Genomic DNA, 57671 nt, shown 5'->3' with positions numbered 1-57671 from the left:
CTCCGAGCTCTCTCAGCTCAAATCAACCCCCATTTCCTTTATAATACCTTGGATACGATTGTCTGGATGGCTGAGTTTAATGACAGCAAACGTGTTGTTGAGGTAACAAAATCACTCGCTCAATATTTCCGCTTGGCGCTCAATCAAGGGCATGAACAGATTGCTCTCAAAGATGAAATTGATCACGTTCGTCAGTATCTTTTTATCCAGAAGCAGCGCTATGGTGACAAGCTCCAATATGAGATTGAAGAGGATGAATCTATAGCTGATTATAAACTGCCCAAGCTGGTACTTCAGCCTTTGGTTGAAAATGCCATCTACCACGGCATCAAGGAAATTGACCGACAAGGCATGATTCGGGTGACATCGGTAGCAGAAGAGGGGCGGATGATACTGTCTATCTATGATAACGGCCGAGGCTTTGAACTCCGCGACTCTACGGACATGACTCTCCCTCGCTTAGGCGGTGTCGGTCTGAAAAATGTCGATCAACGCTTGAGATTGCAGTTCGGAGACGACTACCATATGGAAATCCAGTCCGAACCAGATAAATTCACTCGGATTAGTCTTTATTTACCGCTAGTTACAGATGATTAAATCTATTAAGTTTTAAAATATTCAAGCCGGCAGAATTTTCTCCGGCTTTTTACTGTTTGAAAAAATGTACAGGTTTTGCTGTTCATCAAGCGAATTTTTCTATTTTCCTAGTCACATTATGTTTACCAGAAAATTACCGTAGCGGATTTGTGAAAAATCTATAAGATTCATTTATAATGATAAATGAATGAATATTCTAGGTAAGGAGTTAGAGGAGAGTAAATGGAGTCGCCTTTATTTTTTGTTTCAGTTTTTTTAGCGGGTATTTTGTCCTTCTTTTCCCCTTGTATTTTTCCTTTATTGCCCGTTTATATTGGCATTTTATTGGATGACAAGGATGTCAAGACCCTGAAAGTATTCGGCCGAGAGCTTGCTTGGCAGGGAATGGTTAGAACACTCTTTTTCATTGCGGGTATCTCAACAGTCTTCTTTTTGCTAGGTTTTGGGGCTGGATTTTTAGGAACTATTATTTACAGTCTGACCTTTCGTTATGTGATGGGAGGTCTCATTATTCTGCTAGGTCTGCACCAGATGGAGCTTATTAATATTCGCCAGTTACAGATTCAAAAGAGCTTGACTTTCAAAAAGAACGGTCAGAAACATCATTTTTGGTCTGCTTTCTTACTAGGGATTACCTTTAGCTTTGGTTGGACTCCTTGCATTGGACCAATCCTCAGCTCAGTTTTAGCCTTAGCAGCTTCAGGTGGGAATGGTGCATTTCAGGGCGCAATTTTGACCTTGATTTACACTTTGGGAATGGCCCTGCCTTTCTTAATCTTAGCTTTGGCATCTAGCTTTGTTATGCAGTATTTTAATAAAATCAAGCCTTATATGGGTTTGATGAAGAAAATCGGCGGAGCCCTGATTATTCTGATGGGAATTCTGCTGATGCTAGGACAGCTCAACGCCCTGTCTGGACTTTTTGGATAAAAAGGAGAAAGAAATATGAAAAAATTCGTTACTTTATTAGCAACTGTGTCAGCAGTGGTCTTTTTGGCAGCCTGTTCGGAACAGGAAGAGAAGCCTATGACTATGCCCACAACCAGCAGTTCATCTAGTGAGACCACTCAGACAAGTACAGTCACCCAAGCAGCTGTCGGTCAAGAGGCTCCCGACTTTACTTTGCAGTCTATGGATGGAAAAACTGTCAAACTTTCTGACTATAAAGGCAAGAAGGTTTATCTAAAATTCTGGGCTTCTTGGTGTGGCCCTTGTAAGAAAAGTATGCCAGAATTGGTCGAGTTAGCTGGTAAAACGGACCGTGATTTCGAGATCTTGACAGTTGTAGCACCAGGTCTCCAAGGAGAGAAATCTGCCGAGGAATTCCCAAAATGGTTTCAAGAACAAGGTTATAAAGATGTACCAGTTCTATTTGACACTTCAGGAGAAATTTTCCAAGCCTATCAGATTCGTAGTATCCCAACTGAAATCCTCATTGACAGTCAAGGGAAAATTGGGAAAATCCAGTTTGGCGCTATCAGTAATGCTGATGCAGAAGCAGCTTTCAAGGAAATGAAATAAAGCAAAAAAGAATGGACTTATCATCCATTCTTTTTTAGTTTGTAAGGTAATTAAGCGCTAGCACCTGATGTCGCATCGGCTCCTCCGCCTCCGTGACCTCCATCGCCATCACCTCCAGCATCAGAAGCACCAGAAGTAGCGTCTGCGTCTCCATGACCTCCGGCAGGAGCAAATGATCCGCTGCCTCCAACCAAACGTTGACCAGTTTCTTTTAAGTACCAGTCAAGCCACGGTTGGAAATTAAAGACGATTTCATTGATACCTGCGTATGATCCGTCAGGATAGTACATAGCTTGGTAGTTGTGGGTATTGATAACGCCTGCAGGTGAACCTGGGACGATTGTACGTACGTATTCTTGATTTCCGTTGCGAAGTGTTCCGATCACCCACTCTACATTCTTCATCCGAGCTGGTGGAAGAGAACCGTGAACGGTTGACATGCGGCTACCTGATTGAGGCGGCACACGTTTGGCAAACATGGTGTCTGGGTCTTGGTGGGCGTTGTTGTAGTAAAGGAATTGGTTGTTATCGTCAGCGTATGTCAATTCAAATGGCATAGCTTTCAAGAACATATCAATCTGGTTAACGGTCAAGATACCATGGTCAAGTTTGACATAAGTATCTCCTGAAACAGCGCCAGTGATTTCAGCGACTTTTTCCACCCATTCTGGATCATCTGGATCAACTTCTGTAATTGTCGTAGCGATTGGTTTTCCGCAGTCTAAGTCTTCAGGTTCAATTGGTTTTGGTTTTTTCAATTTTGAAACGACCTCTACATATTTGATAAAGTTATCTAAGCATGTTTCAAGGAAATTCACAGTTCCTTCGTTGGTGATATTACCATCATTGTCAAAAGCTTCCTTAGCTTTGCCCAGCAAGAACTCATTGCCTGGAAGAGTGTAAGCATTGACACCAGGTGCGTCTAGGATTTTACGCAGGTGAACTTGAGCGCGAGATGTTCCTTGGTCGTAGTATGATGCACCAACAATCATGACAGGCTTGTTTTCGAAAGGATGAACCTCGTAAGAGAGCCATTCTAAGACGCTCTTCAAAGGAGCGCTGATAGTATGATTGTGCTCAGGAGTTGCGATGATGACACCGTCTGCACGTGTGATTTTGTTATACAAATAACGCAACTGGAAGCTTTCATCCCATTTTTCATCCTGGTTAAACATTGGGACTTCATCGATTTCTAAGACTTCCAATTCAAATTTAATTTTGAACTGACGGCGGATGAATTCCAATAATTTTCGGTTGTATGACTGTTCGTAGTTTGATCCTACAATTCCAACAAATTTCATTCTTTCGGTCTCCTATCTTACAATTTTTCCCAGTTAAATTCTTCAGCATCTTTGCGAAGTAATTCTTGTGCGTTGCGCAATTTTTCAGTGATTTTGACAAAGATACGGAAGTCATCAAAGATGGCATCCAATTTTTTGACAACATCAAGATCTACCAAGTCTCCGCTTTGGTCAAAAGCTTGAAGGGAATGCGAAAGCAAGAACTCATCTGGAAGAACAGTTGCCTTGATTTCTGGAGCGTTCAAAATTTGACGGAGCTGCAATTGGGCACGAGAGGAGCCAAGTGTACCATAAGAAGCACCAGTGATCATGACTGGCTTGTTCAGCAGTGGATAGATACCATAAGAAAGCCAAGCCAGAGCATTCATGAGCACAGCTGGAATAGAGTGGTCGTACTCAGGTGTTCCAATGAGTACTCCGTCTGCTGCATCGATTTTTTCTGCGATTTCTGATACCAACTCAGGGACGTTTCTGTCAGCAGGTTTATTAAACATTGGGATATCTTTAATCTCTACCAGCTCAATTTCAGCCTTGTCAGCAAAGTGCTTAGACATATATTGAAGAAGTTGCCGGTTTGTAGAACGTTTAGAATTTGTTCCAACAATTGCAATAAGTTTTAACATAAAATTTCCTTTCTGAAATTAAGATACAGAGCCCTCATGTGTACATTTATTTTTCTTGAGGCAGGTAAAAACCAGAAGAAAGAGAGGGCGTTTTAAAATGGGCATTAGTTATAAAAGCTAGAGCAACAGAGTTACCGCATAGTGAGGTAGCAAATAATTAAGAAGCAGGAATTATCTGCTCTAAAAGTCCTGAGCTACAGAAGATCTGATCGTCTTGGGTGATAATCAATGCTTCGATCCCTGTCTGCTGTTCAATCTGGGACAGAATTGATGTCGGACTTTCACCAAATAGGCGAGTTGTCCAAATTTCGCCATCTACCGACTTGTCTGAAACAATGGTCAGACTAGCCAATTGATTTTCGATAGGATAACCTGTTTTGCGATCCAGAATGTGATGGTAGTTCTGCCCTTCAACTGTAAGGGTTCGCTCGTAGATTCCTGATGTGACCACTGACTGATTGGTGACCGCTAGTATAGCTGAGTGATTGCCGCGAGGCTGCTTGGGATTTTGGATACCAATTCGCCAGGCACGCTGGCTGACTGCATTTTGCCCAATTGTCAGGACATTGCCACCAAGATTGATAAGAGCAGAAGTCACTCCCTGACTCAGCAAATAGTCCTTAATCTTATCAGCGATATAGCCTTTAGCCAAGGCGCCTAAATCCAGCTTCATGCCTTTCTTAGTCAAAAATACACTACAATTTTCTGGATTCAACTCAAGCAAGTTTGGGTCGGTCAGACTTAGAGCTTGCTGAATCTCTTCTGTGCTTGGAAGACGAGCATCTGAAAATCCTATCCGCCAGGTCTGGACGAGAGGGCCAATCGTGATATTTAAGTGGCTGCCTTCTGCTAGGCTGTGATATTTCCCCAGCTCAATCAGCTCAAAAAGTTCTGGGTGAACTGAGACGCTTTCAATTCCTGCCAGATGATTGATAGTCATAAGTTCAGAGTCTTCATCATTGGCACTGAAGCGATTTTTATAGAGATGAAGCAGTTGAACCGCCTCATCTAAGAGTATTTCCGCTCGCTCATGACAGAGAGATATGCAAATCGTACTCCCCATCAAATGGAGTGAGCGAGAAGCAAAGTCCACATTATCACAACCTTTCTAAAATTAACCTCTCTAACCTTATTATATCAAAAAGATACCGGTTTCACAATCTTAAAATTGTTATATTTTCAGAAAATTAACTTTCGCATAAAGCTGTATTTTCGAAGCGATGAGACAGCGGTGGTATAGCTTTTTAGGCTGTATAAGAATTTTTGAAAATCTCGAGCAAATTTCTTGTAAACGCTCACAGGAGATGATATACTGGTCTAGTAAATTATAAATTAAGGTAGGACTATTCTTATGAGTAAAATCGTTGTAGTTGGTGCAAACCACGCAGGTACAGCGTGTATTAATACAATGTTGGACAATTATGGTGCAGAAAACGAAGTAGTTATTTTTGACCAAAACTCAAACATTTCATTCTTAGCATGCGGAATGGCCCTTTGGATTGGACAGCAAATCAGCAAGCCAGATGGACTTTTTTATGCAGATAAAGAAACTTTTGAAGCAAAAGGCGCAAAAGTTTATATGAATTCACCAGTTGAGTCAATTGATTATGATGCGAAAAAAGTTACAGCTATTGTTGATGGCAAAGAGCATGTAGAGTCATATGACAAATTGATTTTGGCAACAGGTTCTCAGCCAATTCTGCCTCCGATTAAAGGTGCTGAAATGGATCCTAACAGTCGGGAATTTAAGTCAACCTTGGAAAATCTGCAGTTTGTTAAATTGTATCAAAATGCTGCTGATGTTATCGAGAAATTGCAAGACAAGAGCAAACATATCGAACGTGTGGCAGTAGTAGGAGCAGGCTACATTGGGGTTGAGTTGGCAGAAGCCTTCAAACGCCTTGGTAAAGAAGTGATTCTGATTGACGTTGTGGATACTTGCTTGGCGGGTTACTATGACCACGACTTGTCTGAAATGATGCGTCAAAATCTTGAAGACAATGGTGTTCAATTAGCCTTTGGCCAAACTGTTCAAGCTATTGAAGGTGAAAACAAGGTAGAACGCATTGTAACGGATAAAGCTAGCTATGATGTAGATATGGTCGTCTTGGCAGTTGGCTTCCGTCCAAACACTGGTCTTGGTGCTGGCAAGTTGGAAACATTCCGCAATGGTGCTTTCTTGGTGGATAAGAAGCAAGAAACTAGCATCAAAGATGTTTATGCAATCGGTGACTGTGCAACTGTCTACGATAACTCTATCAACGATACAAACTACATCGCCTTGGCTTCTAACGCCCTGCGCTCTGGTATCGTAGCAGCTCATAATGCTTGCGGTCATGAATTGGAGTCTAACGGTGTTCAAGGTTCTAACGGTATCGAAATCTTTGGTTTGAAGATGGTTTCAACTGGTCTAACTGAAGAGAAAGCAAAACGCTTTGGTTATAGCCCAGCTGTGGTTGAGTTTAAAGATACTCAAAAACCAACCTTCCTTGAAAAAGTTGAGCATCATGATGTAACAATTAAGATTGTCTATGATAAGGACACACGTGTAGTTCTTGGAGCTCAGATGGTTTCTAGAGAAGATATGTCTATGGGTATTCACATGTTCTCATTGGCCATTCAGGAAAAGGTTACAATTGATAGATTGGCCTTGCTGGATCTTTTCTTCCTGCCACACTTCAACAAACCATACAACTACATTACTCAAGCAGCTTTGAAAGCAAAATAAGAAAGTAATTAAGTCTGGGACAATTCCTAGACTTTTTTGTATAGAGCCTTAAAAAAGAAAAGTGAAAGAATAAATTTATATTTCATCTGTTTATCAGGCCTGCTTTGTGCTAGAATATTGGTAAAGTAACAATTTAGAGGAGATTGGGAATGACAAAAGAGTCTAGCTCACGTGAGGACGACATCAAGAGAGAATTTAATTTCGCAACTCATTCGATTATTTCCCAGGTTTTGCGAGGTGTTTTAGTTGGGATTTTTGCTGGACTGGTAGTCGGGATTTTCCGCTTTCTGATTGAAAAAATCTTTCATTTAGTGCAGGATGTCTACCAAAAGAGTCAGCAGTCTTTGCTTTGGTTACTGGCCTTGGTGTTCCTTTATGTTTTCATCGTCTTTCTCAACGCTCGCTGGGTAAAGTCGGAGAAAAATATCAAGGGGTCAGGGATTCCGCAGGTTGAAGCAGAGCTGAAAGGCCTGATGTCGCTTTCTTGGTGGAGTGTTCTCTGGAAGAAGTTTGTGTTGGGGATTTTAGCCATTGCTAGCGGTCTGATGTTGGGTCGAGAAGGGCCAAGTATTCAGCTAGGCGCTATGAGCGGCAAAGGCGTCTCTAAATTTCTGAATTTGAGTGCCGCTGAGGAGAGAGCGCTCATTGCCAGCGGTGCAGCAGCAGGCTTAGCAGCAGCTTTTAATGCACCAATCGCAGGTTTGCTATTCGTAGTAGAAGAAGTTTATCGTCATTTTTCACGCTTTTTCTGGGTTTCTACGCTGGCAGCCAGTCTAGTTGCTAACTTTGTCTCACTCTCCATGTTTGGACTGACGCCAGTGCTGGACATGCCAGATAATATCCCGGTCATGAGGCTGGAGCAGTATTGGATCTATCTGGTCATGGGTTTGCTGCTGGGCTTGTCAGGCTATATTTATGAGAAAGTCATTTTGAACATTCAGCTAGTTTATCAGTTTTTAGGACGAATATTTAGGATTTCAGAAGCTTATTATCCTATTTTAGCCTTTGCTTTAATTCTTCCGATTGGTTATTTCCTGCCTCACTTGCTGGGTGGGGGCAATCAGTTGATTTTATCCTTGACCGCTAGTCATTATACTGTGGGAACCTTGCTCTTATTTTTTGTTCTGCGTTTTATCTGGAGCATGCTGAGTTACGGAAGCGGGCTGCCAGGTGGTATTTTTCTGCCTATCCTTGCTCTGGGTTCACTTCTGGGCGGAGTAATGGGGGCAGTCTGTCTGCAGCTGGGTTTGATTTCTCAGGAGCAATTTCCGATTTTCATTATTCTGGGCATGAGTGGCTACTTTGGAGCTATTTCCAAGGCTCCACTGACAGCTATGATTCTGGTCACAGAGATGGTCGGCGACATCCGTAATCTCATGCCGTTGGGACTGGTCACTCTGACTGCTTACATTATCATGGATCTGCTAAAAGGAGCGCCAGTCTATGAAGCCATGCTGGAAAAAATGTTGCCAGATAGTATCGAGGACCAAGGAGATACTACTTTAATTGAAATCCCTGTTTCTGAAAAGATTGCTGGTCGGCAGGTGCATGAGCTAAACTTGCCTGATGGGGTCTTGATTACCATGAATGTCCACAAGGGAAAGACTCAAACGGTCAATGGTAGCACGCGCCTCTATCTAGGAGATACGATTTACTTGGTGCTGAAAAAGACGGAAATCGGAAAAATCAAAGAAGAGCTGCTTTAATGGTCTTAATATATAGTTTTTGATTAAATTGTCAGACAATTTCTTGAAATATGAGAGAAAAACTGGTATAATTTACAGGAATAATCTCTATCTAGGAGAGAAAGCAAAGGAGTCACCATGAAAAAACTTGGCATCGTCCTATTTTCAACGGCAATTTTACTGACTGGCTGTGCAGCCAACAATTCTTCAAACAAGACTGGCTCAAGCAGTCAAGCATCCAGCAGCCAAACGGCTGTCAATCAGAAAGAATTGGACAAGGCGACAGCGGATTACAAAACGTTTGTTCAAGGACAAATCGATCAGCTCCTGACAGATACGGAGAAGTTTCGTGATACCCTTAAAGAAGGCAAGCTTGATGAGGCTAAAAAGCAGTATCCGCTTATCCGTATGGCCTACGAGCGCTCGGAGCCGATTGCTGAGAGCTTTGGTGAATCAGACGTTAAAATCGACTTCCGCTTGGTCGACTATGTGGACGAAAACAAGACCGAAGAAGGTTGGTCTGGTTTCCACCGTATTGAAAAAATCATGTGGGAGCAAAACACAACCAAGGGAACTGAAAGCTATGCCAATCAGCTGGTCAACGATATCAAGGAGCTAAAAGCTAAAATCGCAACAGTTGAAGTGACGCCAGATATGATGCTAACAGGTGCTGTTGACTTGCTCAATGAAGTAGCGACCAGCAAGATTACAGGTGAGGAAGAAGTATTCTCTCATACAGATCTCTATGATTTCCGAGCGAATATTGAAGGAGCAGAAAAGATTTTTGAGCTCTTTAAGCCATTGATTAAGGATAAGGACGAGAAACTCGTCAAGACCTTGGAACTTGAGTTTAAAAACGTCAACGGTCTCTTAGACAAGCACATGACTGACTCTGAAAACTACAAACTCTATACAGAATTGACAAAAGAAGACACCAAAGAGTTGGCGGAAGCTGTGACCAAACTGGGTGAGCCTCTTTCACAAATGGGAGTCATTCTAAACGGGGAGTAATCATATGACAAACGACGAAAAATGGTTTAATAAAAAGATGGATCGTCGTGAATTTCTTAAAAAAGCAGGGATTGGAGGCGCTGGTCTTGCACTGGGTGTCTCTGGTGCATCTGCTTTTTTCGCTAATCAGGCCAAGGAAGATAAGAAATTCGCTGACGGTGAGGAAGAAATCAGCTTTTACGGGGAGCATCAGGCGGGGATCACAACTCCAATGCAGAAGAATATCTACTTTGTTGTGTTGGATTTGCATACGACAGATAGGGAAGCCATTATCCAGCTCTTTAAGGACTGGACAGCCTATAGCGAGAAGTTGGTAAATGGAGAATTGGTCAAAAAAGATAATTCCAATGCTCTTTTGCCGCCAACGGATACTGGAGAAACTGTTGGTCTCAACCCTTATCGATTGACTTTGACCTTTGGGGTCTCAGCCTCTTTTCTGAAAAAAATGGGCTTGTCAGACAAACGACCGAAAGCTTTTCGTGATTTGCCGCCTTTTCCAAAGGAGCAGCTTAAAGAAAAATATACGGGTGGCGATATTGTCATTCAGGCCTGCGCGGATGATGAGCAGGTGGCCTTTCATGCAGTTCGCAATCTGGTCCGTAAGGGGAGAAATGCCATCACTATGAAGTGGAGTCAGTCAGGCTTTGCTGCTATCGGAGACCGGATATCAACGCCTCGTAATCTCTTTGGATTTAAGGACGGCACGGCCAATGTGACCAAGGAAAAAGACTTTGACAAGGTCATTTGGTGCGACAGCAAGGACTGGATGCAGGGCGGCTCTTACATGGCTGTCCGCCGGATCCAGATGTTCCTTGAGACCTGGGACCGAACCAATCTGCAGGAGCAGGAAAACACTTTCGGTCGCTATAAAGAGAGCGGAGCGCCTTTTGGCAAGAAAGACGAGTTTGATGAGGTTGACTTGGACCTGCTGCCAGAGGATTCACATGTCCGTCTGGCCAAGGAGGTTGATAAACCCATATACCGCCGGTCTTATTCGTACTCGGATGGGATTGATGAAACTACTGGTCAGTTCGATACAGGACTGCTCTTTCTTTCCTTCCAGAAAGATCCAGATAGCTTTGTCAAAGTTCTGACTAATCTAGGCGCTCAAGATAAGATGAATGAATATGTCACACATATTGGCAGTGGCTTGTTTGCCTGCTTTGGTGGAGTGAAAAAAGGAGAATACCTTGGTCAAAAATTATTTGAATAAAAGCCTGGTGATTTTGGGGCTTTTGCTTGTCTTTTTAGCTAAGCCGGTTTTAGCGGATGATAGCTACAGCAGTTTATTCGTCAAAATCACTGATGCCAGCACTGCAGTCAAGCAGAAGGACCAGGAAAAAGCCAAGCAGCTAGTCGGAGAGATCAAGACTGACTTTGAAAAGGTGACTAATCATGACTCAGCAGCGGGACAAGAGGTAAGTAAGGCACTAGACTTATCAGGTCAGGTGACGGAGGAGAAGCTGACACAAATCTCTTCTGCCCTCTTGAAATTTGAAAAAGAGCAGAATCCAGTCGACTTAGAGGCTGAGAAAAAGAAGCTTCTCAGTAAGTTAGAGCCAAAATTTGAAAATCTACAAAAAGCCATTAGTGCTAAGGATTTAGAAGCGACAAGAGAAGCATACAAGAAGATGAATAGCACCTGGACTAGCAATGAAAGCGTAGTGCGAGACAACAGCACAGCCCATTACGGCAAGGTAGAAACAGCTATTTCATTCCTGCGCAGTGCCATTGAGACGGAGCCTACTGACTTTGATACGATTCAGTCTTCTTTTGATGATTTGAAAACCGCCATTGATAATTTTGTCAAAGGAGAGAAAGTCCAAGAAGCTGCCGGCAATCTGACGCTGAAAGATGGGATTAAGCTCCTAGAGGAAGCCTTGAGTCTCTTTCAAAGCGGAGATGATAAAAAAGCCGCTGCCAAGATGAAAGAGTTCATCACTATTTGGCCAACGATAGAAGGAGATGTCAGCGTCAATAATCCTTCGCTTTATACCAAGGTTGAGAGTCAGACACCTGTTATTATGGTCAAGGGTGGCGAAGAGAAGTATCAAAAGCAGCTAGAATCCTTGATTAGTGAGCTGTCCCAGATTGACACGACAGCTTCCTATCATTTCTTTGATGCTATGCTGATTTTGCTACGTGAGGGTGTAGAAGCGCTCTTAATCGTCATGGCTTTGATAACGACTCTGAAAGCCTCTAAGATGAAAAAAGGACTCAAATGGGTTTATGCCGGCGCAGCAAGTGGAGTTCTAGCCAGCGCTGTGATTGCGGCTTTGTTGCAGTTTCTTTTCCCAGCAGTTGCTTCCGGATCCAATCGTGAAATTATTGAAGGTGCAGTGGGAATTTTCGCTGTCGCCATGATGATATTAGTTGGTATCTGGCTACACAGCAAGGCATCTATTGAGAAATGGAATGACTTTATGGAAAGCCAAATGAAGGCTGTAACAGCCACAGGCAGTTTTCTTTCCATGTTTGCTCTTAGCTTTCTGGCAGTTTTCCGTGAAGGGGCTGAAACCATCCTTTTTTATGCGGGAATTCTGCCGCGCATCACTATGACTGATTTCCTTTTGGGAATCGGCTTGGCTGTTCTGGTCTTGGTCTTGCTGGCCTTTATCATGAGCAAGGCGTCTGGTCTTCTCAAGCCACACAGCATTTTCTTCTGGCTGACTTGGCTCATATATGCCTTGGCCTTTAAAATGCTGGGCGTCAGCATCCATGCCCTTCAGCTGACCAATATCCTACCGACTCACTTAATCAATGGCTTTGTGACAGTAGACTGGATGGGGATTTATCCAAGCCTAGAAGTGGTCATCAGTCAGGCGTTCTTTATCCTGCTAGTCGTTTATGTTAGCTTTAAAAATCAGAAAAGCGAGCAGAAGCATGGATAAAAAAGAGCAGACTATTATTGAGCATTTGACAGAGTTCAGACGGCGTTTTCTAGCGGTATTGGCTTGCTTCTTCCTGGTTTTTCTAGTTAGCTTGCTCTTTTCAGCCGATATTTATCGATGGCTGACCAGTAATTTTGAGCAGAAGCTGCTGGTGCTGGGGCCGGATGATATCCTTTGGATTTATATCAGTCTGGCTAGCCTTGTCGCTTTTTCCCTGACCTTGCCATTTTTGGTTTATCAGGTCTGGGAGTTTGTCCGACCGGCTTTGCGGGCCAATGAAGCACGGGCCGTTTTCACTTATATCCCAGCTACCTTTCTCTGTTTTGTTCTGGGGCTGGCTTTCGGCTTTTACTTTGTGACTCCAGCTATTTTGCAGGTTTTGCTGTCGCTGGGTGAGGGCCTCTTTGAGACACGACTGACAGCGCAGAATTATCTTAGTTTCGTCTTTCATACCACTATTCCGATTGCTTGCCTTTTTGAGTTGCCGGTTCTGGTGTCCTTTTTGACTTCTATCGGTTTGCTCAATCCGAAATTTTTGGTAAAATATAGACGATACGCTTACTTCGTTTTGCTGGTTTTGGCTGTTGTCCTAACACCTGCTGACTTTATCAGCGACTTGTCTATGACAGTGCCTCTGATTTTGCTCTATGAAGTCAGCATCTTACTTAGTCGCATCATTTATCAAAGAAAATCAACGAGGAGAAACTAATGGGACTTTTAAAAGACATCGGAGTACCTGGGGTAATCATTATTGTTCTGGGAGCCCTGCTTATTTTCGGACCAAAACGTCTGCCTGAACTGGGACAGTCTATCGGTAAAATGTTTTCAGAATTCAAAAAAGCAATCAATCATGCTGGAGAAGAAGAAAAGACCGAGAATAAAAACGAAAAAGAGTAAAGGGAAAGCACGGATATCTGTGCTTTTTCTGCTAGAATCAAGATGGATTTTGGAAAGGAAGGAAGACGAATGAAAAAATTAGAAGAACGGATTCTCAGAGATGGACAAGTGTTAGGTGAAAATATCCTGAAAGTTGACTCTTTTCTGACCCATCAGGTTGATTTTTCTCTGATGAAAGAGATTGGCCAGGTCTTTGCGGAGGTGGTAAAGGACGCAGGAATTACCAAGGTAGTGACTATTGAAGCTTCTGGTATTGCTCCGGCTGTATACGTAGCAGAAGCGCTAGGACTACCAATGATTTTCGCTAAGAAGGCCAAAAACATCACGATGACAGAAGGGATTTTGACGGCTGATGTTTATTCTTTTACCAAGCAAGTGACTTCGACCGTTTCGATTGCTGGGAAATTTCTCAACTCTGATGATAAAGTGCTGATTATTGACGATTTTTTGGCGAATGGTCAGGCAGCCAAGGGATTGATCACCATTATTGAGCAAGCAGGAGCCCAGGTTGAGGCAGTTGGCATTGTCATTGAAAAATCGTTTCAGGGTGGCCGTCAACTTTTGGAAACTGCTGGTTATCGTGTTCTTTCTTTGGCGCGAATCGCAGGATTTGAGAAGGGGCAAGTTGTATTTGCTGAGGCAGATATATGATTTCCTTTTCCTTTTGACTATCTGTCTGGCTTATAGTATAGTAAAGATAGTTGATATTCCAAAAATCTAAGCTCATTGATTTTACTTGGGTAGGAAAAGTTTTTGAGGGATTTCTATGCACCAAACTCATAATTTACAGCAGCGGATGCGGCTCTTTATTTCTATTTTTTTGCCAATTTTGATCTACCAACTGGCCAATTTTTCAGCTTCATTTGTTGATACGACCATGACTGGTCAGTATGACACCCTGCATCTGGCTGGTGTTTCCATGGCAACTAGTCTTTGGATTCCATTTTTCGACCTGCTGATAGGGATTGTGTCTGCCTTGGTACCTATAATCGGGCATCATTTAGGACAGGGGAAAAAAGAAAAGATTGCTTCTGATTTTTATCAGTTTATTTATCTTTCTTTGGGGCTATCGCTAATTTTATTTGCCTTGGTATTTGTGGGCGCTCCTTTAGTTTTGTCTCACCTTGGCCTAGAGCCTTTGGTAGAAGAAGTGGCAAAGAACTATCTTTGGTATCTGGCGATCGGTATTATTCCTCTTTTGCTCTTTAGCACCATACGTTCTCTGTTTGATGCTCTAGGGTTGACCAAGCTTTCCATGTATCTCATGCTCTTACTTTTACCTTTGAATGGCACTTTTAATTATGCCCTAATCTACGGAGCATTTGGTTTTCCAGAAATGGGCGGAGCTGGAGCTGGACTTGGGACTTCTTTGGCATATTGGGTTTTGCTCCTCATATCCTTGTTAGTAGCAGCCAAACATCCAAAAGTTCGAGCCTATGAGCTATGGAAGATTCGACCGCTAGACAAAAAAGGCTTAATCGAAGGCATTCGACTTGGACTGCCTATTGGCGGAACGTTTTTTGCAGAAGTTGTGATTTTCTCGGTTGTTGGCTTGGTCATGGCTAAGTTTTCGTCACTAATCATTGCCAGCCATCAGGCGGCCATGAATTTTTCAAACTTAATGTATGCCTTTCCTATGAGTATTTCAACCTCAATGTCTATTATCGTTTCTTATGAAATTGGAGCCAATCGACCTGACGATGTTAAGAAATTCTGTAAACTTGGGCGGCTGACGGCCTTGGGAATTGCTGGATTTACCTTTCTCTTTCTCTATATCTTACGCGACCGAGTGGCTGCTCTCTATGGTTCGGATACCGAGTTTATCCGTATGACATCTGTTTTTCTGACCTACAGCCTCTTTTTCCAGTTGGCAGATACTTTTGCGGCTCCTTTGCAGGGCATTCTTCGGGGCTACAAGGATACTCAGGTACCGTTTTACTTGGGTTTGATTGCTTATTGGGGAGTTTCGCTGCCTCTGGGGCTCTTCTTAGATCACAATACTAGTTTAGGCCCTTATGGATATTGGATTGGTCTCATTGCCAGCTTGGTGATGAGCGGCATTCTCTTTCAGTGGCGGCTTAATCGCTTGGCTAAAAATATTACAAATTAAAGAGTGTTGGTTTGTCCCTTTAGGATAAGTCAGTGCTCTTTTTTTCACAATCTTTTGTTAAAATTATATTAAAACATGAAAAACGCTTACATTTTTTCTAGTATATTGATTGTGAAAATGATATAATAAACATAAGATTATCAAGTTAAGTTTTTGTTAAAATAGGTTAATTTTTAAAATATTGTTTGCAGTTGACTTTGGTTTTCAGTAGAAAAGCGAGGAAACTATATGACCGAACACTATACCAATCTTTTGCAAGAAGTATTAAATGCTACAAAGGAATTAGCTATTCAAAAACACAATTATCAAGTGGACATTCCGCATGTCTGGACAGTTCTGACTCAGCCCCAGGCTTTTGCCTTGGAATTCTATACCGGTTTGGACCTTGATATTAATGAATTTATCAGCGTCATCAATCAGGAACTAGCCAAGATTCCTGTATTTTCACATACGGACACGAGCCGCTACGGACGTCAGTATAGTCAACGCCTCAAGAATCTTTTGGATGATGCAGAGGCTGAAAGGGCGGAACTGAGGGACGAGGTGGTAACAGTAGAGCACCTGATTCTCAGTCTATTTCATCAGCAGAGAAATCCGATAACTGTCTTTTTGAAGCAGGCAGGAATTGATAAGGAGCTAGTTGCGAAAAAGTTGAATAAGGTTCGCCAAGGCAAACGAGCTGTCTCTTCCAGTCAGGAGAGTCGCTATCAAGCCCTGAGCAAATATGCGACTAACTTTAATCAGTGGCTGACTGACAAGACCGATAGACAGGTAATTGGTCGAAAAGACGAAATAAACGATATTATCCGTGTGCTGTGTAGGAAAGAGAAAAGCAATGCCATTCTCCTAGGTTTTCCAGGTGTTGGAAAATCCAAAGTGATAGAGGGGTTTGTTGGAAGATTACTTGCAGATGACGTTCCAGAACATTTATTGGGCAAGGAAGTTTTTAAGTTAAATCTGGGTGGACTGATTGCCGGGACTAAATATAGAGGAGAGTTTGAGGAGCGCTTCAAGGCTGTTTTGGATGAGGTGCTGGCTGCTAAGGGAAAGATTATTCTTTATATTGAGGATATCCACCAAATCGTGACGGCAGGTCGGACAGAGGGGGCTCTTGATGCAGGCAATCTTTTAAAGCCACTCTTGGCTCAGGGGCAGATTAATATCATTGGCACAACGACTTTTGCTGCTTATCGAGAAAGTTTCGAGCTGGATCAAGCTTTGGAAGGGCGTTTCCAGCGGATTCGCATTGAGGAGCCTGATCAAGATAAGGCATTGGCAATTCTGCAAGGACTGCGGGAGAATTATCAGGACTTTCACGGAGTTAGGCTGACGGACGAGGCCTTGCAGGCAGCAATCAGTCTTTCAATTCGTTATCTGTCAGATCGTTATTTGCCAGATAAGGCATTGGACTTGATTGATGAGGCGTGTGCTGTTAAAAAAATCCAGCTAGATCAAGCGCAAACTGAACAGCTAGACGTCAGTCGTGAAGATATAGCTAGTATCGTAGAGCGTATAACGGGAATCAAAGTGCAGGGAATCATGGACAATGAGCGCGAACACCTTCTAAATCTAGACAAGCTCCTGCGCCAGAGAATTGTAGGGCAAGACCAAGCTGTTCAAAAGGTTTCGGAGGCGATTTTACGCTCGAGGGCTGGAATTCAAAATCCAAAGCGTCCTATTGGTTCATTCCTCTTTCTGGGGCCGACTGGAGTCGGGAAGACTGCTCTGGCAAAATCCCTTGCTGAGCGGCTGTTTGGTAATGAGCTGGAAATGGTCCGGCTGGATATGTCTGAGTACATGGAAAAACATGCCGTAGCTCGTTTAGTTGGTCCGCCACCAGGTTACGTCGGATTTGAAGAGGGAGGACAGCTGACAGAAGCTGTCCGTAGGAGGCTTTATTCGATTGTTTTGCTGGATGAGATTGAAAAAGCCCATCCAGATGTATTCAACTCTCTGCTGCAAGTCTTGGACGAAGGACGATTGACAGACTCTAAAGGCCGTACTATTGACTTTAAAAATACTATTTTGATTATGACAAGCAATATTGGCTCCCAGCAGATTTTGGAAAGTCTCAAAAGTGAACAGGGACTGACTTCTGAAACGCAGGATGAAGTTCTATCCTTGCTGCAACATAGCTTTAGACCAGAGTTTTTAAATCGGATTGACGAGACGGTTATTTTCAACCCTCTAAGGGCAGAAGATATGGTCAATATCGTAAAAATTATGGTTACGCAGCTCCAAGAAAGGCTGAAACAACAGAAGATTCAGCTTCATCTGAGAGAAGAAGTCTATGCTTTTTTAGCCCAGCAGGGCTACCAGCCGGAGTTTGGTGCTCGTCCTATTCAAAGAAGCATTATGCGCTATCTAGAAACGCCTTTGGCTCGTTATTTGATCGAAAATAAGGAAACAACTGAAATGGCAGTTCATGCCAGTTTGAAGGATGGGCAACTGGATTTTAATTATTTGGTATAAGTTTCTTCTAAAAAGTAAGCGCTTACTATTTGTAGGCAAAGAAAATGAAGAAAGGAGGTTCATGGTTTCTGAGAAGACTGTATCCTGAGATTTTGAAATGAGTCTTAGGTATACAAATAAATAATGAGATACTTTTTGTATCTAAAGCCGACAGCAATTATTTTGATTGTTGGAGCACCCTTTGCATTTTATGAAAGGAGGCCTGTTTTGTCTGTTTATGATGTTTTGATTATCGGTGCTGGACCGGGTGGTTATGTGGCTGCTGAAGAAGCAGCTCATTTGGGCAAGAAAGTGGCTGTGGTAGAAAAGAAGTCTATCGGCGGAACCTGCCTGAATGTAGGATGTATACCGTCTAAGGCCTATCTCCAGCACGGTCATTGGCTGCTGACAATGGAGGAAGCTAGGCGTTATGGCATTGAGAGCAAGCTTGAAAGGATTGATTTTGAGAAATTGGTAGACCGAAAGAATCAGGTTATTGCCAGTTTGCAATCTGGAATTCATGCTAGCTTTAAGTCTTTAGGTATCGAGTATATAGAAGGCCAGGCCAAGTTTGTCAAAGACCGAACTTTCTCTGTCAATGGTCAAGAAACCAGTGGCAAAGATGTGATTTTGGCTACTGGCAGTTATCCTTTTGTACCACCTATCAAGGGATTGGAACAGGTTGACTACCTAACGACGGATACGTTTTTTGACTTGAGGGAGCTTCCTGAGAAGTTGGTCATTATCGGAGGTGGCGTTATCGCAATTGAGCTAGCTTTTGCTATGGCTCCTCTGGGTGTTGCTGTTACTGTTATCGAGGTTGCGCCAGAAATTCTTTTGACCGAAGAAGCAGAAGCGCGACATGTGATTCAAAAGAAACTAAAGAAAATGGGGGTGATGATTTATCAGGGGGCGCAGATAAAGGAAGTAACTGGTAATTCTGTCTTGCTTGAGAACGAGCAGGTTGCTTTCGACCATCTTTTAGTCGCTACTGGCCGCAAACCAAACCTAGAGCTAGCGAAGGATATGGGATTAGCCTTGACGGAGCGAAATTTTGTCAAGGTAGATCAATACTACGAAACATCCAAAGAGCATGTTTATGCTATCGGTGATCTCTTAGAATCTTATATGCTGGCCCACGTAGCTAGTGCAGAAGGAATAAAAGCTGTGAGAGCTATCTGCCGAAGAGCTGAAGAAGCAGTTGATCCGCTCGGTGTCCCCCGTTCGCTCTACACCAGTCCTGAAGTAGCTTCTTTTGGTCTCAGCAAGGATGAGGCTGAGGAGGCGGGATATGATGTTCAGGTCCAACAGCTACCTTTCTCTTATAACGGGCGGGCTATTGCTATAGGTGAGACAGAGGGCTATGTCAAGCTAATCTCAGAAAAGAAATACCATCTTCTACTAGGTGCAGTCATCGTTGGTCCGAACGGTACAGATCTTCTGCAGAATTTGATTTTGCTGAGGCAGGCTGAAGCAACGCTGGATCAAGTTCTTGAAACAGTTTTTGCCCATCCTACCACTTCAGAACTAATACAAGAGGTCGCTAAAAGACTCGTTCAGGACGATTAATGAGGAGGTAAAAATATGTCAAATTATAAAGATTTACCACAACAATTGAGCAAAACAAGAAACCAAAGTGCTGTATCAGAGCTAGTAGATTTAAAAGTCTATGATGCTACTGAAGTTGAAGTAGAGCAGGTTTCCAAAGAAAAAGCCAAGACCATGTATAAAACCATGTGGGATATCCGTAATTTTGAGGAAAATACTCGGCGTTTCTTTGCTGCAGGACAGATTCCTGGTTTTGTTCACCTTTATGCTGGAGAGGAAGCGATTGCTACCGGCGTCTGTGCCAATCTGACAGACAAGGACTATATTACCAGTACTCACCGGGGACACGGTCACTGTGTTGCTAAGGGCGGAGATTTAAAGGGAATGATGGCAGAAATTTTTGGCAAGGAGACTGGACTTGGAAAAGGAAAAGGCGGATCTATGCACATCGCCGATTTGGACAAGGGAATCCTTGGTGCCAATGGTATGGTTGGTGGAGGCTTTGGTCTAGCTACCGGTGCTGCTATGCGCAACAAGTACTTGAAAACCGATAGTGTGGCTGTCTGCTTCTTCGGTGACGGTGCAGCCAATGAAGGGAATTTCCACGAATGTCTCAATATGGCATCAATTTGGAAACTGCCAGTTATCTTTGTCAATGAAAACAACCTCTTTGCAGAATCGACACCGCAATGGTATTCTTCAGCGTCTGGCACCATTGCTGAGAGAGCGGCTGCTTATAATATGCCCGGCGTTCGGGTTAATGGTAAGGATTTATTCGCTGTCTACCAAGTAGCCAAGGAAGCTGTAGAGCGGGCTCGTAGAGGGGAAGGACCTACCTTGATTGAAGCTGTAACATATCGCGATCATGGTCATTTTGAAGGGGATGAGCAGAAGTATAAGGCTTTGGAAGGTGAAGAAAAAGACTGGGCTGATGTGGATGCTCTAGATGTCTTCCGTGACTACGCTATCGAGCATGGCCTCTTGACTGAAGAGGAACTTGATGCCATATTAGAGGAGTCTCGAAAGGATGTGGAAGAAGCTATCAAATTTGCTCAAGACAGTCCGATTCCTCGTTCCGAGTCTCTGCTGGAAGATGTATTTGCTGATTGATAGAAGGAGGTTGATCAAATGGCTAGACAACTGTTATTTATGAAAGCAATCAATGAAGCGCTGGATCAGGCAATGGCAAAAGATGACACCGTAATCCTTCTGGGAGAAGATATTGCTGGCGGTGTAACAGTCAAGCACTTGGAAGAAGAAAACGAAGATGCTTGGGGCGGTGTAATGGGTGTAACCAAGGGACTCATGCCAAAATACGGCCGAGAGCGGGTGATTGATACTCCGATTTCTGAGCACGGATACGTGTCAGCTTCTGTTGGAATGGCTCTGACTGGCTTGCGGCCAGTACCGGAGCTGATGTTCAATGACTTTATCGGTTTCTGCTTTGACGCTATTCTGGGGCAAGGATCAAAAATGCGCTATATGTTTGGCGGTAAGGCCAAGGTTCCGATGACAATGCGGACCATGCATGGGGCAGGAGCTTCGGCTGCAGCTCAACACTCGGGTTCATATTACGGTCTCTTTGGATCTATTCCTGGTATCAAGGTAGTTGTTCCAGCAACTCCGTATGATGCTAAAGGGTTACTGCTGGCTTCCATTGAAGACGATAATATCGTGATTTATTCAGAAGATAAGACTCTCTATGGTATCAAGGGAGAGGTGCCAGAAGAATATTATACAGTTCCAATTGGAAAGGCTGCTGTCCGCCGTGAAGGAACAGACCTCACTATCGTTACTATCGGTAAAATGCTTTATGTTGCTTATGAGGTAGCGGATCGCTTGGAAAAAGATGGTATTTCGGTCGAAGTCATTGACTTGAGAACAGTAGCTCCTTGGGATGAGGAGACTGTCTTTGAATCAGTCAAGAAAACTGGACGACTGATTATCGTTGATGAATCCAACCCTCACAATAACACAGCAACGGATATTGCAGCTGTAGTGACTGATAAATGCTTTGATTATCTTGATGGTCCGGTAAAATGCGTCTGCGCGCCAAATGTGCCAGTGCCGTTTGCTGTGAATCTGGAGCAGCTCTATATCCCTAATGCTGATAAGGTTCTGACTGTTGCTGCAGAATTGATTGACGATCTGAAGAGATAGAAGGGAGGCAAGTATGGCTACAGAAATTGTAATGCCTAAACTAGGCTTAACAATGACCGAAGGTTTGATAAATAACTGGCTGGTCAAGGAAGGAGACACAGTAGCTGCTGGTCAGCCTGTCTTAGAAATCAGTTCTGAAAAATTGACCAGCGATGTAGAAGCACCAAGCGCAGGAGTGATTTTAAAAATTATCAGTCAGGCGGGCGATACTGTCCCATGCAAGAAAGTAATTGCATGGATTGGTGAAGCAGGAGAATCTATTCCAGGTATGGAAGCAGAAGGAGCCTCTGCGAACCAGTCAGAAAGTGAGCATGGGGCAGCTGATGCAGGGGTTGGACTAGCAGAAAAAACTGCGACAGCAAGTTCCAACTCTGTCGGAAACAGTGAACATGGACGTATTTTCATCACTCCTCTTGCCCGTAAGATTGCTAAGGAAAAAGGATATGATATTTCCTTGATTTCAGGAACGGGAGGCAATGGCCGTATTACCCGACGGGATGTGGAAAACTATAAACCAGAGGCACTTCCAAACCAAACACCTGAAAGTAGCTCAGCAGTCCTTCAGCATGCTGGTCAAGTTGACTATGGTGCAGGATTGACAGGTATGCGCAAGACTATTGCAGAGCGGATGATGACTAGTCTCCAGACATCAGCTCAGGTGACCTTGCACCGTAAGGTGGATATCAGCAAGCTGATAGCCTTTAGGCAGGATATGAAGGATAAGGTCGCTTCACCACTAGAAAATGGCGAAATCAGCATCACAACTCTGCTTACAAAGGCTGTTGCCAAGGCGTTGAAAGATCACCCTCAGCTCAATGCGTGGTATTTCAATGGTCAATATCAGGAAGTAGAAGATATTCATATCGGTATTGCAACGGCACTTAGTGATGGTTTGGTGGTTCCGGTCATTCGTCACGTGGATAAGCTAACGCTGGCTGACTTGGGCTTAGCTATCAAAACGGAAGCCAATCAAGCTCGTAAAGGAACTTTGGATCCAGCTCTTTACTCAGGTTCAACCTTCAGTATTACTAATCTCGGGGGAGCAGACATTGAGTATTTCACTCCTATCCTAAATATACCAGAAGTAGCCATTTTAGGAGTTGGTGCCTTGCAAACGTCGCTGGCTCTTGACAGCCAAGGACAGGTCTACGAGCAAAAATTCCTGCCGCTCAGCTTGACTTTTGACCATCAAGTCGTAGATGGTCAGCCCGCAGCGGAGTTTCTAGCCAGTCTAGCGGACAAATTGGAGTCTCCTTACGACTTGGTTTTCTGATAGAAGAATGAATGGTGAATTTCATTCCTGAATGATAAAGAAAAAGGCCAGCTGTTTATATCATTCATTAACAGTTGGCCTTTATGTATTCTGTTATCCTCTTGTTTCAAATTTATAAAGGTTTGATAAGGAAATGACAGGATGATAGGGAGTAAGCTCTAAGGCTCTAAGTGGGTGGATAAAGCTGCAGTATAAGATAAATTGAATAACGATAATGGGAGAAAAATATCAGTGAGGTAGAATATGAAGGTTGCCAAAACACTAGTCTTAGAATATCTAGAGCAAGAATTACTAAAGAATGATAAGCAAGGCCTTGAAACGAAAGTAATTGCTGCCGCTTTAGGAATGCAACGCTCAAATGTGAGCACTATTTTGAATCAATTGGTAAAAGAAGGGATACTCGTTAAAGGAAATACACGGCCAGTTCAATACAAGTTAAAAGAGGTATTTGTAGAAAATCCTTTGGATTTTCCAAGCATTATAGGTGAAAATGGCAGCCTGCGAACAGCCATCCAGTTAGCACAGGCAGCTATTTTATACCCAAATTATGCCCTTCCTGTACTTATTTTATCCGAGGTCGGTGCTGGTAGAACTCACTTCGTTAATAAAATGATGGAGTTTGCCATTCAAAATCAAGCTATTAGTAAGCCTCAGTTGTTTGAAAAAATTAACTGCTTAGACTATATTGATGTTCTGGATGATTTGCTGAAGTTGTTATTTGGCTCAGAGGCGACGAAGTCTGTATTTGAGAAAGTGGCAGAAGGAATTTTATTTATAGATAACATACAAGTTCTATCTTCGGCGGTTCAGAATAGATTGATTTCCTGGCTGAATCACAGAGAAGGAGAACAAAAGAGACGTCAGAAGAAAGGTTTGGTAATTATCGGAAGTAATGCTAAGCTATCTGAACATTTATCCAATAAACTTCCTGTTGTAATCCAGCTGCCTTCTTATCCGAATAGACCGATTAGTGAAAAGCTAGAGTTACTAAATTACTTTTTAGCTATCGAATCAAAGAATTCTGCGCATGATATTCAAGTGCCGCGTGATGTCATTCATTCCTTCATCCTATCAGCGAATATTAGCAATATAAAAGAATTAGAATATGTAGTTCGAACTGCTTGCGCCAATGCTTTTGTAAGAAGTCTGAGGTCGGAACTAAAAGATTTAACACTTAGTAATGACGATTTGCCCATTCCTTATCAAGGAATTCGTCATTTAGGTGGCCATAATGTAGTTAAAATCGATGAATTGATTGGCAAACGTAAGGTGCTGATTTATGATAAGGAGTTGGGATTACTGGATTTTTCAGAGCAAGAGTCGGATGATTTATATAACAAAATTAAATCAGAATATTCTCAGTTATCAGAAAGAGGCATAGAGCAGGATGATGTTTTTGAGGCAGTGAGAAACTATATTCAAAGCTATATTGAATACAAACCTTTTGTCGAGAAAGAAGATGAGTTGGAAAATCTTAATCAGCTTGAGACGATTGTCTCTGCTGAAGTGATTCAGTTGGTACAAGCCTTTGTTCTATCTGTTCAAAAAGAACTCAATCTAGAGCTTAATTCGACGGCATATTACGGCATCAGCCTTCATGTCAATGCGATGATTAAGCAGAAAGGATCGTTGAATCGGCAGTTGGATAATGATGCTATTGTGAAAGTGATTCGGGATTATCCAATAGAGTATGCACAATGTTCTAAATTTGCCAGGCAACTAGAAGCAAGATTTCAACTAGCTGTTCCAATAGATGAAATCGTCATCCTAACCATGTTTATTATTGAGTCCGAAAAGAAACAAGATAGTCTACGACCTATCTTGCTCTACGTCCTGCACGGTAAAGGGGTTGCCAAGTCCTTGGCTGAGTCAACCAAGATGCTGACTAAAAATAACCAAGTGTATGGCTTTGATATTCTATTAGAAGAATCTCTAGAGGAAAGCTATCGCAAATTAAAAGAGCGAATTGAGGAGCTAGACCAAGGTTTAGGGGTCATCGTCCTCTATGATATGGGATCGATTAAGGAAATGCTGGATAAAATTCGAGAAGAAACTCTGATTAAAATCAGAGAATTTGAAATTCCCATTACTATGATTGGCATGGGGATTGCACGGCGCTGTTTGATAGAAAATGATATTGACAGTGTCTTTCACGCTTTTCATATGGAAATGAATCAGCTTTATAAAAATCGGGACCAAGAAAAAATCATCATTACACTCTGTTATACCAGCGAAGGCGGTTCTCTTCAGCTAAAGCACTATCTTGATCAGTATTCAAAGTTGGGTTACCGTTTCATTGCTTTGTCAGTTGCCAATAAGGAGATGTTGATTGAGGAAGTGATGGCTTTAAGAAAGACCTATCAAGTCCATGCTTTTGTTGGAACTTTCGACCCTCAAATTATGGGCATCCCTTTCATTTCCATTAAAGATGTCTTTGAGCAGCCCAAGGAGCACCTAGATAAATTATTGATGTTTGTACCAACCTCTGTCAATAGCTACGATTATGAGAAAGTTTACCAATTTTTAGAAGAGCAATTTATCTATACTTCCTTAGCTAAGATTAAAAAGATTCTTCCTGCTATTTTAGATGAATTTGATTTTTATTATCAGCTGACAGAGGAGCAAACAATAGGCTTGTTTGTTCATATTGCGTGTCTAGTGGAGCGAACCCTTTCAGGAGAATGCTTGAAGAAGAGCAGTAAAGAAATTGCTGGTCTTATCGAAAAATTCCCTGATGACTATAAGCACATTAGGAAAATCATTCGAACAGTGGAGCGAAGCTTTAAGATTCTTATAGATGACGCAGAGGTCAGTGTTTTAATTCAGATGCTGCGCAAGTTATAAAATTGTATGTTAGAGTAGCAAACCAATAAAAAAGCACCTAACTCTCATTACCCTTTTTAGTCGGGATTTGCACTTCCGATTTCTGTGGTAATGTTGTGATTTAGATGCTTTTTTACATGCGCTCGTGCACAAGATTATGCAGCCATTTTCCTGAGAAAACACGAGGGATGCCCCAGATTGGTTTGAGAATATCTTCGCCATTTATCACAAGAAAGATTAGCCAAATGGGAGCCTGCAGGCTAACCAGGACATAGCCAAGTGGAATGCTGAAGAGCCAGACAGGTAAAATATCTAGCAGGCAGGCATAGTTGGTATCGCCTCCACTACGTAAAATCCCAACGATTAAAACAACACTAAAAGCTTTTGGAATAAACAACAGGGCATTTAACTGAATCATCAAGATGGTTAGCTGCTCTGTCTGATTGCTTAAGTTGTAGAGTTTCAGAGCTAAAGGCATAGCCCAGATGAGTAGGACGCTGACGATAAGTCCGATAAGAGGTAATAGAAGTAAGAAGCGCTTGGCATCTTGTAAGGCTTTTTCTACTTGATTCTCTCCGATGGTATTGCCTAGCATAACAGCTACAGCATTTCCCGCACCGCGTACAAAGACAAAACCAATTTGGGCAATGGCGCTAGCAATCTGGGTGGAGGCCACCACTTCAGTACCTAATAGTCCGATAATAGCCAAGCCAATTGATGTTCCAAGAGACCAGGCGCCTTCATTGAAGACGACTGGCAAGGTTTTTTTCAAAAATTGATAAACGAAGTCTTTGTGAAAGGCAAAGAGTTCAGCTATGCTAGCGGCTCCAGCCATCCTTGTTCGATAGACACCAAAGACTAACCAGCAAAGCTCCAGCAATCGAGCTATAAAGGTGGCAATAGCAGCACCAACTAGTCCAAGTTTAGGAAACCCAATCAGTCCAAAAATAAGGACGGCATTGCCAATGATATTGGTCGCCATGGATAGGAGACTTGCAAGAGTTGGTAAGAAAACTTCATTACTGCACCGACACATAGTAGCCAGAGAAGTTGTAATAGCTGTCATCAGGTAGGTCCAGGAGACGATAGATAAGTATTGGGCGCCCAACTGAATAGCTTCGGTATCATGAATATAAAAACCAATCAGTTGCTTGGGAAAAAGTAAAGCGACTAAAGTAAAGGAAGCGGAGATGAGCCCACTCAGCATATAGACTAATCCCAAGGTTTTTCTCATATCAGCAATTCGCTGGGCTCCCCAGTATTGGGCCATGAAGACAGAAGCTCCGCTACTGATACCAAACTGTACAATAGTCAAGAGAAAGAAAATCTGGTTGGCAGCACCAGCAGCTGCGATTTGTTTTTCCCCTAGCTGTCCAATCATGACAACATCAGCTAGATTGACAGCACTGGCTAGTAGAAATTGAAGAGAAAACGGTAGACTGAGACGTAAGAATTGTTTCAGAAATGTTTTCTTTTCACTCACTCTCCCACCTCCTTTCGTTTCAAATAGGATAAGCAATCAGTGTGTCCAGTAACCTTATGTCTAGAAATTTGTAGTTCTTTTTGAATTGGATGATTCTGATTCCGAATAAACTTCGCTCTTTCTACCTGATAGCTTGAAATAAGCCTCAAGTTTAGTGATAATAGGCAATTTGATCAACAAAAATTTGACAATCTTTATTAGCTTCTGTTTGAATCTCTACATTCTTCAATTCCTTTTCTGGATAAGGATTTTGGATTGGAAAGGCAAAGAAAGTCTGGCCGTCTTTTTGATAAGGTTTGGTGCTAAGCGAGACTTCAAATAATTGCTCATCTACCTTATAGATGGGTTCGCCAGGTATAGGGTTGGTATTGGTAGACCGATCCCAGTTAACACTTATTTTGCCAATGTTTTCTCCAAAGATAATAGGAACAGTAAACTCGGTTTGATCAGTATAGGTTAGTAGGATATTTCCGATTTGATAGGTTTCCATTTCAGGGAAGACACCGTCCACAAACCATTGGTATTCCACAAAATAGTCAGTAGCATAGCCAATTTCAATCCAGCTAGGATGCGCTAGTGTTTCAAGGCAGCGCGTGTGGTTTTGTAGGTCAGGATAGTGGTAATGGAAGAGATATGATAAGGTTTTATCACGGATAGTTGCATAGTCTTCATCACGATAGTCATGATTCCAAAACATCTCGTAAGCATAGGCCAAGCCGAAGAAAATGACATTTCTCTGCAGGATCACCTCGTTTAAGGTACTCCAGTTGGAGATGATAGCTCCCTTGCTCCCCTTCTTCAAATGCTCAGCCCAATGCGGAAAGAGATAGCCTTCAAAATTACCATAACGGATACTAAAGCCTTCTTCTAAAACTTCATCTTCCAGTTTTTCATCCAAACTCCAGAGCCAATGGAGAATTTCGACATCTTTGGGAATCTGGTGAATGGCTTGCCAGGTTGCCGGCATGATGCCAACTTTTTTGCCTGTATCTTTTTTGAACTGAGGAGTATACATGATGATTTCTGCTCCACCAAAAGGCCCCGCATCAGGAACGATAGCATTTTTCAGTAACTTGTCTCCCCAAATCATGGTTCGGACATTTTTCTGCTTGAGGTAGTCATAAATCTTGATAATGTCTTCTGCGAAGATGTCTGCTCCAGCCTTTCCTTTGCAGCGCTCACATATGGCAATTGAATAGTATTCATCATGCCCGATATTGATGACTTCAGGTTCAAAGACCTCAATGATTTCATCCAGAACATTAAATAGGAGTTCATAAGAAGCAGGATTTGATGGGCAGTAAGTATCCGGATAAGGATCTTCAGGGATTTCTGCGATTTCTGGGTGACCAAGCATCAGGTAGTCACAGTGGCCAAGAGAGGGAACCTCAGGAATCACTTCAAAAAATCGTTCCTTGCAGTAGAGGACCAGATCTTTCACATCATTTTGACTTAGAAACTCCCCGTCACCATTCTCCATGTGAATGGCATTCTTGTACCAAGGGAAGGTATAGTCTTGGATTTCTTTGGTCTTGCCAGAGTATTCAGCCATATCAGCACAATATTTAATCCACTCTTGATTAATTTCAGGGTGTTTTTTATATTCCATAGCACCGCCGATTTCAATCATAATCGTATTGTACTTGAAAAAAGCAAGCATATCCACAAATTGCTTGAAGAAATCCATATTCTTACGAGACGGTAAAAAGACCTTGAGGCCACGCTCAGAACAGACGGGTTCGTCGTAGGCCAAGCCATAAGGCAAGTAGCCATCCTGCAACATTTGGATAATTGAAATGGCCCCATAAAATAAGCCACGCTGGGACAAGGCATAAACGAAAATGCCGTCTTGAGCAACCTTTACGATGTGCGCTTCAGGGTTGGATGGATAGGGAAGTGAAAAGGACTGCATGACCTCTTGTCCGACTTCTCGGGAAATCCCTTCTATGAAATGAATGGCAGGGAAAGCCAGCTGGCCATCATTTCTTGCTTTTGGATGAGCCAGTAAAGTGTCGGTCAAAATAGGAAGTGGACTAAATATTTGAGTTTCTTTAGTGAAATAGCGACCGCTGTTTTCTTGTTTCCAATATTGAGGTGTGATGCCTTGTTTCATAATCTACTCCTTGAACTATCTGAATATCTGCGAGTCATAAAAAAATCCGGGCACAAAAAAGAAGGTATGGATCGGATTTTCCTGTTACTGAGTTTTCTCTTTTCTAGCCTTCTCGATTTCTCCTTGAATCTTATAAAGATTTTCCGAAAGACGACCAAAGTAGAGTAGCTCTCCCATCCACTTGATGAGCTTGCTTTTTGAATTTTTTGTCAATTTATTTTGTTCTTGTTCTAGCGTAACCTCCAGCCCTTTTGAGCAAGGCTTGGTCTTGTAGGAAGTAATCGTTTTTTCACTATGGGACGAGATTTGAATAACGTAGGTTTCATGGCGACGATAGTCCAGAATCTCATAATCAGTCTTAGTATAGACATTGTCTGACAATTTTGAGTAACGAAGTCCTTTCTTTAACCTATCTATCTTTTTTGTTTGATTGTCAGCTTGATTGATTTGATTCAGAAACTCGCTTTCCAAGAAGTCATAAAATTCGTTTGAAGTGACTTGGAGTTCTCTAATAATCTTCATAAATTAAGTATATAATAAGCCCTTGTGGAAAGTAACCCCTTTAGGGAAATGAGACGGTTTTTAGCGCTTTTTTATACTCTTTAGCTTTGTGTTATACATTATCATAAAAAACGATTATTTTTTATACACTAATTTTACGATAGGTTCTAAAATATATTAAGGGAACAATTTAAAAATAGCGAGTGCCAGCAGTAAAGCACGCAAGAAACTAATGCTTTAAATTTTTTATAACAAATTGAGTATGAATGGCATTTGAAAATGGATACACTAAGATAGAAAACTGTATATCAAGAAAATGTAAACGTTTTTGACAGTGGAATAGAGCTATAGTAAACTGTGGGTAAGAAGTCAACTGGAAAGGAGGAGCTTGTATGGAAGAATGGAATAGTTCAGCGGAGATTATTGCCATGTCCTTAATTGCTAATTCTGGTGCAGCCCGATCCTTAGCTTTTGAAGCACTTAAAAAAGCAAAACTAGCAGAATTTGATGCAGCTAAGGAATTAATGGATGAGGCAAATAGTGTTATTTTAAAGGCCCATCATTCCCAAACAGATTTATTGCAGGAAGAAGCACAAGGAAACGGTCATCAGTTGAGTATACTGCTTGTTCATGCGCAAGACCATTTTATGACCAGTCTTTTGGCCATTGACCTTATCACTGAGATGATTGAGCTGTATTCCAATCGAGAAGGAGAAAGACAATGAAAATCTTATTAATATGTGCAGCTGGTATGTCCACGAGCATCCTGATGAAAAAAATGGAGCAATATGCAAATGATCAAGGTATTGAGCTCGATATCAAAGCGGTCGGATTGATGGACTATCAAGATTATGCTCAGGATTATGATGTGATTTTATTAGGCCCTCAGGTTTCTTATAAACTTGATTCGGTCAAAGAGTCAGTATCAAAACCTGTTGCCACCATTCCAGCCATGGATTATGCAATGGGAGATTGTAAGAATATCTTTCAATTAATTAAAGCAATATCTTAAGGAGGTTTTTCTAATGGAAAAATTCTTTAACAGTAAATTTATGACCAAACTTCAGGAAATTGGTTATAAACTGGCCAACAATGTGTTTATACAGTCTTTACAAGCTGGATTAGGGTCTCTCTTGGGATTGATTACCGTGGGTTCCTTATTTCAAGTCTTAGCTGCAATTGGAAATGAAACAGCTCTAGGTTGGTTCAAAACTGGGGATGCAGTGTATAATACATTGACCTTGCCTTTCCGCTATTCGATGGATTTTATTTCTATCTGGGTTGCTATCTTCTTTGCTTATCATTATGCTAAGAATTTGAAATTGAAATCTCCTATTATGGCTGCGGTTGATACAGCAGTTACTTTCATGCTGGTAGCAGGAGCTTTTGTTGATACTGAAAAATTCTCCGGACTACAGTTAGACTATCTTGGGTCACAAGGTATGTTCATCAGCTTCTTCATCGTCTTTGTAGTCGTACAGATTGAAAAATTCTGCTATGAAAAAGATATTAAAATTAAGATGCCAGATGTAGTGCCGCAGTTCCTGCAAGATAGTTTCGGCTCTATTCTGCCGGTATTCTTCTCCATCACTCTCTTCCTCTTGCTGAATGTTGGAATTGGAGCATTGACAGCAGGAGCTTATAATGTTCCGTCTGGTTTTATGGCTCTCTTGCGTGCACCGCTTGGCGCTGTATCATCTGTACCAGGGATTGTGATGCTTTGTATGTTAGCGCTGGTTCTTTGGTGCTTCGGCATTCATGGTACTCTCATTATCATTCCAATCATTTCTCCACTTGGTATTCAAGCAGCAACAACAAATGCTGCTCTTCATGCGGCAGGTCAGCCAATGCAATTCTTCCCAGTTTTGCTCTACACTTCTATGGCTTTAGTTGGTGGTACAGGAAATACCTGGGCCCTGGTCCTGATGGGCTTGCGCTCAAAATCCAAACAAATTAGTGCCGTTTCTAAGATTTCGCTCATTCCTGGGTGGTTTGGTATCAATGAGCCGGTAACATTTGGTATGCCAATTATGTTCAACCCAATTCTTTGCATCCCTTATGTACTCAATGTGCCAATTATGATGATCTTGACTTATTTTGCTTACCAAACAGGCTTTATTATTCCTGCTTGGATAGTGGTTAGTGCACAGTTGCCAATGGGATTCAGCAACTACTTGACAACCCTTCGTTGGCAAAACTTCGTTTGGGATTATATCTTGATTTTACCAGCTATGTTAATCTACTACCCATTCTTCAAGAAATACGAAGAGCAATTGGTTAAGCAAGAAGCTGAAGCGGAAGCAATAGAAGCCAAAGGAGGTGCAGCAGCTTGATTGATGTAACAAAATTTTCCAGAGACTTTCTCTGGGGATCGGCTTCAGCTGCCTATCAAGTTGAAGGAGCTTGGGATGAAGATGGTAAGAGTCTTTCTATCTGGGACGTCTTTGTTCGCCAGCCTAATAGGACTTTTAAAAACACGACTGGCGACGTGGCAGTGGACCATTACCATCACTATAAAGAAGATGTTGAACTGATGGCAGAAATGGGTCTGAAAGCTTATCGATTTTCTATTGCTTGGACCCGTATTTTGCCTGAGGGACGAGGAGAGGTCAATCAGAAAGGGATTGAATTTTATTCAAATCTGATTGATGAACTTCTCAAATATAATATTGAACCCATTATCACAATCTATCACTGGGATTTGCCTCAAGTACTGCAAGATGAGTACGGCGGTTGGGAATCCAGAAAGATAATTGACGATTTCCTGTATTATGCAGAGGTTCTCTTCAAAAACTTTGGAGATAGAGTGAAATATTGGATTGGACTTAACGAGCAAAATGTCTTTGTTGGACTAGGTTATCGGGATGGTCGTTTTCCACCAGGAATCAAAAATATTCAGTTAATGCACCAGGTGAATCACATTGTCAACTTGGCTAATGCAACGATTATCAAACGATTCCATGATTTGAAAATAAAAGGTCAAATCGGTCCAAGCTTTGCTTTTCCTGTCCTTTATGCTCTGGATAATCAGCCAGAAAATGTTCTAGCCATGGAGAAATCTTTGGATGTCAATGTTTGGTATTGGATGGATGCTTATTTATTGGGACGTTATCCAAGGACAGCTCTAGCTTATTTGAGAAATCAATTCGGTATAGAATTAGATATCCGAGAAGGAGATTTAGAGATTTTAAAAGCTGGTCGTCCAGATTTCGTTGGTGTCAACTATTACCAATCTCATACTTTTGCTGCTAATGTACCGAATGCTGAAGCTGGTGAGCCGGACCAGTTTAAGCATGTGCCAAACGAACACTTAGAGCGTACTAGCTGGGAGTGGGAAATAGATCCAATTGGTTTACGAATTGCTTTACGGCGGATTACCAGCAGATATGACATCCCGATTATGATAACTGAAAATGGGCTAGGAGAGTATGATACCTTAACGGAAGATAGAAAGATCCATGACCCATATCGGATTGAATATCTTGATAAGCATATTACAGCTGTACAAAATGCCATAGAAGATGGTTGCCAAGTCATCGGCTATTGTACGTGGTCTTTCACAGATCTACTTTCATGGCTCAACGGCTATGGCAAGCGCTATGGATTTGTTTATGTAGACCGCGATGAGGAAGAAGGTGGTAGTCTAGAGCGGATTCGAAAAGATAGTTTTTATTGGTATCAAAAATTAATTAAAGAATTTGAGAATATAAGAGATAACAGTAGGAATCATTCATAGAAAAAAGCCAGCAGGTTAAATCTCCATAAACCGCTGGCTTGTCTTTTTTATTTTTCCCGCATTTCACCTTGTGGGAAGTAGGTTCCTTCAGGCATGTCGTTAATAATGACATGGACAGCAGACTGAGGTGCGCCTGTATTTCTGACAACGGCTTCAGTTACTTCCTTGGCAAGAGCTTTTTTCTGCTCTAGAGTGCGTCCTTCAAACAAATCAATTCTAACAAATGGCATATTTTCTGCCTCCTTTATTTCGTTATCATTATTTTATCATAAATGAGGTTTTAAAGAGTAGTGAATTATGGTAAAATAATGTGAAGTAAAAATGGAGATAGTGAATTAGCAAAGATTTAAATTATGGCTCAGTTATACTACAAATATGGCACAATGAATTCGGGCAAGACCATTGAAATTTTAAAAGTGGCCCACAATTATGAAGAACAAGGCAAGAGCGTGGTTATCATGACCTCGGCTGTTGATACACGTGACGGCTTTGGTGTCGTTTCTAGTCGTATCGGTATGAAGCGGAATGCTATGGCTATTGAAGAACAGACCGATATTTTTGGCTATATCCGGCAGCTGCCTGAAAAACCTTATTGTGTTTTGATTGATGAGGCTCAGTTCTTGAAACGCCACCATGTCTATGATTTAGCTAGAGTGGTGGATGAGTTGGATGTTCCGGTTATGGCTTTTGGTCTAAAAAATGATTTTCGCAATGAACTTTTTGAAGGCTCTAAGCACCTCTTGCTCTTGGCTGACAAGATTGAGGAGATTAAAACCATTTGCCAATATTGCTCTCGTAAGGCCACCATGGTTTTACGGACTGATAACGGAAAGCCTGTTTATGATGGTGAGCAGATCAAAATTGGCGGCCACGAGACCTATATCTCAGTCTGCCGCAAGCACTATTTTAACCCCGATATTAAGTAATCCAACGATAGAAAAAAGGAGATGATGAAAAATCTATGAACATCTATGAACAGTTACAAGCAGTTGAAGATCGCTATGAAGAACTTGGTGAACTCCTAAGCGACCCTGATGTAGTCAGCGATACCAAGCGTTTTATGGAGCTTTCTAAGGAAGAAGCCAGCACCCGCGATACAGTGACAGCTTACCGTGAGTATAAAAAAGTCCTGCAAAACATCACAGACGCTGAAGAAATGATAAAAGACGCCTCTGGTGATGCTGACTTAGAAGAAATGGCCAAGCAGGAGCTCAAAGATGCCAAGGCTGAAAAAGAAGAATACGAGGAAAAACTAAAAATCCTTCTTTTGCCTAAAGATCCAAATGACGATAAGAATATTATCCTTGAAATCCGCGGAGCTGCAGGAGGAGACGAAGCGCAGTTGTTTGCAGGAGACCTCTTGCAGATGTATCAAAAATATGCTGAAAGCCAAGGCTGGCGCTTCGAAGTCATGGAGGCCTCTTATAATGGTGTAGGCGGGATCAAGGAAGTGGTCGCTATGGTCTCAGGTCAGTCGGTCTACTCAAAGCTTAAGTATGAATCTGGCGCTCACCGCGTACAGCGGGTTCCTGTAACCGAAAGCCAAGGTCGCGTTCACACCTCGACGGCAACTGTCTTGGTTATGCCAGAAATCGAAGAAGTAGAATACGACATTGATCCTAAAGATCTGCGCGTTGACATCTACCACGCATCTGGTGCAGGCGGACAGAACGTCAATAAGGTTGCGACTGCTGTTCGTATCGTCCATCTGCCAACCAATATTAAGGTCGAAATGCAGGAAGAGCGGACCCAGCAGAAGAATAGAGATAAGGCTATGAAAATCATCCGAGCCCGCGTAGCAGACCACTTTGCTCAAATTGCTCAAGATGAGCAGGATGCAGAGCGCAAGTCCACAATTGGTACAGGCGATCGCTCAGAGCGGATTCGCACCTATAATTTCCCGCAAAACCGGGTGACAGATCACCGTATCGGTTTGACCTTGCAAAAGCTGGACACGATTTTAGCTGGCAAACTGGATGAAGTCGTTGACGCTCTGGTTCTATATGACCAAACGCAAAAACTAGAAGAGCTGAATAAATAATGATGCTGGCTCAATATTTGGCGCAGCTAGAGCAAGAGCTGCTAGCAGCGGGAGAAGAAGCAGAAAGCTTGTCTTTCGTTTATCGGGCTCTCAATATGCTCTCCTTTACCGACTTTGTTCTCAAACTTCGGACAGAAGTCAGACAGGAAGACCATAAACAGCTAAAAGCAATTCAAGAGCAGCTGCTTGCTCATAGGCCAGCCCAGTATATCATTGGGAGCAGTGACTTTCTAGGTTTGAGTCTCAAGGTTGATGAGCGTGTGTTGATTCCAAGGCCTGAGACAGAGGAGCTGGTGGAGCTGATTTTGTCAGAAAATCCTGAAAGTTCTTTGTCTGTCTTGGATATCGGAACGGGTAGCGGAGCCATTGCTCTTGCACTGGCAAATGGCCGTCCAGACTGGCAGATTACTGCTTCTGATCTATCAAGCGATGCTCTTTCCTTGGCAAGAGAAAATGCTCAGTCATGCGGACTTAACCTTGCTTTTGTCCAATCCGATTGCTTGGATGCAATCAGTGGGAACTTTGACATTATCGTCTCTAATCCGCCCTATATTTCAGAAGCGGATAAGAATGAAGTTGGACTTAACGTTCTGACCTCAGAGCCTCACATGGCCCTCTTTGCTGAGGAAGATGGCTATGCCGTCTATCGGAAAATAGCCGAGCAGGCAGGAGACTATCTGACAAAAATAGGAAAAATCTATCTGGAAATTGGTTACAAGCAAGGTGACGGTGTCAGGGAGTTGCTGGAAAAACACTTCCCTCAAAAACGAATCCGAGTCTTGAAAGATCAATTTGGCAAAGATAGAATGGTGGCGATGGACAATGGATAAGATAGAAAAGACTCTAGCAGCAGGCGGAGCAGTTGTCCTGCCCACCGAAACTGTTTATGGCCTCTTTGCCCAGGCTTTGAATGAAGAGGTTGTTGAGCGAGTCTACGAATTAAAACAAAGACCTCGCGACAAAGCTCTTAATCTTAATGTGGGTAGTTTAGAAGAGATTTATGCCTTTTCTAAGAACCAGCCCACTTATCTAGATCAACTCTACCAAGCCTTTCTACCTGGGCCGCTGACTATTATCCTCCAAGCCAATGACCGAGTGCCGACTTGGATAAATTCAGATATGAAAACTGTAGGCTTTCGGATTCCTAAACATCCGGTTACCCTAGATTTGATTCGAAAGTACGGGCCCTTGATTGGTCCATCCGCCAATCTTTCTGGAAAAGCTAGTGGAACTTCTTTCCAGCAGATTATGATGGATTTTCAAGAGGAGGTCTCAGGTGTAGAAGATGATGCTGCTCTGACAGGTCAGGATTCAACTATTCTGGACTTGTCTGGAGAAAAGGCTCTTATTTCACGCCAAGGGGCAATCACTCGCGAGGATATTCTCGCCCAAGTAAATGATATAAAATTTTAACTTTTAGGACCTAAGGTCCTATTTTCGCAAAAGAAGGGAGACACCTTATGATTTTTGACCAAGAAAACTACAAAGCATTTGACCCAGAGATTTGGGAAGCAGTTGCTAAAGAAGAAGAACGTCAGCAGCATAATATTGAGCTGATCGCTTCAGAAAATGTCGTTTCTAAAGCTGTCATGGCTGCTCAAGGTTCTATTTTGACCAATAAGTACGCTGAGGGCTACCCAGGCCGCCGTTACTATGGTGGGACAGATGTAGTGGATGTGATTGAGAGTCTGGCAATTGAGCGTGCCAAGGAAATCTTTGGTGCCAAGTTTGCTAATGTTCAGCCTCACTCAGGCAGCCAGGCTAATTGTGCTGCTTATATGGCTTTGATTGAGCCAGGTGATACAGTTATGGGTATGGATTTATCTGCGGGCGGCCACTTGACTCATGGTGCATCAGTCAGCTTCTCTGGTCAAACTTACAATTTTGTATCCTATAGTGTTGACCCAGATACGGAGTTACTTGACTTTGATGCCATCCTCCAGCAAGCCAAAGAGGTTCAGCCTAAGCTGATTGTGGCAGGTGCTTCAGCCTACTCTCATATCATTGACTTTTCAAAGTTCCGTGAAATCGCTGATGCAGTAAGTGCCAAGCTTATGGTAGATATGGCTCACATCGCTGGATTGGTCGCGGCAGGCCTCCATCCTAGCCCTGTACCTTATGCAGATATCACAACGACGACGACCCACAAGACCTTGCGCGGACCTCGCGGTGGATTGATTTTGACAAATGATGAAGAATTGGCTAAGAAAATCAACTCAGCCATCTTCCCAGGCATTCAAGGCGGACCATTGGAGCATGTCATTGCAGCCAAAGCAGTTGCATTTAAAGAAGTGCTTGACCCAGCTTTCAAGGTTTATGCCCAGCAGATTTTGGATAATGCCCAAGCTATGGCCCAAGTCTTCCGTCAGCATGATAAGTTCCGTGTGATTTCTGACGGTACTGAAAATCATCTTTTCTTGGTTGATGTCACTAAGGTTGTAGAAAATGGGAAAGTAGCGCAAAATCTCTTGGATGAGGTGAATATTACGCTTAATAAAAACTCCATCCCTTACGAGACTTTGTCACCATTTAAGACTAGCGGAATTCGTATCGGTACTGCAGCTATTGCAGCTCGAGGCTTTGGTGTAACAGAAAGCATCAAGGTAGCCGAGCTCATTATCAAGGCTCTGGAAAACGCTGAAAACGAAGCGGTGCTGAATCAGGTGCGGGCGGAAGTTCGTGAACTAACGGACACTTTTCCACTCTATGAGGGCTTGAACTAAGATGGATATTTACGTAAAAAAAGCGATTATTCATCAATTCAGCCCAGCTGATACCGAACTGCTGCTGGCGGATAAGTTTCTCAACATTACTCCTAAGATTGAAGAATACCTGCGCAAGAAGATTGAGCGGGTCTACTCTGACGATGCTAAAACAGGTGTTTTCGATCCCGAAAACGTCTTTTTAGCCCAGCTTTCAGACGACTTACTGGAAACATCATTGACAGTGGCTAAGCTCTGGCAGGAGGAGTTTTCTGTCAGTGAAAATCAGAAAACCAACGATCTGATTTTTGTCCAGTTTGACAAAGAAGGTGTGGAGCACTTTGCTTTTCTGCGGATTGCTCTGCGGGAAACTCTGACCCACTTAGGGGGTGAGGTGGACAATCCTATCAAGCTGACGCAGAACAATCTACCTGGCTTTGGTACAGGTGCAGACGAGGCTTTGGTCATCAATCTCAAATCTCGCAAGTACCATCTGATTGAAAAGCGCATCAAGTATAACGGTGCCTTTCTCAATTATATGTCAGACAATCTCTTGCAGGTCAATCCGACAATTTCAGCCAAGAAATCAATCAAAGCACTTGAGAAGACTGCTCAAAAAGTTGCCGAAAGTTTTAACAAAGACGATTTTCAGTTCCAGTCCAAGGTCAAATCCAGTATTTTCAAAAATCTGGAAGAAAACGACGAATTGTCGCCTGAGAAACTGGCCGATGATCTTTTTGACAGCAATCTAACTGCCCGACTTACCTTTATTGACCAAGTCAAGGAAGCTATTCCTGAGCCAGTCAAATTTGATGAGATTGATAGTAGCCGCCAGAAGAAAAAGTTCGAAAATCAGAAACTCTCCCTTTCAAACGGAATTGAGCTCATTGTTCCTAATAATATCTATCAAGACGCAGAGTCAGTAGAATTTATCCAGAACGATAATGGGACCTATTCTATTTTGATTAAGAACATCGAGGATATCCAAAATAAATAATGTTTAAATTTCTAAGAAGACTGATTTTAGTCCTTTTCGTGCTCTTTGCCGGCTACAAGATTTATCAGTTTCATCATGATGTCAAGCAGGTCATGAAGTATCAGAGCTTAGTCAGAGAAGTGCTGGACGAGCAGGATACAGCGGCCAATGAAGAATTGGTACTGGCCATGATTTATACAGAGACCAAGGGAAAAGACACTGATGTCATGCAGTCCAGTGAAAGTGCGACTGGTCAGACTAATGCTATCACGGATAACAAAGAAAGTATTCGCCAGGGCGTCCAGACCCTGTCTGATAACCTAGAGTTAGCCAGCGAGAAAAAGGTAGATGTTTGGACAGCAGTACAAGCCTATAATTTCGGTCAGTCCTATATCGACTACGTCGCTAAAAACGGTGGTGAAAATACGCTAGAGCTGGCTAAGAAATATTCCAAAGATGTAGTAGCGCCAAGTTTAGGAAATGTAACAGGCAAGACCTACGGCTACTATAACCTGATCTCTATTTTTCACGGACCAGAGCTCTATATCAACGGCGGTAATTATTATTATTCCCGTCAGGTCAAGATGAACATGCATATCATGCGCCTCTTAAAATGGTTTTAGAAAGAAGTAGTTAAGCTTCTTTCTTTTTTGATGGTGAAGTAATAATCCAGATATTTGTAACCATGATAGATACATGATATAATTTTGTACATCTATCATAAAAAGGAATGAAAAATGAACAAGAAACTTGCTTTTAAGCTCCTGATTCTGGTCTTGGTGACAATTGCCGGTCTAACAGCTTTTTACAACCATAAAGAAGCCACTAACCTCAATACAAAACAATTTGTGCAGTCAACAACGCCGACCTTGTTTTTCCACGGTTTTGGATCCAGCTCTAATTCTGAAAATCATATGGCAGAAGCAGCCAAAAAAGCTGGAGTCACTCAGACAATTATCACAGCAAATGTCAGTAAAAATGGGCAAGTAAGCTTATTAGGCGAGATACCGAAAGGTGCTATCAATCCCATTATCAAGGTAAACTATGAAGATAACCGCAATGCCGACTATTCTCAAGATGGCAAATATGCAACAGCTGTGATTCGCAAGCTACAAGAGACTTATGGATTTGATAAGATGAATCTGGTAGGCCATTCGATGGGGAATATGTCCATCCTCTTTTATATGCTGGAGAACGGTCAGGATGAAAAGCTGCCCGAGCTGCAAAAGCAGGTCAATATTGCCAACCATGTTAATGGTTTGGAAGAAAGGGACTTGCCTGAAGATTTGAGAATCCTAGACGACCAAACTGGCCAGCCTAGTGCTATGAGCCAGACTTATCAAAAACTACTGGGATTACGAGAAGTATATCCACAAGAGCAAGTTGATGTTCTAAATATTTACGGCGATTTCAAAAACGAATCCGACGGCTCCGTACTCAATACCTCTTCCCGCAGCCTCAAGTATCTCCTAGTTGAAAATGCTAAATCTTATCAGGAAAAGAAAATCACAGGTCAGTTGGCTCAGCACAGTCAATTGCATGAAAATCCAGAAGTAGACGAATTACTGATTGACTTCCTTTGGAAAAAGTAGAAAAGAGCAGTTACTGGCAAGCAAATCCAGTGACTGTTTTTTCTTTGAACTTCTTTGAGAAATGTTGTAAAATGTATCTATTATCTCAAGCCCTTAATGGATGAGATAATAATAACTCCATCATTGCAGCAACTTACCTGAAGCACTCTGAACATCAAAAGGAGCGAAAATCACAAGCTCAAGAAACAGAAATTCGAGTCACTCAGAAAGAAGTTTGCTCTATAAAAAAAGCTATAGAATTTGGGAAACTATGGCGGGAGGAAAAGAGGAAAAAATATGAAATTCAAAAAAACTTTAATGACAGCAGGAGCCTTGCTGGCTACTCTGTTTACTGTATCGACCGCAGCTGCCGATTCAAATGTTCAGAAAGTCATTGATGAGACTTACGTGCAACCTGAGTATGTGCTGGGTTATTCCTTGGATGAAAGCCAAAAACAGCAGACCTTGCAGATGCTGGGCTACAATTCATCCAGCGACAGCAAGCCTCTCAAGACCATGACTCCAGAAGTCTACTCTAAAATCATGGATGTTGCCAACGACCCTAGCCTGCAGCTTTATTCTTCTGTAAAAATCCAGAAGTTAGGCAGCAATAAGCCATTAGAGGTGAAAATTGTCACTCCGCAAAACATCACTAAGGTTACAGAAGATATGTATCGCAATGCAGCTGTTACTCTGGGTGTTCAGCACGCGCAGATTACTGTTGCAGCACCAATTCCGGTAACAGGTGAGAGCGCCTTGGCAGGGATTTACTACTCTCTAGAAGATAACGGTGCGACCATTCCTCAGGAAAATAAAAACCTAGCGCAGGAAGAACTGGCCACCCTTTCTGGTATCAATGCTGAAAACACAGGTAAGGAAGGCTATGACGCAGACAAGCTCAACGTAGCTCTGGCTGATATCAAAGCGGCTGTCGCCAATGCTAAGAAGAACAACAGCAATCTGACAGCTGATGATGTCCGTAAGATTGTTGAAGAAACCTTGAAAAACTACGGTCTGACTCAGTCAGTGACCAGTGACCAAATAAACCTCATCGTGAATTTCGCTGTCAATCTTTCAAACAGTGGAGTCATTACGGATTCTGACTTTACAAAGACACTTAGTGACTTGAAAGACAGCATTGTTTCAAAGGCAGGGGATACCTTTAACAATATTAACCTTAACTTTGATGCAAACGGCCTCCTTCAAGAAGGCGGTAATTTCTTTTCTAATATCTGGAATGCCATTGTCAACTTCTTTAAAGGATTGTTTGGCGGTTAATTCCAAGACTATGTAAAACAAGGCTAGGACATTTTAGTCCTAGCCTCGTTTGTTTTTACAGTTATCATTTAAAATAAGATTTGTTTGTTACTCCCACTCTACAGTTGCAGGTGGTTTGCTGGTAATATCGTAGACAATGCGGTTGACATGATCCACCTCGTTGACGATGCGAACAGAGATTTTTTGCAGAACATCCCAAGGAATCTTGGCAAAGTCAGCTGTCATGCCATCGATAGAAGTGATAGCGCGAATCGCAATTGTGTAGTCGTAGGTCCGACCGTCACCCATGACACCAACAGATCGGACGCCAGTGTTAACAGTAAAGTATTGCCAGATGTCGCGGTCAAGACCAGCTTTGGCGATTTCTTCGCGGAGAATAGCATCAGATTCGCGAACCGTTTCCAATTTTTCCTCAGTGATTTCTCCCATGACACGAATAGCAAGTCCTGGTCCTGGGAATGGCTGGCGCCAGACAATTTCATCAGGCATACCAAGCTCTGTACCCAAAGCACGAACTTCATCCTTATAAAGTGTGTTCAACGGCTCAATCAGCTCAAACTGCATGTCCTCCGGAAGACCACCAACGTTATGGTGAGATTTAATAGTCTGAGCAGTTTCGGTACCGGATTCGATGACATCGGTATAAAGTGTGCCCTGAGCTAAGAATTTTACATCTTTCAGTTTGCTAGCTTCGTCGTCAAAGACATAGACAAACTCGTTTCCAATGATTTTACGTTTTTGCTCTGGATCTGAGACACCAGCTAGTTTATCAAGGAAACGTTTAGCAGCATCTGCCTTAATGATATTCAAACCAAATTTGCCACCCAGCATATCCATGACCTGATCTGCTTCGCCTTTACGCAAAAGACCATGATCCACAAAGATACAGATTAGTTGATCACCGATTGCTTTCTGTAAAAGAACACCGACAACAGAAGAGTCTACGCCGCCAGAAAGTCCCAACAGCACCCTCTTGTCACCAACGGTTTGGCGGATTTTTTGAATTTCCATGTCAATGAAGTTATCCATAGACCAGTCGCCTTTGGCTCCACAAATATCAAGAGCAAAGTTGCGCAGGATATCATAACCAAACTCTGAATGACGAACCTCAGGGTGGAACTGAATGCCGTAGATTTTCTTAGTTGGATTTTCAATAGCTGCAAAAGGACAGTCAGCAGAAGTACCAGTACGGACAAAGTCAGTGGGAATTTCTGTTACTGCATCTCCGTGGCTCATAAGAACTAACTGGCTTTCAGGCGTACCGTTAAAAAGGCTGGAATTAGCAGTATGTGACAGATTTGACTGACCGTATTCACGATTTCCAGCATGACCAGCAGGAACAACCTTGCCGCCCAGCTTGTGAGTTAACAGCTGCATACCATAGCAGATTCCCAAAATCGGGATTCCCAACTCAAAAATTTCCGGATCAATATCAAAGGAGCCGTCTTCATATACAGAATTCGGACCGCCGGAAAGGATAATTCCGATAGGCTGGATAGCACGGACTTCGTCAGCGGTAATCTTGTGGCTCTTTAGCTCAGAAAAAACACCGATTTCACGAATGCGGCGTGAAATCAGCTGGTTGTACTGGCTGCCGTAATCAAGCACGATGATCTTTTCGACATCTTGCAATTCAGTTCTAGTTGTCATCTGTTCCCTTTCTTAAAAGAAGTAATCTTTTCCCCTCATTTTATCACAAAAAAGGAATTTTTCCAAGGTAATAAGGAGCAAGAGTGATGAAAAAACGAATATGAGTCTTTATTTGGCTAAACAGCTAGAATCGTGAGAAAAGCAAGCATTTGAGAGCTAATCTTTATCATTTAGTTTGACATTTGAAGTATTTGGTACTAAAATAAAGGAAGGTACCAAATAAGAAAGAAGAGTCAACATGTTGCCCGCATATATCAAAATTCATGATCAGATTAAGAAAGACATCGACGATGCCGTTTGGGAGATTGGAGAGCGCCTGCCCAGTGAGCGAGATCTAGCCGAAACCTTTAAGGTCAGCCGTATGACCCTGCGTCAGGCCATTACGCTCTTGGTTGATGAGGGGGTGCTAGAGCGTCGGGTCGGCAGTGGTACCTTCGTAGCCAGCACACGTGTTCAGGAGAAAATGCGCGGCACCACCAGCTTCACGGAAATCATGAAGGCGCAAGGCAAAACGCCATCCAGCCAGCTTATTTCTTATCGGCGTACCCTGCCCAGCGAGCAGGAAGTGGAGAAGCTAGGCATCCATAAGGCAGAAAATGTCATTCGGATGGAGCGGGTCCGCTATGCTGACGATTTGCCGGTGGTCTACGAGGTGGCTTCAATTCCAGAGAAGTTCATTAAGAATTTCAAAAAAGAAGAGGTGACCAGTCATTTCTTCCAGACCTTGCAGGAACATGGTTATAAAATCGGCAAGTCCCAGCAGACGATTTATGCTCGGCTGGCTAAGGAAAAAATCGCCAATTACCTTGATATTCCCCGCGGCCATGCTATATTAGGACTGACTCAGATTTCTTACTTTGATGACGGTACAGCTTTTGAATATGTAAAAAGCCAGTATGTCGGCGATCGTTTTGAATTTTATTTGGAAAACAATTAATTATTGCAAAACTCTTGGTTATCACTAAGAGTTTTTTTACTTGTCTTTTACACAGAAGAAAAAGCTGATTGAAGTTTTGCAATCTCATATTTCGAGTGTTTATTTCCCTTGTCAGACTAGAGTTTATCATGCTTTTCTGGTATAATGTTTCTTATGGAAATTGAAAAAACAAACCGAATGAATGCTCTCTTTGAGTTTTATGCGGCGCTTTTGACTGACAAGCAGATGAACTATATTGAACTCTACTATGCAGATGATTACAGTCTGGCGGAGATTGCCGAGGAGTTTGGTGTTAGCCGTCAGGCCGTTTATGATAATATCAAACGGACAGAGAAGATTCTGGAAGACTATGAGAAAAAGCTGCACATGTACTCGGACTACATTGTTAGAAGCCAGATATTTGACCAGATTACAGAGAAATACCCTGACGACAGCTATCTGCAGGAGCAAATTGGGATTCTGTCTGGTATTGACAACCGAGAGTGACCATGCCTAAACAAGTGATATACAAAGGAATGTCTTGTTGGTTGTTAGAGTTGGAAGAATCTTTTCCTGCCAGGGTACAAATCATCTCCCCTGACGATCTTTCTAAGGCAATGCAAGAAGGCTTCAACTGCTGGGGCTACCCAAATGAGATTATGAAAGAAGTCTCTGCTGAGGAATACGCTTGTTTAACTCGTTTTGGAAAATTTCCACTGAATTGATTGAAATAGAAACTAGGAGAAATAAAAAATGGCATTTGAAAGTTTAACAGAACGTTTGCAGAACGTCTTTAAAAATCTACGCAGAAAAGGGAAAATCTCAGAGAGCGATGTCCAGGAAGCAACCAAAGAGATTCGTCTGGCCCTTTTAGAAGCCGATGTTGCTCTGCCGGTTGTCAAAGACTTTATCAAGAAAGTCCGTGAGCGCGCTGTCGGTCATGAGGTTATCGACACCCTCAATCCAGCGCAACAAATCATCAAGATTGTTGACGAAGAGCTGACAACTATCTTGGGTTCTGATACTGCTGAGATTATCAAGTCACCAAAGATACCGACTATTATCATGATGGTTGGTCTGCAAGGGGCTGGTAAGACCACCTTTGCTGGTAAGCTTGCTAATAAGCTCAAGAAAGAAGAAAATGCTCGCCCGCTCATGATTGCGGCGGATATTTACCGTCCGGCGGCTATTGATCAGCTGAAAACACTTGGACAGCAAATTGATGTACCTGTTTTTGCTTTAGGTACGGAAGTTCCAGCTGTTGAGATTGTCCGTCAAGGTTTGGAGCAAGCGAAAGCCAACCACAATGACTATGTCCTGATTGATACGGCTGGTCGCCTTCAGATTGACGAAAAGCTCATGCAGGAGCTGTCAGATGTCAAAGCGCTGGCTAATCCGAATGAAATCCTCTTGGTTGTAGATGCCATGATTGGTCAGGAAGCGGCTAATGTCGCTCGAGAATTTAACAGCCAGCTGGAAGTGACCGGGGTTATCCTGACTAAGATTGATGGTGATACCCGTGGCGGTGCAGCCCTGTCTGTCCGTCAGATTACTGGTAAGCCTATTAAATTTACTGGTACCGGTGAAAAAATCACTGATATCGAAACCTTCCACCCAGACCGCATGTCCAGCCGGATTTTGGGCATGGGGGACATGCTGACTCTGATCGAAAAAGCCTCTCAAGAATACGATGAGAAAAAATCGCTTGAAATGGCTGAAAAGATGCGGGAAAACACCTTTGATTTCAATGATTTTATTGATCAGCTGGATCAGGTTCAAGGTATGGGACCTATGGAAGATTTGCTCAAGCTGATTCCAGGTATGGCCAATAATCCTGCCCTCAAGAATATCAAAGTGGATGAGAAAGAAATTGCCCGCAAACGTGCTATCGTATCCTCTATGACACCGGCTGAGCGGGAAAATCCTGACTTGCTGAGTCCTAGCCGTCGCCGTCGGATTGCTAATGGTTCAGGTAACAGTTTCGTTGATGTCAATAAATTTATCAAAGACTTCAATCAAGCTAAGCAGATGATGCAGGGCGTTCTGTCAGGCGATATGAGCAAGATGATGAAGCAAATGGGTCTCAATCCAAACAACATGCCTAAGAACATGCCTGGTGGCGGAGGAATGCCCGACATGTCAGCTCTGGAAGGCATGATGGGCCAAGGCGGTATGCCAGATATGTCAGGCTTAGGAGGAGCCGGCATGCCGGATATGAGCCAAATGTTTGGTGGCGGCCTCAAAGGGAAGGCTGGAGAATTTCTAATGCGTCGCAGCATGAACAAAATGGCCAAGCAAATGAAGAAAAACAAGAAGAAGCGGAAGTAATAAGGGAGAACTTCATCAAACAACTTGCTTATAAATATATATTTAGGAAAAGTTTAAAGGGAAAATTATGGAAAGAAAAAATAGGAGTCAAACAAAGTCAAAAAATCTTATCTCAAGGTTTATATCTCAATTTGCTGAATTAGGAATAAATCAAATAAAAACTGCAATTACAAATTTTATTTCTCTATTTATATTTGTTATTGTTTTAGTTTTTGCTGTTATTTACATAGGGATTCCATCTTTAGGAAGTTTATTTAATTCATTATCTCCTTGGAATCAACAAAAACAAGAAATAAGTGCAAAAAATAATGTGAGAGATGCCTATTCTTCAATTATAGGGAGTAACGTAGGTGTTATTTCTCAAAATGGTTTTATTAGTTGGTTTAGTAGCAAAGAAGCGAAAGAAATTGATATTTCGATACCAAAACTAATTAATTATTCTCCTCTGTTTGATGATGATTCAAATAGAAGTCAGTTAAAAACTGCTTTTGAATCATCATTTAACAAAGATACAAGTTTTCAATCTGCTGGCACTTATAAAATATTCTATGACGGAGAATTAGTTGTTGGCTGGAAAGATGGGGAAAAGATTAGCAGTTTCAAAGATTTATCCAAGGTTCAAAAGAAAGAGATACTAGCCGATTTACAAAAGAAAATTTGGAATGAATCAAACGTAAAATTTAATGAATGGGAAAAAATTGGGGATCAAGATAATGTTGATTTTGATTTCAAACCATCATCCAACCGTGTTAAGATTATAGGAAAATTTATGGATGAAGGTGGTTGGGTCTTTGGCATTGGTAAGAAAAAATATAAATTGTATGTTGAGTATGATTTGAAGGATGACGATACACCTGTTTTAGTAGATAAAAGTTTGAAAGTGGAGGAAGTAAAATGATATTAGTTAAAAAATACTGCTTTCCTCTAATTGTTACTGCTTTATTTATTTCAATTTTTCTGGGTTATAATAAATATTCAGAAAGACAATTATTGAAGCAAGACTTAAATCTAGATGGTATTTTTATTAATGTAAAAGGTGTGGAAATATCTACTGAAGAAACAAATTATTTTGAAAGTAAGCCTTATAAAAAAATTAAAATAGAAATTCCCTCACTATCTTCTCAACTTGATGATCAAACATCTAGTAATTCTAATAATAAAGGAACACCAAATCAAATTATTAATAGAGAAAAATTTGATAAAAATTTTGTAGATTGGTTGAAATCAATTTACGATGAAAAAATTGCAAAAAGATATACTAAAAGAATTGAAATTTGGTATAGAGATATCAAGGTTGTAGATAAAGAATATAAATGATAATCAACAAGCTACATAAATCCGTTATGTGGCTTGTTTTTGGAAATATCAGATACGGAGACTAGAATGAAGCCTTTTTTGACTCAATTAATTCATAGACTTGCTAAAACCTTTCAAAAATTATTGAATAAGCTGCCTTCCCACCCTATTTCTCATCTACCTGCCAGCAAGGTAAAAATCAGCCCGATTATCATGATTCCAGGTAGCTCTGCAACGGAGAATCGATTTAATCGAATGGTTAAAAAACTCAACCGCAATCAGCATTCGCGTCATAGCCTAGTCCGTATTAAAGTCTGGAATGACGGACATATGACTTATCGAGGGCATTTGAAGCGGAAGGATAGAAATCCCATTTTTGTGGTTGGCTTTCAAAATAATCGCGATGGTTATGAAAACATCAAGCAGCAGGCGGCCATGTTTGACGCTGCCTTGACTTTTTTGCGAGAGAAATATTCTTTTGACAGCTTTAAGGCGCTGGGGCATTCTAATGGTGGTTTAATTTATACAGTATTCCTGCAGCAATACCTTGCAAACCACTCTGGGCTAGAGATGGAAAAGCTTCTGACTATTGGCAGTCCATATAATCTGAATAAGAAAAATCTCAATCATCGAGCTGAGATGTTGGATGACTTTGTAGCAAACCAAGGAAAATTACCTAAGAAGCTACAGCATTTGTCAATTTTGGGAATCTTTTTCCGAGATGGTGACGGAATTGTTCATAAAAGCAGTGTAGAGGCTGGGAGCTTGATTTACAAAGGAAAGATTGCTTCACACAGAGAGGTAATCATTACGGGCAAGGATGCACACCATTCTTCCTTGCCGCAAAATAAGCAAGTCGTCGAATTGATTAGGAAGTTTTTGATGGAATAAACCTAAACCTCAACCAATATTTTTTACATAATTTAATTTTGGTAAAAAATTAGAAAGGCGATAAAACAATGAAAATGACAGACATTCTTCATAGGTATTATGGTGACTTTGATCTGATAAATGAAAAATGGAATGAAGACTATGAAAGCATTTTGATTAAGCCAAAGGATGATCAAGAATATAAAAGATGTCGTTTGGCAAAGAAAACACCTAAAAAAGAAGGCTACTTTACAGTCTTTTGGAAAAAAGACCAAGACAACAAGAATATTCCTTATACTGATAAAGACTTGGGTAATGAACTGGTTATTGTCGTCATCGACGACCGTCATTGCGGTATATTTATCATTCCCAAAGAGGTGGCTATCAGTAAAAAAATTCTCTCTACAAAGGATTGTAAAGGAAAGATGGCTATGCGGTTTTATACGTCCTGGTGCAGCAATTTAAATAAAACAGCTCAGGCAATACAAAAATGGCAACTGGATTATTTTCAAAAAATCGAATTAGAAGAATAAGTTTTAGTGAAACAAGACAGAGTTTAATTTCTCAATTTTGTCTTGTTTTTATTATCTATTTTGTAGTAAAGTTTAAACTAAAAATTTATGTACAATTGACTTAACATGAACTAAACCATTGATATAACTGAATTAGAAGTATAAAGTACATTCTTTAAAAAGTGTACTTTATTTTTGTTTTGTACATTATTTTGGAGTGGTATTTTGTATGTTTTCTAGTACATAATATCCTCTAATCTGAGAAATTGATTTGTACATTTTTTACTCTAGTAACAGCAGAAGAAGTGGTGGTTCAATTGTACATTTTAAAAATATGAGCGTATCTTGTGTAAGAGCATGCTTTATATTTATATTTTATTGATGGTATAATTAGAAGGCAGATTTTTCGGAATTATTACTAGAGATGATTAACGATACTTCAAATCAATTAGTAGCCAATGCCAAGAGTGTAATGTACGAAAATACACTTTTGTTCAGATGTGAGGAAGCTGAAATAGTCGCAAGAATAAATCAAGAATGGTTCAAAGCCTTCACAGCCTCAGAGACAATGTATATGATGGTTTTTGAAGCTATAAAGGATTACTCTGATTATGTAAATAAAATTGATAATAAGGAGAGAGAAAAATCTATTCATAAATACACAGCCTTGAAATATATACACGGAAGAGGTCTCCAACAATTTTTAGAGATCATTACTCTAATGAAGAACGGTTTTACTGATGGTGCGTATTCGAGGTGGCGTTCACTTTACGAATTAAATATCTAAGCAATGCAGTTAATAATAATTAACAGCCCTCAATCAGATCTCCCAGTATATACGCTGGTTGAATATAAAAAAGCTCCAATAAATTTGGAGCTTCATTTAGAGTACCCATCACTAAGGCACTCACGCCGTCTCGGCAATTCAATTATGTGAACATTATATCAGTATCGTATACTATTGTCAACACTTTTATTGCACTCTTTTTAGAAAATTTTTGTTAATTTTCCATTTTAACTGAAAAATATTTTTCAAAAAATATATTAAAAATATTTTTCTGATTCTTCTAACATCGAATAAGGTAACCTCGTTTAGTACTTTCAATATATCAAATAAAGCAATTTTCTTTAAATCATTAGAATTTTTAATTTTAGGTTTCAGTTTTAGGCGACGAACTAAATTAGTATTTAGAATCAAATTTTCAGGAGTTCGAATTCGAGAAATTAGACCATAGTGTGCAACACAATTTCTAGCTTCTCTCATTATTTCAAGATAATTTATAAACTCTTCTTTCTTAGAAGATGGACTCCCTACAAAACCTAAATCTTTCATAATATTATTTTGAATAGTAGAGTCTAGACCTAAAAATAGTACAATTAAATCATTTAGCATCAAAGTGTTAATAACTACCCATATAGGTGGATATTCATATTTTGCTACATATGGGTACTTAAATTTGCAGTAATCGCTGTAACTTAAGCTAATAAAGTCTCCAGTGCATCCGTTCATTCTAAAATTTGTTAATTGTTGATTATTAGACAAGTTTTGCAAAGCTGAAGACTGTGCTGAATCAACTACAAATTTTCCTTTGAATCTGTTTTTTTCGACACCTCTAAATTTTCCTCTAAATTCTCCATCAAAAAATAATATCTGATTACCTAATCTACTATGATAAGTACAAGTACCAGTGAAATCGACATTATGCGCAAAAACGTCTTTCTGGACATATTTTTTAAAAAATTTATGGCTATTGTATACTTCATTTTTTTCAATATCATAGTTATAAAAATAATTAATTAAATGTGCTGGACCAGAATTTTGATTAGGAATAGAATAATGACTAATATCAAGGTAGAAAGTGTTTAAATTTGAAGTAATTGTACTAAAATTACCAAAATAAGACTTACTTAAATGATAAGAAATACTAAAACTAAGTGCTAATTCAACTAAAGCTAGTTGCTTATATAATTCCTTAGAAATTTGCTTATCTAGATTATACACTCGTCTAAAATCATTAAAAGAAATATTTTTATGGTAAATTTTAGATTCTTTATCACTCAAAAAAAGTGTTTCAAAACCATTAATAGCATTAAAATAATTATTCTGTTTTATATACTCATCAAATATTGACTCATTGATGCGTTTAAGTCCTCTTTGAGATTGAATTTTTCTTTGATCAGGAATGTCTTTAAAAAGCTTATTTTTCATTTTTGGATATTATTTTTCCTTAACATATTTTACATTTCCTGAAAGGTGCTTCATAAATCAGCACTCTCTCTATCTATATTATATCACATATAACAAACCGAAACAGGATAAAATAATTCAGAGTTTATTTATTGTGAAAAATTTCAAAAATCGAACTAGTAAAAATATGGTCGTTGCTTTGTAAGGTATGAAAATTAATAAGATTAAAATGGAACGCTGGATTTTATATTTATCAAAAAAAATACGACATATTCGAACTGTTGAACATACTGATTATGGATTAACTACTCCATGTGAGCACTCCGCAATTACTTTAGCACAACTTATAAGTTTGCTTTTAACCGTATATTCATCTGGTGATGCTCTTCTAGTAGCAACAAACATGATAAATAAGTGGGTAGATGTGGTAAGAGAAGAGTATTTCAAGACACATGATTTCATTTTTCCAGATGATGCTAAATTATGGGATGAAGATAGCAATTTATCTTGATGAGAAAACTTACAAACAATTGAATGTAAAAAATGGATGCTAATATACATCCATTTTTTTAATTCAGTATTGATAATTTATTAAAAACAGCATAAAATAGAAGTGTTAGTTAATTTTCAATTAAATGAAGCGAATATATTACCGCCTGAGCTATATGCCATGCAAGAATAGGAGGTACTGCATTTCCGATTGCTTTATAAGCCGAGGAAGCGCTTGTATTAAATATAAAGTTATCTGGAAAAGATTGTAATCGAGCACATTCTCTTACAGTTAATCTTCTCCAACCTTTCTTGTCTTCATGATCATTTGGGTTATTGACATAGTTAGGATCGGTGTTGTAGTGTGCCTCGATATTTCCATGATGTTCTGCACGAATTGTAGGAGCAGGAGCATTTTTGGGGATTTGGTTATTACCCTGTCTTTTTATATCGTCTCCATAAAATTTTGCATGGGATACGCTATTCCTATTATGATTAGCAATTTGATTGGTATTAAATAGTTCCCAAATATCTTCTAACGCATCAAATGCGGTTCTTGGATTTCCAACATGAGTAGGTTCTGGGTAATAGATTTTCTCATTATCACCTATATCATTTCGGATTCCAACTATAATTACACGTCGTCTTGATTGAGGGACGCCATAATCCGCTGCATCTAGTACATTAAATTGAACGTCATAGCCAATTTGTTTGAAATGTTCCATAATAATCTCAAGTGCTATTGCATCAACATTCTCAAGGTTTTTGTTTCGAGAATTGCAGATACCATCCACATTCTCAGCAACAAAAACCTTGAGAATGTTGAATAAAGCGACTCATTTGAATATATAGTTGCCCACGTTCATCATTTAAACCAGCTCGTTTTCCTGCTACACTAAAAGTTTGGCAAGGGAAACCTCCGCTCCGAGTATAATATCAATACCATTGGGATTTGCTTCATTTATATTTCGCTGGTTAGGTATAAATCCATTGTTGTCCATATTGTTCTTTTAAAAAGACTGCAAAAGGTTATAATGATCTTGAAACAACACATCCTTGGTTAATTAAAGAATGGTCATCATTAAATAAACAAGAAATGTCTTCTGTAAGGGCAAATTCAACATATAACGCATGGTGGAAATGCCCTGTATGCAATGGAGAATATCAGCAAGTTATTAAAGAAAAATTTTACAGAGAAAATTCTTGTCCATACTGTAGGAATCAAAAAGTATTAAAAGGGTTTAACGATCTAGCAACAACGCAACAAAGCCTAATGAATGAGTGGGATTATCTAAATAATTTCTTGATAGCAAGTCCAACTGAAATTACAGAGTTAAGTAATATGTCTGTATGGTGGATATGTCAAGAAAACCTTAATCACCGTTACAAAATTCAAGTAAAAGAAAGAATGGCATACAAAAAACGAAATAAAAGGGCGTGTTCCATTTGCAAAGGCTACAGAAGAAAGCAAGAACACTTTGTAGAGTTTAAAAAGATATAGATAAATAAAAACACTTTAAATAAAAAGTGTTTTTTCTATATAAAATGTACATTTGAAAAATTTTTAGTTTTCACTTAAATAAAGTACATTTTGGACCGATTTTTGCCCGAAAAAAATTTTTAGTTATTTGTTTTATTGAAAAAGATTTCTTACTTCCCTCTATAATCTTTCCGAAAAACTATAATTTTCTTGAAAAATATATCTAGATATGCTATACTACTGTTATAGAAAAAACGGAGAAATGTGATGAGACGTGAACTGTTATTAGAAAGAATTGATAAACTCAAAGCCACTATGCCCTGGTACATCCTGGAATATTACCAGTCTAAGCTGGCGGTGCCTTATAGTTTTACAACCTTATACGAATATCTCAAAGAATATGATCGCTTTTTTAACTGGGTGCTAGAATCTGGTATTACCGATGCTTCGCATATTGCTGAGATTCCTCTTTCGGTCTTGGAAAACATGACCAAGAAAGACATGGAAGCCTTTATTCTTTATCTGCGCGAGCGGCCGCTTCTAAATGCTAATACGACGCAAAACGGTGTTTCCCAGACAACCATCAATCGAACTCTTTCGGCTTTGTCAAGCCTCTACAAATATTTGACTGAGGAAGTTGAAAACGAGCAGGGTGAGCCCTACTTCTATCGAAATGTGATGAAAAAGGTTGCTACTAAGAAGAAAAAGGAAACTCTGGCTGCTCGTGCAGAGAATATTAAGCAGAAGCTCTTTTTAGGAGATGAGACAGAAGAATTCCTCCAGTATATTGATACGGAGTACCCTAAGAAGCTCTCTAATCGCGCCCTGTCTTCTTTTAACAAGAACAAGGAACGAGATTTAGCCATCATTGCCTTGCTGCTTGCCTCTGGTGTTCGTCTGTCTGAAGCTGTTAATCTAGACCTGAAAGACATCAATCTAAAGATGATGGTCATTGAAGTGACAAGAAAAGGCGGGAAAAGGGACTCTGTCAATGTTGCTGCTTTTGCCAAGTCCTATTTAGAGGAGTACCTGAGTATTCGAAGCAAGCGATACAAAGCCGAAAAGACTGATACAGCCTTCTTTTTGACTGAATACCGCGGCACTCCTAATCGAATCGATGCTTCCAGTGTCGAAAAAATGGTAGCCAAGTATTCTGAGGACTTCAAGGTGCGAGTGACGCCTCACAAGCTCCGCCACACGCTTGCTACACGTTTATACGATGCAACCAAATCTCAAGTTCTCGTCAGCCACCAGCTAGGGCATGCTAGCACTCAGGTAACAGACCTCTACACCCACATTGTCAATGATGAACAAAAGAACGCTTTGGACAAATTATAATATTACATAATTTAAAATATGCAAACAAAACAAAAGAGCGAAAAATCTATTTTAGATACTTCGCTCTTTTTCTTATAAAAATTCAATCCAATAGTTACGATGGGGTTCAACAATCAGCGGTTTGCCCCAGAAGTGCTTGAGATGTTCTAGATTTGCTGCGGTAATTGGTCGATTTTTAGAGTTGTACTTTTCAGCGCTTTCTCTAGTTAGGAAGCATTTGACCGCTTCGTAGGAGCCTTCTGCTGTCTCTCTATTCAATCCTTCGAAGCTAATTTCGTCGCCTGGCTGAGGATTATCTGTGAAGAGTTTCCCTATAAAGTAAACCGTCTTACTCTTCATCAGATCGTAAGCCTTGATATTCTCTATTCGATTATTAGCTGCTGCAAACATGATGCAAAAGCTGTCAACAAGATCCTTTAAGGGCAGCAGATCTTCCTTGGGAACGAAGATATCTACCATGTAGAGCCCACCAATGACTAGGTTTTGGAAAGAAGGTTGCTGAATGACATTATCTAACGCCATACCAAGCGGCAATTTCACGGCTTGATAGCCTGATTTTTCAAATTCTTCATTCTTTTTCTCATAATCTTCTGCAGATATGCTAACATAAAAGTTGTCTGGATTAGGAGATGGTTTTTTCTTCAGAAAAGCTACAACTGTGCGGTCCAACTGCTCAAACAGACCAAGGCTTTCTACTGGAACTTTCTGCATCAAGACACCCCTTTCTCTAATTCCCTATCATTTTATCATATCTGGTAGATAAAGCCTAGAGAAAACTAGCTGGTTAAGGAAACGTAAGAATGTTGTTGATTTGAAATATACTGTTTACATAAAAAACCAAACTCTTCGAGAGCTTGGTTTTCTTTATGTCATATTTTTAACCGACGATTGCTTCGGCAATCTCTTCTCTGCTGATTCCAGCAAAGTAGCGGCTAATATCAATCGTTTCAAGAGCTTCAAGGACATCTTCGCGTTCGTATTTAACACCGCGCAGCACATCCTCTACTGCTGCTACGTCTTCAATACCAAAGAAGTCTCCATAGATTTTAATATCCTGAATCTTAGATTCAACAACATTGGCAAAGATTTCTACCTTACCGCTGGTAAACTTGGTGCCACGGCGCACATTGTATTCAGGTGATTTACCGTAGTTCCAGTCCCAAGTTCCAAACTTGCTATCTCTGATTTGCTTGATTTCTTCCAGTTCTTTCTCAGAGAAGACATACTCTGTCATTTCTGGATATTCTTTCTTCATATAGTCCAGAAGCAGGTCGCGGAATTCTTCGACGGTAATCTTTTCTGGCAATTCATTGACAATATTTGTCACGCGTGCACGGACAGATTTAACTCCTTTTGATTCGAACTTGTCTTTAGAAACCTTAAGCGCATTGGCCAAGACAGACAAATCAACATCAAAGAGTAAGCAACCATGGTGCATGATACGGCCGTTAATATAGGCCTGAGCATTGCCACAGAACTTCTTACCGTCAATTTCCAGGTCATTACGTCCAGTAAATTCAGCCTTTACCCCAAGCTCTGCCAAGGTATTAATAACTGGCGTAGAGAAACTCTTGAAGTCAAAAGCACGATCTTCGCTTTCCTTGGAGATAATGGTGTAGTTGAGGTTGTTCAGATCATGATAAACAGCTCCTCCACCACTGATACGACGTACAACTTCAATGCCATGCTCACGAACATAATCACGGTTGATTTCTTCGATAGTGTTTTGGTGGCGACCCACGATGATAGAGGGTTTGTTAATCCAGAGCAGGAAAATTTCATCCTCATCTAAGAGGTGTTTGAAAGCATATTCCTCCAAAGCGATATTAAAAGCTGTATCATTTGAGTAGTTAACAATGTATTTCATAAGCTACCTCTTTATACGATAGAGACTGGAACAATGATTTATGCCCAGTCTAATATATCTTTTAAATTATTTTTTCTTAGGTGAGTGAACTGCTAATCCCAGTACGTCCGCAAATGCTTCGTACATAACTTCTGAGAAGGTTGGATGACCGTGAATGGTCTTAAGCATTTCTTCTACGGTGATTTCCATTTCGATGATGGTTGATGCTTCATTGATTAATTCTGCCGCTGCAGGACCAATGATATGAACACCGAGGACTTCACCATACTTCTTGTCAGCGATGACTTTAACGAAGCCTTGAGCTGCATCTGAAGCGATAGCACGGCCGTTAGCAGCGAAGTTGAACTTACCAATTGCTACATCATATTTCTCACGAGCTTGCTCTTCTGTCAAACCAACTGCTGCTACTTCTGGCAGGGTGTAGATAGCTGCAGGCGTCAGATTGAGTTTAGCAACATGGTGGTTACCCTTCAGTGCATTTTCAGCAGCAACTTCACCCATACGGAAGGCTGCATGAGCCAGCATCTTAGTACCATTGATATCACCTGGTGCGTAAATACCTGGAACAGAAGTTTCCATGTACTCATTGACCTTGATACGGCCGCGATCCAGTTCGAACTCAACCTCACCGATGCCTTCTAGGTCTGGCACACGTCCGATAGACAGCAGAGCCTTATCTGCAACAATATCTTCTTTCCCTTCAACCTTGATACGGAG

At 41.0% G+C, this 57671-nt stretch carries 55 protein-coding genes and 1 pseudogene (2 of these 56 only partly in view); 43 read left to right on the top strand and 13 right to left on the bottom strand.

The window, feature by feature from the left end:
• From K1I80_RS03500 to sdbB, 3 genes are all read left to right on the top strand, one after another.
• Window positions 1-597 carry the 3' portion of a cache domain-containing sensor histidine kinase gene (locus K1I80_RS03500; RefSeq protein ID WP_223312870.1) on the top strand. It extends 1107 nt beyond the left edge of the window, so only the last 597 of its 1704 coding nucleotides appear in the window; the start codon falls outside the window, past its left edge; it ends in the stop codon at window positions 595-597.
• A 222-nt stretch (window positions 598-819) separates the two neighbouring features.
• On the top strand, window positions 820-1527 hold the full coding sequence (ccdA2, locus tag K1I80_RS03495; RefSeq protein WP_223312871.1) for a thiol-disulfide oxidoreductase-associated membrane protein CcdA2: 708 nt from the start codon (window positions 820-822) through the stop codon (window positions 1525-1527).
• 15 nt (window positions 1528-1542) lie between these two features.
• Window positions 1543-2118, top strand: a complete 576-nt coding sequence (gene sdbB, locus K1I80_RS03490; protein WP_223312872.1) for a thiol-disulfide oxidoreductase-associated lipoprotein SdbB — start codon at window positions 1543-1545, stop codon at window positions 2116-2118.
• Window positions 2119-2168: 50 nt separating this feature from the next.
• Here the strand turns inward: sdbB and K1I80_RS03485 are convergent, their stop codons facing one another.
• The 3 genes from K1I80_RS03485 to K1I80_RS03475 all read right to left on the bottom strand — a co-directional run bounded on the left by K1I80_RS03485 (window position 2169) and on the right by K1I80_RS03475 (window position 5135).
• A complete protein-coding gene (locus K1I80_RS03485; protein ID WP_223312873.1) occupies window positions 2169-3419 on the bottom strand; it encodes an NAD(P)H-dependent oxidoreductase in 1251 nt (416 codons plus the stop codon).
• Window positions 3420-3436: 17 nt separating this feature from the next.
• A complete protein-coding gene (locus K1I80_RS03480; protein WP_002900396.1) occupies window positions 3437-4042 on the bottom strand; it encodes an NADPH-dependent FMN reductase in 606 nt (201 codons plus the stop codon).
• 157 nt (window positions 4043-4199) lie between these two features.
• Window positions 4200-5135: an FAD:protein FMN transferase gene (locus tag K1I80_RS03475; RefSeq protein ID WP_223312874.1), complete on the bottom strand. Its 936-nt coding sequence runs from the start codon at window positions 5133-5135 to the stop codon at window positions 4200-4202.
• A gap of 258 nt (window positions 5136-5393) precedes the next feature.
• On the opposite strand from K1I80_RS03475, the gene nox reads away from it, so the two are divergent.
• From nox to K1I80_RS03400, 15 genes are all read left to right on the top strand, one after another.
• Window positions 5394-6770 (top strand): H2O-forming NADH oxidase, encoded by a 1377-nt coding sequence (gene nox, locus K1I80_RS03470; protein WP_011836937.1) that lies wholly within the window; start codon window positions 5394-5396, stop codon window positions 6768-6770.
• Window positions 6771-6919: 149 nt separating this feature from the next.
• Window positions 6920-8476, top strand: a complete 1557-nt coding sequence (locus K1I80_RS03465) for a ClC family H(+)/Cl(-) exchange transporter (protein WP_223312875.1) — start codon at window positions 6920-6922, stop codon at window positions 8474-8476.
• 117 nt (window positions 8477-8593) lie between these two features.
• Window positions 8594-9466 carry an iron uptake system protein EfeO gene (gene efeO / locus K1I80_RS03460; protein ID WP_223312876.1) on the top strand — a complete coding sequence of 291 codons (873 nt, stop codon included), beginning with the start codon at window positions 8594-8596 and terminating at the stop codon, window positions 9464-9466.
• A gap of 4 nt (window positions 9467-9470) precedes the next feature.
• Window positions 9471-10679, top strand: coding sequence for an iron uptake transporter deferrochelatase/peroxidase subunit (efeB, locus tag K1I80_RS03455; RefSeq protein ID WP_223312877.1), 1209 nt, complete (start codon window positions 9471-9473; stop codon window positions 10677-10679).
• On the top strand, window positions 10657-12357 hold the full coding sequence (locus tag K1I80_RS03450) for an FTR1 family iron permease (protein ID WP_223324217.1): 1701 nt from the start codon (window positions 10657-10659) through the stop codon (window positions 12355-12357). Before efeB ends, K1I80_RS03450 begins: the two co-directional genes overlap by 23 nt.
• Window positions 12350-13066 carry a twin-arginine translocase subunit TatC gene (gene tatC, locus K1I80_RS03445; RefSeq protein ID WP_223311407.1) on the top strand — a complete coding sequence of 239 codons (717 nt, stop codon included), beginning with the start codon at window positions 12350-12352 and terminating at the stop codon, window positions 13064-13066. The genes K1I80_RS03450 and tatC overlap by 8 nt, the downstream gene beginning before the upstream one ends.
• Window positions 13066-13254 carry a twin-arginine translocase TatA/TatE family subunit gene (locus tag K1I80_RS03440; protein ID WP_223311408.1) on the top strand — a complete coding sequence of 63 codons (189 nt, stop codon included), beginning with the start codon at window positions 13066-13068 and terminating at the stop codon, window positions 13252-13254. Before tatC ends, K1I80_RS03440 begins: the two co-directional genes overlap by 1 nt.
• Before the next feature lie 69 nt (window positions 13255-13323).
• Window positions 13324-13905 (top strand): xanthine phosphoribosyltransferase, encoded by a 582-nt coding sequence (locus K1I80_RS03435; RefSeq protein ID WP_223312879.1) that lies wholly within the window; start codon window positions 13324-13326, stop codon window positions 13903-13905.
• Window positions 13906-14020: 115 nt separating this feature from the next.
• Window positions 14021-15364, top strand: a complete 1344-nt coding sequence (locus K1I80_RS03430; protein ID WP_223312880.1) for an MATE family efflux transporter — start codon at window positions 14021-14023, stop codon at window positions 15362-15364.
• A 228-nt stretch (window positions 15365-15592) separates the two neighbouring features.
• Window positions 15593-17836 (top strand): ATP-dependent Clp protease ATP-binding subunit, encoded by a 2244-nt coding sequence (locus K1I80_RS03425; protein ID WP_223312881.1) that lies wholly within the window; start codon window positions 15593-15595, stop codon window positions 17834-17836.
• 207 nt (window positions 17837-18043) lie between these two features.
• Entirely contained in the window at window positions 18044-19384 is a 1341-nt protein-coding gene (gene lpdA / locus K1I80_RS03420; RefSeq protein WP_223312882.1) for a dihydrolipoyl dehydrogenase, read from the top strand.
• Between the two features lie 15 nt (window positions 19385-19399).
• Window positions 19400-20473, top strand: a complete 1074-nt coding sequence (locus K1I80_RS03415) for a thiamine pyrophosphate-dependent dehydrogenase E1 component subunit alpha (protein WP_002897599.1) — start codon at window positions 19400-19402, stop codon at window positions 20471-20473.
• An 18-nt stretch (window positions 20474-20491) separates the two neighbouring features.
• Window positions 20492-21523, top strand: coding sequence for an alpha-ketoacid dehydrogenase subunit beta (locus K1I80_RS03410; protein WP_002895536.1), 1032 nt, complete (start codon window positions 20492-20494; stop codon window positions 21521-21523).
• Window positions 21524-21536: 13 nt separating this feature from the next.
• Window positions 21537-22796 (top strand): dihydrolipoamide acetyltransferase family protein, encoded by a 1260-nt coding sequence (locus K1I80_RS03405; RefSeq protein WP_223312883.1) that lies wholly within the window; start codon window positions 21537-21539, stop codon window positions 22794-22796.
• Window positions 22797-23039: 243 nt separating this feature from the next.
• The gene (locus K1I80_RS03400; RefSeq protein ID WP_223312884.1) at window positions 23040-25640 is read left to right on the top strand and encodes a PRD domain-containing protein; all 2601 of its coding nucleotides are present in this window, start codon (window positions 23040-23042) and stop codon (window positions 25638-25640) included.
• A gap of 112 nt (window positions 25641-25752) precedes the next feature.
• Here the strand turns inward: K1I80_RS03400 and K1I80_RS03395 are convergent, their stop codons facing one another.
• The 3 genes from K1I80_RS03395 to K1I80_RS03385 all read right to left on the bottom strand — a co-directional run bounded on the left by K1I80_RS03395 (window position 25753) and on the right by K1I80_RS03385 (window position 29737).
• Complete coding sequence (locus tag K1I80_RS03395) at window positions 25753-27138, bottom strand: MATE family efflux transporter (RefSeq protein ID WP_223312885.1); 1386 nt, start codon at window positions 27136-27138, stop codon at window positions 25753-25755.
• A 115-nt stretch (window positions 27139-27253) separates the two neighbouring features.
• Window positions 27254-29215 carry a family 20 glycosylhydrolase gene (locus K1I80_RS03390; RefSeq protein WP_223312886.1) on the bottom strand — a complete coding sequence of 654 codons (1962 nt, stop codon included), beginning with the start codon at window positions 29213-29215 and terminating at the stop codon, window positions 27254-27256.
• A gap of 84 nt (window positions 29216-29299) precedes the next feature.
• Window positions 29300-29737: a DUF3284 domain-containing protein gene (locus K1I80_RS03385; protein WP_223312887.1), complete on the bottom strand. Its 438-nt coding sequence runs from the start codon at window positions 29735-29737 to the stop codon at window positions 29300-29302.
• A 371-nt stretch (window positions 29738-30108) separates the two neighbouring features.
• On the opposite strand from K1I80_RS03385, the gene K1I80_RS03380 reads away from it, so the two are divergent.
• The 4 genes from K1I80_RS03380 to K1I80_RS03365 are packed head-to-tail and all read left to right on the top strand — an operon-like array spanning window position 30109 to window position 33452.
• Window positions 30109-30441, top strand: a complete 333-nt coding sequence (locus K1I80_RS03380) for a PTS lactose/cellobiose transporter subunit IIA (RefSeq protein ID WP_002895529.1) — start codon at window positions 30109-30111, stop codon at window positions 30439-30441.
• On the top strand, window positions 30438-30728 hold the full coding sequence (locus tag K1I80_RS03375) for a PTS sugar transporter subunit IIB (protein WP_223312888.1): 291 nt from the start codon (window positions 30438-30440) through the stop codon (window positions 30726-30728). The genes K1I80_RS03380 and K1I80_RS03375 overlap by 4 nt, the downstream gene beginning before the upstream one ends.
• A gap of 13 nt (window positions 30729-30741) precedes the next feature.
• Complete coding sequence (locus tag K1I80_RS03370) at window positions 30742-32049, top strand: PTS sugar transporter subunit IIC (protein ID WP_223312889.1); 1308 nt, start codon at window positions 30742-30744, stop codon at window positions 32047-32049.
• Window positions 32046-33452 carry a glycoside hydrolase family 1 protein gene (locus tag K1I80_RS03365; protein ID WP_223312890.1) on the top strand — a complete coding sequence of 469 codons (1407 nt, stop codon included), beginning with the start codon at window positions 32046-32048 and terminating at the stop codon, window positions 33450-33452. The genes K1I80_RS03370 and K1I80_RS03365 overlap by 4 nt, the downstream gene beginning before the upstream one ends.
• Before the next feature lie 47 nt (window positions 33453-33499).
• Here K1I80_RS03365 and K1I80_RS03360 read toward each other — a convergent pair whose 3' ends face one another.
• Window positions 33500-33700, bottom strand: coding sequence for a 4-oxalocrotonate tautomerase (locus K1I80_RS03360; RefSeq protein ID WP_223313121.1), 201 nt, complete (start codon window positions 33698-33700; stop codon window positions 33500-33502).
• Window positions 33701-33805: 105 nt separating this feature from the next.
• Between K1I80_RS03360 and K1I80_RS03355 the strand changes: the two genes are divergently transcribed.
• The 9 genes from K1I80_RS03355 (at window position 33806) to K1I80_RS03315 (ending at window position 42020) form a co-directional block, all read left to right on the top strand.
• A complete protein-coding gene (locus K1I80_RS03355) occupies window positions 33806-34378 on the top strand; it encodes a thymidine kinase (RefSeq protein ID WP_223312891.1) in 573 nt (190 codons plus the stop codon).
• 35 nt (window positions 34379-34413) lie between these two features.
• On the top strand, window positions 34414-35493 hold the full coding sequence (gene prfA, locus K1I80_RS03350) for a peptide chain release factor 1 (protein WP_002895522.1): 1080 nt from the start codon (window positions 34414-34416) through the stop codon (window positions 35491-35493).
• Window positions 35493-36323: a peptide chain release factor N(5)-glutamine methyltransferase gene (prmC, locus tag K1I80_RS03345; RefSeq protein ID WP_223312892.1), complete on the top strand. Its 831-nt coding sequence runs from the start codon at window positions 35493-35495 to the stop codon at window positions 36321-36323. Before prfA ends, prmC begins: the two co-directional genes overlap by 1 nt.
• A complete protein-coding gene (locus tag K1I80_RS03340; RefSeq protein ID WP_223312893.1) occupies window positions 36316-36906 on the top strand; it encodes an L-threonylcarbamoyladenylate synthase in 591 nt (196 codons plus the stop codon). The genes prmC and K1I80_RS03340 overlap by 8 nt, the downstream gene beginning before the upstream one ends.
• A 47-nt stretch (window positions 36907-36953) precedes the next feature.
• Window positions 36954-38216, top strand: coding sequence for a serine hydroxymethyltransferase (glyA, locus tag K1I80_RS03335; RefSeq protein WP_223312894.1), 1263 nt, complete (start codon window positions 36954-36956; stop codon window positions 38214-38216).
• 1 nt (window position 38217) lies between these two features.
• On the top strand, window positions 38218-39192 hold the full coding sequence (locus K1I80_RS03330) for a nucleoid-associated protein (protein ID WP_223311423.1): 975 nt from the start codon (window positions 38218-38220) through the stop codon (window positions 39190-39192).
• Window positions 39192-39794, top strand: a complete 603-nt coding sequence (locus K1I80_RS03325) for a lysozyme family protein (RefSeq protein ID WP_223311424.1) — start codon at window positions 39192-39194, stop codon at window positions 39792-39794. The genes K1I80_RS03330 and K1I80_RS03325 overlap by 1 nt, the downstream gene beginning before the upstream one ends.
• A gap of 114 nt (window positions 39795-39908) precedes the next feature.
• Window positions 39909-40763 (top strand): alpha/beta hydrolase, encoded by an 855-nt coding sequence (locus K1I80_RS03320; protein ID WP_223311425.1) that lies wholly within the window; start codon window positions 39909-39911, stop codon window positions 40761-40763.
• Between the two features lie 276 nt (window positions 40764-41039).
• Window positions 41040-42020, top strand: a complete 981-nt coding sequence (locus tag K1I80_RS03315) for a DUF1002 domain-containing protein (RefSeq protein WP_002924710.1) — start codon at window positions 41040-41042, stop codon at window positions 42018-42020.
• 87 nt (window positions 42021-42107) lie between these two features.
• Here the strand turns inward: K1I80_RS03315 and guaA are convergent, their stop codons facing one another.
• Window positions 42108-43670, bottom strand: coding sequence for a glutamine-hydrolyzing GMP synthase (gene guaA, locus K1I80_RS03310; protein WP_002924707.1), 1563 nt, complete (start codon window positions 43668-43670; stop codon window positions 42108-42110).
• Window positions 43671-43908: 238 nt separating this feature from the next.
• On the opposite strand from guaA, the gene K1I80_RS03305 reads away from it, so the two are divergent.
• The 9 genes from K1I80_RS03305 to K1I80_RS03265 all read left to right on the top strand — a co-directional run bounded on the left by K1I80_RS03305 (window position 43909) and on the right by K1I80_RS03265 (window position 50379).
• A complete protein-coding gene (locus K1I80_RS03305) occupies window positions 43909-44607 on the top strand; it encodes a GntR family transcriptional regulator (protein ID WP_125353039.1) in 699 nt (232 codons plus the stop codon).
• Between the two features lie 153 nt (window positions 44608-44760).
• The gene (locus tag K1I80_RS03300; protein WP_032907526.1) at window positions 44761-45093 is read left to right on the top strand and encodes a putative DNA-binding protein; all 333 of its coding nucleotides are present in this window, start codon (window positions 44761-44763) and stop codon (window positions 45091-45093) included.
• A 2-nt stretch (window positions 45094-45095) separates the two neighbouring features.
• The gene (locus tag K1I80_RS03295) at window positions 45096-45311 is read left to right on the top strand and encodes a 2-oxoglutarate:acceptor oxidoreductase (RefSeq protein WP_125382231.1); all 216 of its coding nucleotides are present in this window, start codon (window positions 45096-45098) and stop codon (window positions 45309-45311) included.
• 28 nt (window positions 45312-45339) lie between these two features.
• Window positions 45340-46914, top strand: coding sequence for a signal recognition particle protein (gene ffh / locus K1I80_RS03290; RefSeq protein ID WP_002906577.1), 1575 nt, complete (start codon window positions 45340-45342; stop codon window positions 46912-46914).
• 67 nt (window positions 46915-46981) lie between these two features.
• The gene (locus K1I80_RS03285) at window positions 46982-47812 is read left to right on the top strand and encodes a hypothetical protein (protein WP_223312895.1); all 831 of its coding nucleotides are present in this window, start codon (window positions 46982-46984) and stop codon (window positions 47810-47812) included.
• A complete protein-coding gene (locus K1I80_RS03280) occupies window positions 47809-48231 on the top strand; it encodes a hypothetical protein (RefSeq protein ID WP_223312896.1) in 423 nt (140 codons plus the stop codon). Before K1I80_RS03285 ends, K1I80_RS03280 begins: the two co-directional genes overlap by 4 nt.
• Before the next feature lie 66 nt (window positions 48232-48297).
• A complete protein-coding gene (locus K1I80_RS03275; protein ID WP_223312897.1) occupies window positions 48298-49101 on the top strand; it encodes an alpha/beta hydrolase in 804 nt (267 codons plus the stop codon).
• 68 nt (window positions 49102-49169) lie between these two features.
• Window positions 49170-49613 (top strand): MepB family protein, encoded by a 444-nt coding sequence (locus tag K1I80_RS03270; protein ID WP_223312898.1) that lies wholly within the window; start codon window positions 49170-49172, stop codon window positions 49611-49613.
• 451 nt (window positions 49614-50064) lie between these two features.
• Entirely contained in the window at window positions 50065-50379 is a 315-nt protein-coding gene (locus K1I80_RS03265) for a DUF5677 domain-containing protein (protein WP_223312899.1), read from the top strand.
• 186 nt (window positions 50380-50565) lie between these two features.
• Here K1I80_RS03265 and K1I80_RS03260 read toward each other — a convergent pair whose 3' ends face one another.
• The gene (locus tag K1I80_RS03260; RefSeq protein WP_223312900.1) at window positions 50566-51801 is read right to left on the bottom strand and encodes an Abi family protein; all 1236 of its coding nucleotides are present in this window, start codon (window positions 51799-51801) and stop codon (window positions 50566-50568) included.
• Between the two features lie 208 nt (window positions 51802-52009).
• Here K1I80_RS03260 and K1I80_RS03255 point away from each other — a divergent pair, with 208 nt between their 5' ends.
• Window positions 52010-52291, top strand: coding sequence for a hypothetical protein (locus K1I80_RS03255; protein WP_223312901.1), 282 nt, complete (start codon window positions 52010-52012; stop codon window positions 52289-52291).
• Between the two features lie 109 nt (window positions 52292-52400).
• On the opposite strand, the pseudogene K1I80_RS03250 reads toward K1I80_RS03255, so the two are convergent.
• Window positions 52401-53130 (bottom strand): annotated as a pseudogene (locus K1I80_RS03250) (DNA cytosine methyltransferase); the annotation flags it as partial.
• Between the two features lie 124 nt (window positions 53131-53254).
• Between K1I80_RS03250 and K1I80_RS12075 the strand changes: the two are divergent.
• Window positions 53255-53770, top strand: coding sequence for a zinc-ribbon domain-containing protein (locus tag K1I80_RS12075; RefSeq protein WP_223339004.1), 516 nt, complete (start codon window positions 53255-53257; stop codon window positions 53768-53770).
• A gap of 246 nt (window positions 53771-54016) precedes the next feature.
• The gene (gene xerS / locus K1I80_RS03240; RefSeq protein WP_125356346.1) at window positions 54017-55087 is read left to right on the top strand and encodes a tyrosine recombinase XerS; all 1071 of its coding nucleotides are present in this window, start codon (window positions 54017-54019) and stop codon (window positions 55085-55087) included.
• 72 nt (window positions 55088-55159) lie between these two features.
• Here the strand turns inward: xerS and K1I80_RS03235 are convergent, their stop codons facing one another.
• From K1I80_RS03235 to lpdA (K1I80_RS03225), 3 genes are all read right to left on the bottom strand, one after another.
• Entirely contained in the window at window positions 55160-55798 is a 639-nt protein-coding gene (locus K1I80_RS03235) for a hypothetical protein (protein ID WP_223313123.1), read from the bottom strand.
• Window positions 55799-55964: 166 nt separating this feature from the next.
• Window positions 55965-56954, bottom strand: coding sequence for a lipoate--protein ligase (locus K1I80_RS03230; RefSeq protein WP_223312902.1), 990 nt, complete (start codon window positions 56952-56954; stop codon window positions 55965-55967).
• Window positions 56955-57020: 66 nt separating this feature from the next.
• Window positions 57021-57671: the 3' portion of a dihydrolipoyl dehydrogenase gene (gene lpdA / locus K1I80_RS03225; RefSeq protein WP_223312903.1), read on the bottom strand. It continues 1056 nt past the right edge of the window; only the last 651 of its 1707 coding nucleotides appear in the window; its start codon lies beyond the right edge, outside the window — the gene reads right to left on this strand; the stop codon is at window positions 57021-57023.

Source organism: Streptococcus sanguinis, from assembly GCF_019929225.1.
Taxonomy (GTDB): Bacteria; Bacillota; Bacilli; order Lactobacillales; family Streptococcaceae; genus Streptococcus; species Streptococcus sanguinis_J.
Note: the sequence above shows the minus strand (reverse complement) of the source record. Positions and strands in the feature narration are given on the sequence as shown.

Coding starts and splice junctions, on each gene's coding strand:
- K1I80_RS03230 (WP_223312902.1), bottom strand. CDS start 56,954: ATGAAATACATTGTTAACTACTCAAATGATACAGCTTTTAATATCGCT.
- K1I80_RS03315 (WP_002924710.1), top strand. CDS start 41,040: ATGAAATTCAAAAAAACTTTAATGACAGCAGGAGCCTTGCTGGCTACT.
- K1I80_RS03480 (WP_002900396.1), bottom strand. CDS start 4,042: ATGTTAAAACTTATTGCAATTGTTGGAACAAATTCTAAACGTTCTACA.
- K1I80_RS03485 (WP_223312873.1), bottom strand. CDS start 3,419: ATGAAATTTGTTGGAATTGTAGGATCAAACTACGAACAGTCATACAAC.
- K1I80_RS03320 (WP_223311425.1), top strand. CDS start 39,909: ATGAACAAGAAACTTGCTTTTAAGCTCCTGATTCTGGTCTTGGTGACA.
- K1I80_RS03410 (WP_002895536.1), top strand. CDS start 20,492: ATGGCTAGACAACTGTTATTTATGAAAGCAATCAATGAAGCGCTGGAT.
- K1I80_RS03370 (WP_223312889.1), top strand. CDS start 30,742: ATGGAAAAATTCTTTAACAGTAAATTTATGACCAAACTTCAGGAAATT.
- prmC (WP_223312892.1), top strand. CDS start 35,493: ATGATGCTGGCTCAATATTTGGCGCAGCTAGAGCAAGAGCTGCTAGCA.
- K1I80_RS03435 (WP_223312879.1), top strand. CDS start 13,324: ATGAAAAAATTAGAAGAACGGATTCTCAGAGATGGACAAGTGTTAGGT.
- ccdA2 (WP_223312871.1), top strand. CDS start 820: ATGGAGTCGCCTTTATTTTTTGTTTCAGTTTTTTTAGCGGGTATTTTG.
- K1I80_RS03375 (WP_223312888.1), top strand. CDS start 30,438: ATGAAAATCTTATTAATATGTGCAGCTGGTATGTCCACGAGCATCCTG.
- K1I80_RS03325 (WP_223311424.1), top strand. CDS start 39,192: ATGTTTAAATTTCTAAGAAGACTGATTTTAGTCCTTTTCGTGCTCTTT.
- K1I80_RS03415 (WP_002897599.1), top strand. CDS start 19,400: ATGTCAAATTATAAAGATTTACCACAACAATTGAGCAAAACAAGAAAC.
- tatC (WP_223311407.1), top strand. CDS start 12,350: ATGGATAAAAAAGAGCAGACTATTATTGAGCATTTGACAGAGTTCAGA.
- K1I80_RS03385 (WP_223312887.1), bottom strand. CDS start 29,737: ATGAAGATTATTAGAGAACTCCAAGTCACTTCAAACGAATTTTATGAC.
- ffh (WP_002906577.1), top strand. CDS start 45,340: ATGGCATTTGAAAGTTTAACAGAACGTTTGCAGAACGTCTTTAAAAAT.
- K1I80_RS03400 (WP_223312884.1), top strand. CDS start 23,040: ATGAAGGTTGCCAAAACACTAGTCTTAGAATATCTAGAGCAAGAATTA.
- K1I80_RS03330 (WP_223311423.1), top strand. CDS start 38,218: ATGGATATTTACGTAAAAAAAGCGATTATTCATCAATTCAGCCCAGCT.
- K1I80_RS03265 (WP_223312899.1), top strand. CDS start 50,065: ATGTACGAAAATACACTTTTGTTCAGATGTGAGGAAGCTGAAATAGTC.
- efeO (WP_223312876.1), top strand. CDS start 8,594: ATGAAAAAACTTGGCATCGTCCTATTTTCAACGGCAATTTTACTGACT.
- K1I80_RS03430 (WP_223312880.1), top strand. CDS start 14,021: ATGCACCAAACTCATAATTTACAGCAGCGGATGCGGCTCTTTATTTCT.
- K1I80_RS03295 (WP_125382231.1), top strand. CDS start 45,096: ATGCCTAAACAAGTGATATACAAAGGAATGTCTTGTTGGTTGTTAGAG.
- K1I80_RS03340 (WP_223312893.1), top strand. CDS start 36,316: ATGGATAAGATAGAAAAGACTCTAGCAGCAGGCGGAGCAGTTGTCCTG.
- K1I80_RS03305 (WP_125353039.1), top strand. CDS start 43,909: ATGTTGCCCGCATATATCAAAATTCATGATCAGATTAAGAAAGACATC.
- K1I80_RS03280 (WP_223312896.1), top strand. CDS start 47,809: ATGATATTAGTTAAAAAATACTGCTTTCCTCTAATTGTTACTGCTTTA.
- K1I80_RS03235 (WP_223313123.1), bottom strand. CDS start 55,798: ATGCAGAAAGTTCCAGTAGAAAGCCTTGGTCTGTTTGAGCAGTTGGAC.
- sdbB (WP_223312872.1), top strand. CDS start 1,543: ATGAAAAAATTCGTTACTTTATTAGCAACTGTGTCAGCAGTGGTCTTT.
- glyA (WP_223312894.1), top strand. CDS start 36,954: ATGATTTTTGACCAAGAAAACTACAAAGCATTTGACCCAGAGATTTGG.
- efeB (WP_223312877.1), top strand. CDS start 9,471: ATGACAAACGACGAAAAATGGTTTAATAAAAAGATGGATCGTCGTGAA.
- K1I80_RS03465 (WP_223312875.1), top strand. CDS start 6,920: ATGACAAAAGAGTCTAGCTCACGTGAGGACGACATCAAGAGAGAATTT.
- K1I80_RS03390 (WP_223312886.1), bottom strand. CDS start 29,215: ATGAAACAAGGCATCACACCTCAATATTGGAAACAAGAAAACAGCGGT.
- K1I80_RS03355 (WP_223312891.1), top strand. CDS start 33,806: ATGGCTCAGTTATACTACAAATATGGCACAATGAATTCGGGCAAGACC.
- K1I80_RS03285 (WP_223312895.1), top strand. CDS start 46,982: ATGGAAAGAAAAAATAGGAGTCAAACAAAGTCAAAAAATCTTATCTCA.
- K1I80_RS03255 (WP_223312901.1), top strand. CDS start 52,010: ATGGAACGCTGGATTTTATATTTATCAAAAAAAATACGACATATTCGA.
- K1I80_RS03440 (WP_223311408.1), top strand. CDS start 13,066: ATGGGACTTTTAAAAGACATCGGAGTACCTGGGGTAATCATTATTGTT.
- K1I80_RS03405 (WP_223312883.1), top strand. CDS start 21,537: ATGGCTACAGAAATTGTAATGCCTAAACTAGGCTTAACAATGACCGAA.
- K1I80_RS03300 (WP_032907526.1), top strand. CDS start 44,761: ATGGAAATTGAAAAAACAAACCGAATGAATGCTCTCTTTGAGTTTTAT.
- guaA (WP_002924707.1), bottom strand. CDS start 43,670: ATGACAACTAGAACTGAATTGCAAGATGTCGAAAAGATCATCGTGCTT.
- xerS (WP_125356346.1), top strand. CDS start 54,017: ATGAGACGTGAACTGTTATTAGAAAGAATTGATAAACTCAAAGCCACT.
- prfA (WP_002895522.1), top strand. CDS start 34,414: ATGAACATCTATGAACAGTTACAAGCAGTTGAAGATCGCTATGAAGAA.
- nox (WP_011836937.1), top strand. CDS start 5,394: ATGAGTAAAATCGTTGTAGTTGGTGCAAACCACGCAGGTACAGCGTGT.
- K1I80_RS03380 (WP_002895529.1), top strand. CDS start 30,109: ATGGAAGAATGGAATAGTTCAGCGGAGATTATTGCCATGTCCTTAATT.
- K1I80_RS03260 (WP_223312900.1), bottom strand. CDS start 51,801: ATGAAAAATAAGCTTTTTAAAGACATTCCTGATCAAAGAAAAATTCAA.
- K1I80_RS03425 (WP_223312881.1), top strand. CDS start 15,593: ATGACCGAACACTATACCAATCTTTTGCAAGAAGTATTAAATGCTACA.
- K1I80_RS03270 (WP_223312898.1), top strand. CDS start 49,170: ATGAAAATGACAGACATTCTTCATAGGTATTATGGTGACTTTGATCTG.
- K1I80_RS03275 (WP_223312897.1), top strand. CDS start 48,298: ATGAAGCCTTTTTTGACTCAATTAATTCATAGACTTGCTAAAACCTTT.